This window comes from Lysobacter sp. HA18 (assembly GCF_054057595.1).
This window is the reverse complement of the sequence record NZ_JBSRZL010000001.1, coordinates 3,073,625-3,130,707: the sequence shown is the minus strand read 5'-3', so window position 1 is coordinate 3,130,707 and position 57,083 is coordinate 3,073,625. Positions and strand designations below refer to the sequence as shown.

Annotated in this window: 50 protein-coding genes and 1 tRNA gene (2 of these 51 running past the window's edge); 25 read left to right on the top strand and 26 right to left on the bottom strand. The window is 66.2% G+C overall.

Going from position 1 to position 57,083, the window contains the following annotated elements:
• From ACVWWW_RS15185 to ACVWWW_RS15175, 3 genes are all read right to left on the bottom strand, one after another.
• Nucleotides 1-33, bottom strand: partial view of a hypothetical protein gene (locus ACVWWW_RS15185; RefSeq protein WP_155914071.1) — the 5' portion only. It extends 759 nt beyond the left edge of the window; only the first 33 of its 792 coding nucleotides appear in the window; its start codon is at nt 31-33; its stop codon lies off the left edge, out of view.
• 53 nt (nt 34-86) lie between these two features.
• Entirely contained in the window at nt 87-1,037 is a 951-nt protein-coding gene (tal, locus tag ACVWWW_RS15180) for a transaldolase (protein ID WP_027081675.1), read from the bottom strand.
• Between the two features lie 67 nt (nt 1,038-1,104).
• Nucleotides 1,105-3,315 carry a primosomal protein N' gene (locus ACVWWW_RS15175; protein WP_051234595.1) on the bottom strand — a complete coding sequence of 737 codons (2,211 nt, stop codon included), beginning with the start codon at nt 3,313-3,315 and terminating at the stop codon, nt 1,105-1,107.
• A gap of 443 nt (nt 3,316-3,758) precedes the next feature.
• On the opposite strand from ACVWWW_RS15175, the gene ACVWWW_RS15170 reads away from it, so the two are divergent.
• Both ACVWWW_RS15170 and ACVWWW_RS15165 read left to right on the top strand, forming a co-directional pair.
• Nucleotides 3,759-4,664, top strand: a complete 906-nt coding sequence (locus tag ACVWWW_RS15170; RefSeq protein WP_155914073.1) for a hypothetical protein — start codon at nt 3,759-3,761, stop codon at nt 4,662-4,664.
• Nucleotides 4,654-5,280: a DUF3106 domain-containing protein gene (locus ACVWWW_RS15165; RefSeq protein WP_036140958.1), complete on the top strand. Its 627-nt coding sequence runs from the start codon at nt 4,654-4,656 to the stop codon at nt 5,278-5,280. Before ACVWWW_RS15170 ends, ACVWWW_RS15165 begins: the two co-directional genes overlap by 11 nt.
• Before the next feature lie 7 nt (nt 5,281-5,287).
• Here the strand turns inward: ACVWWW_RS15165 and ACVWWW_RS15160 are convergent, their stop codons facing one another.
• On the bottom strand, nt 5,288-5,611 hold the full coding sequence (locus tag ACVWWW_RS15160; protein WP_155914075.1) for a DUF4286 family protein: 324 nt from the start codon (nt 5,609-5,611) through the stop codon (nt 5,288-5,290).
• A complete protein-coding gene (locus ACVWWW_RS15155; protein WP_027081678.1) occupies nt 5,601-6,869 on the bottom strand; it encodes a DUF3667 domain-containing protein in 1,269 nt (422 codons plus the stop codon). The genes ACVWWW_RS15160 and ACVWWW_RS15155 overlap by 11 nt, the downstream gene beginning before the upstream one ends.
• A gap of 136 nt (nt 6,870-7,005) precedes the next feature.
• Here ACVWWW_RS15155 and ACVWWW_RS15150 point away from each other — a divergent pair, with 136 nt between their 5' ends.
• The 4 genes from ACVWWW_RS15150 (at nt 7,006) to ACVWWW_RS15135 (ending at nt 14,016) form a co-directional block, all read left to right on the top strand.
• Nucleotides 7,006-8,391: an MATE family efflux transporter gene (locus tag ACVWWW_RS15150; RefSeq protein WP_027081679.1), complete on the top strand. Its 1,386-nt coding sequence runs from the start codon at nt 7,006-7,008 to the stop codon at nt 8,389-8,391.
• 71 nt (nt 8,392-8,462) lie between these two features.
• Complete coding sequence (gene sppA, locus ACVWWW_RS15145) at nt 8,463-10,352, top strand: signal peptide peptidase SppA (protein WP_027081680.1); 1,890 nt, start codon at nt 8,463-8,465, stop codon at nt 10,350-10,352.
• Nucleotides 10,353-10,472: 120 nt separating this feature from the next.
• Complete coding sequence (locus ACVWWW_RS15140) at nt 10,473-13,469, top strand: ATP-binding protein (protein WP_051234603.1); 2,997 nt, start codon at nt 10,473-10,475, stop codon at nt 13,467-13,469.
• 136 nt (nt 13,470-13,605) lie between these two features.
• Nucleotides 13,606-14,016, top strand: a complete 411-nt coding sequence (locus ACVWWW_RS15135) for a response regulator (protein WP_027081681.1) — start codon at nt 13,606-13,608, stop codon at nt 14,014-14,016.
• Nucleotides 14,017-14,035: 19 nt separating this feature from the next.
• On the opposite strand, the gene ACVWWW_RS15130 is transcribed toward ACVWWW_RS15135, so the two are convergent.
• Nucleotides 14,036-14,266: a hypothetical protein gene (locus ACVWWW_RS15130; protein WP_027081682.1), complete on the bottom strand. Its 231-nt coding sequence runs from the start codon at nt 14,264-14,266 to the stop codon at nt 14,036-14,038.
• Between the two features lie 67 nt (nt 14,267-14,333).
• Here ACVWWW_RS15130 and ACVWWW_RS15125 point away from each other — a divergent pair, with 67 nt between their 5' ends.
• Nucleotides 14,334-15,113, top strand: a complete 780-nt coding sequence (locus tag ACVWWW_RS15125; protein ID WP_027081683.1) for an SDR family oxidoreductase — start codon at nt 14,334-14,336, stop codon at nt 15,111-15,113.
• An 83-nt stretch (nt 15,114-15,196) separates the two neighbouring features.
• Here the strand turns inward: ACVWWW_RS15125 and ACVWWW_RS15120 are convergent, their stop codons facing one another.
• Nucleotides 15,197-15,412, bottom strand: a complete 216-nt coding sequence (locus tag ACVWWW_RS15120) for a KGG domain-containing protein (RefSeq protein WP_027081684.1) — start codon at nt 15,410-15,412, stop codon at nt 15,197-15,199.
• A gap of 397 nt (nt 15,413-15,809) precedes the next feature.
• Here ACVWWW_RS15120 and ACVWWW_RS15115 point away from each other — a divergent pair, with 397 nt between their 5' ends.
• Nucleotides 15,810-17,720 carry a transglycosylase domain-containing protein gene (locus ACVWWW_RS15115; RefSeq protein WP_456998732.1) on the top strand — a complete coding sequence of 637 codons (1,911 nt, stop codon included), beginning with the start codon at nt 15,810-15,812 and terminating at the stop codon, nt 17,718-17,720.
• Nucleotides 17,721-17,744: 24 nt separating this feature from the next.
• Here the strand turns inward: ACVWWW_RS15115 and ACVWWW_RS15110 are convergent, their stop codons facing one another.
• The 10 genes from ACVWWW_RS15110 to ACVWWW_RS15065 form a co-directional block, all read right to left on the bottom strand.
• Nucleotides 17,745-18,356 (bottom strand): DUF4124 domain-containing protein, encoded by a 612-nt coding sequence (locus ACVWWW_RS15110; RefSeq protein WP_027081686.1) that lies wholly within the window; start codon nt 18,354-18,356, stop codon nt 17,745-17,747.
• Nucleotides 18,353-19,051, bottom strand: coding sequence for a DUF4124 domain-containing protein (locus ACVWWW_RS15105; RefSeq protein WP_051234607.1), 699 nt, complete (start codon nt 19,049-19,051; stop codon nt 18,353-18,355). The genes ACVWWW_RS15110 and ACVWWW_RS15105 overlap by 4 nt, the downstream gene beginning before the upstream one ends.
• 76 nt (nt 19,052-19,127) lie before the next feature.
• Complete coding sequence (locus tag ACVWWW_RS15100; RefSeq protein ID WP_036141139.1) at nt 19,128-19,694, bottom strand: Sua5/YciO/YrdC/YwlC family protein; 567 nt, start codon at nt 19,692-19,694, stop codon at nt 19,128-19,130.
• Nucleotides 19,691-20,158, bottom strand: a complete 468-nt coding sequence (locus ACVWWW_RS15095; protein WP_051234610.1) for a hypothetical protein — start codon at nt 20,156-20,158, stop codon at nt 19,691-19,693. The genes ACVWWW_RS15100 and ACVWWW_RS15095 overlap by 4 nt, the downstream gene beginning before the upstream one ends.
• A gap of 4 nt (nt 20,159-20,162) precedes the next feature.
• A complete protein-coding gene (locus tag ACVWWW_RS15090; protein ID WP_027081690.1) occupies nt 20,163-22,694 on the bottom strand; it encodes a DNA topoisomerase I in 2,532 nt (843 codons plus the stop codon).
• Between the two features lie 194 nt (nt 22,695-22,888).
• Nucleotides 22,889-23,845 (bottom strand): RDD family protein, encoded by a 957-nt coding sequence (locus tag ACVWWW_RS15085; protein ID WP_027081691.1) that lies wholly within the window; start codon nt 23,843-23,845, stop codon nt 22,889-22,891.
• The gene (locus ACVWWW_RS15080) at nt 23,842-24,609 is read right to left on the bottom strand and encodes a GYF domain-containing protein (protein ID WP_196804298.1); all 768 of its coding nucleotides are present in this window, start codon (nt 24,607-24,609) and stop codon (nt 23,842-23,844) included. The genes ACVWWW_RS15085 and ACVWWW_RS15080 overlap by 4 nt, the downstream gene beginning before the upstream one ends.
• 43 nt (nt 24,610-24,652) lie before the next feature.
• Nucleotides 24,653-25,141, bottom strand: coding sequence for a DUF494 domain-containing protein (locus ACVWWW_RS15075; RefSeq protein WP_027081692.1), 489 nt, complete (start codon nt 25,139-25,141; stop codon nt 24,653-24,655).
• 85 nt (nt 25,142-25,226) lie between these two features.
• The gene (gene dprA / locus ACVWWW_RS15070) at nt 25,227-26,351 is read right to left on the bottom strand and encodes a DNA-processing protein DprA (RefSeq protein ID WP_027081693.1); all 1,125 of its coding nucleotides are present in this window, start codon (nt 26,349-26,351) and stop codon (nt 25,227-25,229) included.
• A 75-nt stretch (nt 26,352-26,426) separates the two neighbouring features.
• Complete coding sequence (locus tag ACVWWW_RS15065) at nt 26,427-27,557, bottom strand: LysM peptidoglycan-binding domain-containing protein (protein WP_027081694.1); 1,131 nt, start codon at nt 27,555-27,557, stop codon at nt 26,427-26,429.
• 201 nt (nt 27,558-27,758) lie between these two features.
• Between ACVWWW_RS15065 and def the strand changes: the two genes are divergently transcribed.
• From def to ACVWWW_RS15045, 4 genes are all read left to right on the top strand, one after another.
• On the top strand, nt 27,759-28,265 hold the full coding sequence (def, locus tag ACVWWW_RS15060) for a peptide deformylase (protein ID WP_027081695.1): 507 nt from the start codon (nt 27,759-27,761) through the stop codon (nt 28,263-28,265).
• A 108-nt stretch (nt 28,266-28,373) separates the two neighbouring features.
• Nucleotides 28,374-29,294: a methionyl-tRNA formyltransferase gene (fmt, locus tag ACVWWW_RS15055; protein ID WP_027081696.1), complete on the top strand. Its 921-nt coding sequence runs from the start codon at nt 28,374-28,376 to the stop codon at nt 29,292-29,294.
• 7 nt (nt 29,295-29,301) lie between these two features.
• Nucleotides 29,302-30,624 (top strand): 16S rRNA (cytosine(967)-C(5))-methyltransferase RsmB, encoded by a 1,323-nt coding sequence (gene rsmB, locus ACVWWW_RS15050; RefSeq protein WP_036140962.1) that lies wholly within the window; start codon nt 29,302-29,304, stop codon nt 30,622-30,624.
• A 39-nt stretch (nt 30,625-30,663) separates the two neighbouring features.
• Nucleotides 30,664-32,367: an ArnT family glycosyltransferase gene (locus tag ACVWWW_RS15045; protein ID WP_027081698.1), complete on the top strand. Its 1,704-nt coding sequence runs from the start codon at nt 30,664-30,666 to the stop codon at nt 32,365-32,367.
• On the opposite strand, the gene ACVWWW_RS15040 is transcribed toward ACVWWW_RS15045, so the two are convergent.
• Entirely contained in the window at nt 32,327-33,091 is a 765-nt protein-coding gene (locus ACVWWW_RS15040) for a glycosyltransferase family 2 protein (protein ID WP_027081699.1), read from the bottom strand. The genes ACVWWW_RS15045 and ACVWWW_RS15040 overlap by 41 nt on opposite strands.
• Nucleotides 33,092-33,170: 79 nt before the next feature.
• Between ACVWWW_RS15040 and ACVWWW_RS15035 the strand changes: the two genes are divergently transcribed.
• Nucleotides 33,171-34,292, top strand: a complete 1,122-nt coding sequence (locus ACVWWW_RS15035; protein ID WP_036140964.1) for a glycosyltransferase — start codon at nt 33,171-33,173, stop codon at nt 34,290-34,292.
• Here the strand turns inward: ACVWWW_RS15035 and ACVWWW_RS15030 are convergent.
• Together ACVWWW_RS15030 and ACVWWW_RS15025 are read right to left on the bottom strand one after the other, a co-directional pair.
• Nucleotides 34,282-34,566: a hypothetical protein gene (locus ACVWWW_RS15030; RefSeq protein ID WP_051234613.1), complete on the bottom strand. Its 285-nt coding sequence runs from the start codon at nt 34,564-34,566 to the stop codon at nt 34,282-34,284. The two genes, ACVWWW_RS15035 and ACVWWW_RS15030, sit on opposite strands and share 11 nt — an antisense overlap.
• Nucleotides 34,567-34,605: 39 nt before the next feature.
• The gene (locus ACVWWW_RS15025; protein WP_036140966.1) at nt 34,606-35,526 is read right to left on the bottom strand and encodes a lauroyl acyltransferase; all 921 of its coding nucleotides are present in this window, start codon (nt 35,524-35,526) and stop codon (nt 34,606-34,608) included.
• A gap of 91 nt (nt 35,527-35,617) precedes the next feature.
• Here ACVWWW_RS15025 and dtd point away from each other — a divergent pair, with 91 nt between their 5' ends.
• The 4 genes from dtd (at nt 35,618) to ACVWWW_RS15005 (ending at nt 39,552) form a co-directional block, all read left to right on the top strand.
• Nucleotides 35,618-36,055: a D-aminoacyl-tRNA deacylase gene (dtd, locus tag ACVWWW_RS15020; protein WP_027081703.1), complete on the top strand. Its 438-nt coding sequence runs from the start codon at nt 35,618-35,620 to the stop codon at nt 36,053-36,055.
• Between the two features lie 95 nt (nt 36,056-36,150).
• On the top strand, nt 36,151-38,004 hold the full coding sequence (rpoD, locus tag ACVWWW_RS15015) for an RNA polymerase sigma factor RpoD (protein ID WP_027081704.1): 1,854 nt from the start codon (nt 36,151-36,153) through the stop codon (nt 38,002-38,004).
• Nucleotides 38,005-38,086: 82 nt separating this feature from the next.
• Nucleotides 38,087-38,162, top strand: a tRNA-Ile gene (locus ACVWWW_RS15010).
• A gap of 178 nt (nt 38,163-38,340) precedes the next feature.
• A complete protein-coding gene (locus ACVWWW_RS15005; protein ID WP_036140968.1) occupies nt 38,341-39,552 on the top strand; it encodes a phage integrase central domain-containing protein in 1,212 nt (403 codons plus the stop codon).
• Between the two features lie 18 nt (nt 39,553-39,570).
• On the opposite strand, the gene ACVWWW_RS15000 is transcribed toward ACVWWW_RS15005, so the two are convergent.
• The 5 genes from ACVWWW_RS15000 to ACVWWW_RS14980 all read right to left on the bottom strand — a co-directional run bounded on the left by ACVWWW_RS15000 (nt 39,571) and on the right by ACVWWW_RS14980 (nt 45,146).
• Nucleotides 39,571-40,722 (bottom strand): hypothetical protein, encoded by a 1,152-nt coding sequence (locus ACVWWW_RS15000; protein WP_027081705.1) that lies wholly within the window; start codon nt 40,720-40,722, stop codon nt 39,571-39,573.
• Between the two features lie 223 nt (nt 40,723-40,945).
• A complete protein-coding gene (locus ACVWWW_RS14995; protein ID WP_027081706.1) occupies nt 40,946-42,184 on the bottom strand; it encodes a hypothetical protein in 1,239 nt (412 codons plus the stop codon).
• A gap of 9 nt (nt 42,185-42,193) precedes the next feature.
• Nucleotides 42,194-42,955 (bottom strand): hypothetical protein, encoded by a 762-nt coding sequence (locus ACVWWW_RS14990; protein ID WP_456998731.1) that lies wholly within the window; start codon nt 42,953-42,955, stop codon nt 42,194-42,196.
• Nucleotides 42,956-43,125: 170 nt separating this feature from the next.
• Nucleotides 43,126-44,394: a HEPN/Toprim-associated domain-containing protein gene (locus ACVWWW_RS14985; RefSeq protein ID WP_051234614.1), complete on the bottom strand. Its 1,269-nt coding sequence runs from the start codon at nt 44,392-44,394 to the stop codon at nt 43,126-43,128.
• Entirely contained in the window at nt 44,394-45,146 is a 753-nt protein-coding gene (locus tag ACVWWW_RS14980; RefSeq protein ID WP_155914077.1) for a DUF6988 family protein, read from the bottom strand. Before ACVWWW_RS14980 ends, ACVWWW_RS14985 begins: the two co-directional genes overlap by 1 nt.
• A gap of 716 nt (nt 45,147-45,862) precedes the next feature.
• On the opposite strand from ACVWWW_RS14980, the gene ACVWWW_RS14975 reads away from it, so the two are divergent.
• A complete protein-coding gene (locus ACVWWW_RS14975) occupies nt 45,863-46,855 on the top strand; it encodes an AAA family ATPase (RefSeq protein ID WP_027081708.1) in 993 nt (330 codons plus the stop codon).
• A 233-nt stretch (nt 46,856-47,088) separates the two neighbouring features.
• A complete protein-coding gene (locus ACVWWW_RS14970) occupies nt 47,089-49,407 on the top strand; it encodes a S8 family peptidase (RefSeq protein ID WP_196804299.1) in 2,319 nt (772 codons plus the stop codon).
• A 288-nt stretch (nt 49,408-49,695) separates the two neighbouring features.
• Here the strand turns inward: ACVWWW_RS14970 and ACVWWW_RS14965 are convergent, their stop codons facing one another.
• Nucleotides 49,696-50,589 carry a LysR family transcriptional regulator gene (locus tag ACVWWW_RS14965; RefSeq protein ID WP_027081710.1) on the bottom strand — a complete coding sequence of 298 codons (894 nt, stop codon included), beginning with the start codon at nt 50,587-50,589 and terminating at the stop codon, nt 49,696-49,698.
• A 210-nt stretch (nt 50,590-50,799) separates the two neighbouring features.
• Between ACVWWW_RS14965 and ACVWWW_RS14960 the strand changes: the two genes are divergently transcribed.
• The 6 genes from ACVWWW_RS14960 to ACVWWW_RS14935 all read left to right on the top strand — a co-directional run.
• On the top strand, nt 50,800-51,765 hold the full coding sequence (locus ACVWWW_RS14960) for an alpha/beta hydrolase (protein WP_456998730.1): 966 nt from the start codon (nt 50,800-50,802) through the stop codon (nt 51,763-51,765).
• 190 nt (nt 51,766-51,955) lie between these two features.
• Complete coding sequence (locus ACVWWW_RS14955; protein ID WP_456998729.1) at nt 51,956-52,876, top strand: MFS transporter; 921 nt, start codon at nt 51,956-51,958, stop codon at nt 52,874-52,876.
• Nucleotides 52,876-53,091, top strand: coding sequence for a hypothetical protein (locus ACVWWW_RS14950; RefSeq protein ID WP_456998728.1), 216 nt, complete (start codon nt 52,876-52,878; stop codon nt 53,089-53,091). The genes ACVWWW_RS14955 and ACVWWW_RS14950 overlap by 1 nt, the downstream gene beginning before the upstream one ends.
• Before the next feature lie 104 nt (nt 53,092-53,195).
• Complete coding sequence (locus ACVWWW_RS14945) at nt 53,196-54,449, top strand: MBL fold metallo-hydrolase (RefSeq protein WP_196804300.1); 1,254 nt, start codon at nt 53,196-53,198, stop codon at nt 54,447-54,449.
• Nucleotides 54,450-54,937: 488 nt separating this feature from the next.
• Nucleotides 54,938-55,894: a DUF932 domain-containing protein gene (locus ACVWWW_RS14940; RefSeq protein ID WP_027081712.1), complete on the top strand. Its 957-nt coding sequence runs from the start codon at nt 54,938-54,940 to the stop codon at nt 55,892-55,894.
• Nucleotides 55,895-56,962: 1,068 nt separating this feature from the next.
• Nucleotides 56,963-57,083, top strand: partial view of an autotransporter domain-containing protein gene (locus ACVWWW_RS14935; protein ID WP_196804301.1) — the beginning only. It continues 4,556 nt past the right edge of the window; only the first 121 of its 4,677 coding nucleotides appear in the window; it begins with the start codon at nt 56,963-56,965; its stop codon lies beyond the right edge, outside the window.

The window sequence follows — 57,083 nt, the reverse complement described above, 5'->3', positions numbered from 1 at the left end:
GGCTGCGAGTACACCGAAGAAAATACTGCGCATCACTCCTCCCTGAGTGCAGATGGCAAACGCGCGATCGCGTTGCCGGTTGTTGACTAGCCTACCCTCGAACCCAGCAGCGTTTCCAGCTTCACCTGGTCCTGCGCGAACTTGCGGATGCCGTCGGCGAGTTTCTCGGTCGCCATCGCGTCTTCGTTGTGCTGCCAGCGGAACTCGGCTTCGTCGAGACGGGCCGGTGCATTCGCACGTTCACCGTTATCGACCAGTTCGCGCTGCAGCGACGCATTACTCGCCTGCAATTCACCCAGCAGTTCCGGCGAGATGGTGAGCCGGTCGCAGCCGGCGAGCGCGGTGATCTGGCCGATGTTGCGGAAGCTGGCGCCCATCACGACGGTGTCGTAGCCGTGGCGCTTGTACCACTGCCAGATGCGTGTTACCGATTGCACGCCGGGATCGTCCTGCGGTGTTGCGGGTTGCGCGCTGCCGTTCGCGATGTACCAGTCGTAGATGCGGCCCACGAAGGGTGAGATCAGGAAGACGCCGGCTTCGGCGCACGCAACCGCCTGCGCGAACGAGAACAGCAGGGTGAGGTTGCAGTGGATGCCTTCGCGCTCGAGGCGCTCGGCCGCGCGAATGCCTTCCCACGTCGATGCGATCTTGATGAGCAGGCGGTCGCGGCCGATGCCGGCGGCGTCGTAGAGCTCGACGAGGCGGTGTGCCTTGGCGACGGTCGCGTCGGTATCGAAGCTCAGGCGTGCATCGACTTCCGTCGACACCCGGCCGGGAATCAGCTTGAGGATTTCGCCGCCGATCGCGACCGCAAGGCGATCGGATGCGTCCGCAACGCGCGCGTCGTGATCAGCGCCCTGCGCGGCGGCGAACGCACTTTCGACCAGCGGTGCATATGCAGGCAGCGCGGCGGCCTTCAGCAGCAGCGACGGATTGGTGGTCGCATCGAGCGGGCGGAAGCGTGCGATCGCGTCGATGTCGCCGGTGTCGGCGACGACGGCGGACATTTCGCGCAGCTGGTCGAGCAAAGACGGCATGGGCGACTCCTTGGACGATCGCCGATTGTGCATGCCGCGGCGTGGGCGTGTCATTGACGCGCGTGCGTCAGTAGAGATCGACCGGGTCGACGTCGAGCGACCACCGCACCTTGCGCGCTTCGGGCAGCTCGCGGATGGCCGGCAATGCGGCATCAAGCGCGGCGTGCAACGCGGGGCGCGCATTGGACGACACGACGAGTTGCGCGCGCTGGTAACCGGCGCGGCGTGGCATCGGCGCGGGCAGCGGGCCTTGCGTGATCAGTACGCCGCCGGCCGACGACGCTTCTAGATGGCCGCGCACCTGCGCGAGGAATGCGTTCGCGATGTCCATCTCGCGCGCTTCGGCGCGGAACATCGCCATGTGTGCGAACGGCGGGAATTGCGCGTCTTCGCGCAACGCGAGTTCTTCGTTCGCGAACAGCGGATAGCCGCCGGTGAGCAGCGTATGCAGCAGCGGGTGTTCGGGATGATGCGTCTGCAGCAGCACTTCGCCCGCCTTGTCGGCGCGGCCCGCACGTCCGGCGACCTGCACGAGCAGCTGCGCGAGTTTTTCCGGCGCGCGGAAGTCCGCGGAGAACAGGCCTTCGTCGATGCCGACGACGGCAACGAGTGTCAGGCCCGGTAGGTCGTGGCCTTTCGCGAGCATCTGCGTGCCGATGAGGATGCCGGGGCCGTCGCCGAGTGTTTCGAGATGCCCGGCGAGCGCGTCGCGGTTGCGCGTGGTGCCTTTGTCGATGCGCACGACGGGCACCTGCGGGAAACGCGCGGCCAGCGTTTCCTCGAGTTTCTCGGTGCCCGCGCCCTGCGGTTGCAGTGCGAGGCCACCGCAATCCGGACATGCATCAGGCGAACGCTTGGACGCGCCGCAGTGATGGCACTGCAGTCGACGACCTTTCGCATGCACGGTCATCGACGCGTCGCAGCGTGGACATTCGGCGGTCCAACCGCAGTCGTGGCAGAGCAGCACAGGCGCGTAGCCGCGTCGGTTCTTGAACACCAGCGCCTGGCCGCCGGCTTCGAGCGTGCGCGACAGCGTGTCGATGAGTTCGTTCGACAGGCCGGCATCGAGCGCGCGCTTGCGCACGTCGATGACGCGCACGGCCGGCGGTTTCGCGACGCCGGCGCGATGTCGCAACTGCAGGTGCGTGTAGCGGCCGGTGCGCGCATTGCGCAGCGATTCCATCGATGGCGTCGCGCTGCCTAGCACCACCGGCACGCCGAGCGCGTGGCCGCGATACAGAGCGAAGTCACGTGCGTGGTAGCGGATGCCGTCGAGCTGCTTGTAGCTGCCGTCGTGTTCTTCGTCGACGACGATGAGGCCCGCGTCGGGCAGCGGTAGGAACACCGCGCTGCGCGTGCCGACGACGACGCGGGCCTGTCCGCGTAGGCACGCGGCCCAGGTGCGTGCGCGATCGCCGTCGGACAGGCCCGAGTGCAGCGCGTATACCGGCACGCCGAGGCGCGCACGGAAGCGTGCGAGCGTCTGCGGGGTCAGACCGATCTCGGGCACCAGCACCAGCGCCTGCTTGCCGCGCGCAAGGCAGTCGGCGATCGCGTGCAGGTAGACCTCGGTCTTGCCGCTGCCGGTGATGCCGTCGAGCAGGAAGGCGTTGAACGCACTGCGCGAGTCGAGGATCGCGTCGATCGCGAGGCGTTGTTCCTCATTGGGTTCGGGGCCGGGACGCGCCGGCGTCGTCGCGGGCGTCATCACCACCGATTCGACCAAGCCGCGGCCGTCGAGGCTGCGCAGCGCGGCGCGCCAGTCGTCGAACACGCTGTCGAGTTCGTCTTCTGCCATCGCGCCATCAGCCAGGCGCTCGGCGAGGCGGCGTGGACGACCGGGGCGCAGGCGCGGCAGCGTTTCGACGCCGGTGGCGCTCAGTTGCCAACCGATGCGGTCGGTCGGCGGCAACGGTTCGCCGTGCCGAAGAAGCGTCGGCAGCGCGGTGGCGACGACCTCGCCGAACGGCTCGTGCGTGTAGTGCGCGAGCCAGCGCAGCGAATCCCAGAGTTCGCCGGCGAGCAACGGTTGGGCGTCGAGGCGCTCGAGCGCCGGCTTGAGTTCCGCGCCGTCGCCATCGGCCGCGCCGACCGCTGCGATGACGCCGACCCGCTCGCGCGTCCCGAACGGCACGCGCACCCGGCAACCGACTACGTCGCCGATGTCGCCCTCGACCGGCCGGTAGTCGAACAGGCGGGCCAGCGGCAGGCCGCCAATCGCGACCTTCCACACCGGGTCGGTGACCTGTTCAGGGCGGTTGGAGGGGGAAGCGGGCATCGGTGAAGTCTAGGGGCGGCGGCGGTCCGGACGGGCGCCAAGCTTGGACCGCATTGCTCGCGCCGTGATGATGAATCGAACGTAAGTCCGCGTCCGTATTGAAGATCGGCCCTTATCCACATCGGATGTGGATAAGTCTGTGAATGGACTGTCGGCCGATGTGCGCGAGCCCGTAAAGACGGGCAGCGGCCGTGGGTTGGCTAAAAAATCGCCATGCCGGATATTTCCAGCGCGATCAATCAGTTAGGCGTGAAACACGATTGTCATGCTGCCTGCGAAACGTCGCAAAAGCTGCGAATGACGGCCGGATGACGGCTGTGCACAACGCATTCGGCCGTGGAACCGCGTCACATAAGGGCGGAGCCGTGAAGAACGGTCCTGTCAAGCACCCGCGCGCGCCGATCCGGCGGGTGCCGACGGACGCGACGGCTATCATCCCGGGCATGTCGTTTCCCGCTTCGGCGCCTGCCCCGGCGCTCGCCCAGCCCGCCGCGCTGGCCGCCTTCCTTCGCGGCGTCGACCGCCGCGCCGCCATCCTCGCCGAGCTGCAGGCCGGTGCGCCGACGGTGGGCGATGCCGCGCTGACCCGCGCCATGGCGATCTTCCGCGAGGCCGCCCTCGAGTCGCCGATGGCCGATTGGCCGCGCCTGTTCTGGACGCTGCTGCTGCGCCAGCCGGCGCTGCGCAATGCGCGGGATGTCCATATCGACGGGTTGCCTACGGCATCCGCCGCCGTGCGCTCGGCGCTGCTGCTGCGCCTAACCGCTGGGCTCGACGAAGCCGCGGCCGCCGATGTCCTCGGCGTCACCGTCGACCAGCTGCGCACCGCGGTGATCCGCGCGCTGCCGACGCTGCCCGACGGCGCGCCCGACGCGAGCGCCTGGACGCAGTTGCAGCGCGAGGTCCAGCAGCGCATCCGCGACCTGCCGGCATCGCGTGCGTTGCAGCTGGCGCGCATGCGCGAGGGCGCGCTGGCCGGGCCGGCCGAACGTTTCTTTCCGCAGCGTCCCGATCACCGGCCGCGATGGATCGCCGCGGTTGTCGTGGTCGCGCTGCTCGCGTTCTTCGGCCTGCGCTGGTTCAACGGCGCGCGCGACGGCGAGGTGCGCATCGCCGCACTGCCGCCGGCCGGTGAGCCCGCCAGCCGTTACGAGCACGACTCCGGGCTGATCGCGCATCCCGACTTCGAACAGCTGGCTGATCCCGACGGCGCGCGCCTCGCGCAGGACGCCGCGTTCCTGAGCTGGATGGTCGGCCACGTCGATCGACCGACGACCGACGCGCCCACGAACGATGCACCCAACGCATCCGATGCGCCCGAAACCAGCGAGGCCACTGATGCGCCGTAAAGCTCTCGCGGCGGTCGCCCTGTGCGTCGCCGGCTGGGCAAGCGCGCAGGCGCTGCCCGATGACCTGCAGGACATCGCCGCCGTGCTGCAACCGCTTCAGCGCGCTGCGCTGCAAGCGCACGCGCGCATCTGGTCGACGTGGACGACTTCGCAGCAAGCCGCGTTCAAGCAACGCGCGGAGGCATGGGATCGCCTGCCGCTGACTGAGCGCGAGGAGCGCCGCGCCGACTGGCAGGCGTGGCGCCAATTGCCGCAGGACGAGCAGGCTCGCGTGCGCGCCGCCGCCGCGCAGTACGCCGCGCTCGATCCTGCGACGCGACAGGCCTTGCGTGCGCAGTTCGACGCGCTCGATGCAAGCGAGCGCCATGGCTGGCGCCTCGGGCCGTCGCTCGGCGTCGTCTACTCGCGCCTGCAACCGTTGCTGGCGCAGATGCCGGCCGGCGACGCGCCCGAGCTTTTACGCACGTTGCGCGCGATGACGGCGGACGAACGCGAGCAACTCGCGGTGCTGGTGCAGCGCACGCCACCGCAGGCGCGAGAAGCGCTGCGTCGCGAACTGGTGTCGACGGCGGACAGCAATCGCGCGGCGTGGTTGATGCAGCGCCTGGAGCGCTGAGCCGCGATCAGGCGATGTAGTCGAGCGGTCGCATGACGCGGCGCTGCGTGCGCACGCGATCGCCGAAGCGCGCGAGCCCGTCGGCGCGCAGTCGCGGTGCGTGCTCGCGGAGATACGCGTCGAGCGCATCCGCATCGGTCAGCCGGTAACGCATGCAGACGCGCATGCGATCGGGGTCGTCGGGGTCCAGCACTTCGTCGACGTCGGCGCCGGTGAAGCCGGGCAGCGCGAGGATCTCCGCGACATGCGGGCCGAGCCAGTCGAGGTACTGCGTGCGCAGGTCGGCGTCGACGTCGGCGGTGACTTCGTAGGTGAGCATGTCAGTGCGCACTGGTCAGCCCCGCGAACGCCACGTAGATCGACGCCAGCATGATCAGGAACTGATAGAGGAACGCGACGACCAGGTACTTGCCGATCGTGATCGCCCAGTGCTGGCCGTAGACGCGGCGCTGCATCAGCAGCAGGTAGACACCAGCCCACAACCAGAGCAGCAACGTGAGCGGCACGGTGATCGCAGCCGACAGCGGACTCAGCGCGAGCACGAAGCTCGCGAACAGCGTGAGCAGCAGGAACGCATGGCTGTACAGCGCGACGACCAGGTGCTCGAGATACGTGCGACGCGTGCCGATGTAGAGGACCTTCAGCATCAGCGCGAACAGCGGAAGCATGAGGAACAGTGCGGACGGCACTGCGGCCAGCATCAGCTGGAAGACGAACGTGCCGTTGTGCTGCATGCGGTCGACGTTGTCGGCGAAGTTCGCGATGCGATGGTTGAACCAGCGATCGCCGAAGTCCGGCAGCCACGGCACGTCGACCGGATTGGTCTTCGCATCCCACGGCAGTTTCGGATCGCGCAGCTTCGCGCCCTTGATGCCGCGGACCATCTTGTCCATCGACTCGCGGGTGTCGTCGCCATCGCCGTCATCGTCGGCTTCGTTGCCCGGTTTGGCGGCGGCCTTCGCGGACTTGTCGCCCGGCGACACACCGAACGACACGCCCTGCGGCGGCACCGGCGGCGTCACCACCGCCGCAGGCCCGGCGGCGTGGCGCAATTCGGCAATACGCGCGGCGGCCTTGGCGCGCGCATCGGCTTCCGCCTTGTTCATGGCCGTGCCCATGAAGGGCACGTCCTTGGCTTCGACGCGCGCCTTCGCGATGCCGGCGAGCGTGTGGTCGAGTTTCTCCTGCACCTCGGCTTCGGTCTTCGCGCTAGCGAACGTCGAATTGCCCTTGCCGGTATCGACGACGTTCACGTTGGTCTTGCCGGTCGACGTATCGCCATCGTCGCTGACGGTCAGGCGTCCGACGAAGAAGGTGATGACCACCAGCACGAGGAACACGCGCAGCGGCGGGATGTAACGCACGCGCTGGCCGCTGAGGTAATTACACGCGACGCGACCGGGCACGAACAGGTCGCGGAACGTGCGGAATGCGCGGCCGTCGAGATGCCAGAACGATTCGAACACTTCTTCCAGCGCGTGGGAGAAGCTGCTCAGCGGGTTGTGCGCGTTCTGTCCGCAGGCATGGCAGTAATGACCCTGCAGGATCGTCCCGCAGTTTTCGCAGGCGGTGGTTGCTTCAGCGTGCATCGCGGTCCCCTCGCGGCTCGGCGCGCATTGCAGCACGCGCGGCGGGTTTGTGCGACCGGTCGATCGTCATAAGGGTCGCGACGGTAGCGATCGACGCCGCCGCGGCCTACGATGGCCCGCCGCGTCCGAGCCCATCGTGTCCGCGCCTGCACGCTTCCCGCACGAGATCCGCCGCACCGCGACGCTCGCCGCGCCGCTCGTCGCCGGGCATGTCTCGACCGGCCTGATCGGTTTCGTCGACAGCAGCATCGCCGGTCAGCACGGCACGTCGACGCTCGCGTCCGTCGCGGTGGGCACGGCCCTGTTCTGGCTGCCGATGATGGTGCCGATGGGCACGCTGATGTCGATGCCGCCATCGGTCTCGCAACTCGATGGCGCAGGCCGGCGCAGCGAGATCGGCGCGCTGTTCCGCCAATCGCTGTGGCTCGCGTTCGGGCTCGGCTTGTTGATGTTCGTGTTCCTGACGCTCGCGCCGCGCGCGCTCGCACCGTTCGGCATCGCGCCCGACATCGTTCCCGGCGCGACCGCCTTCATGCACGGCATCCGCTGGGGCGTGCCCGCGCTGACCTGCTACCTCGCGATGCGCTATCTCGCCGAAGGCCTGCACTGGACGCTGCCGACGATGGTGCTCGGCGGTGGTGGCCTGATCGTGCTGGTGCCGCTGGGCTACGTGCTGACGTTCGGTGCGTTCGGGCTGCCTGAGCTCGGCGCGGGCGGGCTGGGCATCGCATCGTCGGTCATGATGTGGATGCAGGCGCTGAGCTTCGCCGCAGTGCACGCCAAAGCGCCCCGCATGCGCGACATCCGCGTGTTCGGTCGTTTCGATGCACCGCACTGGCCGACCATCCGCGGACTGCTCGCGACCGGCCTGCCGATTGGCGTCACCGTGCTGATGGAGGGCGGCCTGTTCATCGCTACCGCGTTGCTGGTCGCGCGGCTCGGCCCGGTGCCGGCGGCCGCACACCAGATCGCGATCAACGTCGCCAGCCTGTGCTTCATGGTGCCGCTCGCGGTGGCGGAAGCCACGACCGTGCGCGTCGGCCATGCCTTGGGACGCGGCGACGCGGCCGGCCTGCGTCGCGCCGCGCTCGCCGGCTACGTGATCGTGCTGGCGACGCAGGCGATCTCGGCATGCCTGCTGCTGGCCGGCAACCACGCGGTGGTGCGGCTGTACACGCATGACGCGCAGGTCGCCACGCTCGCCGCCTCGCTGCTGCTTTACGCCGCCGCGTTCCAGTTCCCCGACGGCGTGCAGGTGCTGTCGGCCGGTGCGCTGCGCGGGCTCAAGGACACGCGCGTACCGATGGGCCTGGCCGCGTTCGCGTACTGGGGCATCGGCATGCCACTGGGGGCGACGTTGGGCCTCGGGCTGCTCGGCAATCGGGCCTGGGGGCCGCAAGGCATGTGGACCGGGCTGATCGCCGGGCTCACCGTCGCCGCCATCCTGCTCTGCAGCCGCTTCGCGCGATCCAGCAGGCCCGAGCGTGTAGCGCGGCTGGCGGCAGCCGAAACGGCCCGGTGACCTCTGGGGCATGACCGCCGCGGCCCGGCCCGGTACCCTGTCACTGCAATCTTTTCCGAGACAAATCCCCGATGAACTCCACCCGTCGCGGCCCCATCGCGAGCGTTTTCGTCGGCCTGTGGGACGTGATGAATTTCACGCGCCGGCTGATCGTCAACATCGTCTTCTTCGGCCTGCTGCTTCTGTTCGCGCTGCTGTTCATCGCATCGCTCGCCGGCGGCAACGCGCATCCGCTGCTGCCGCGCACGACGCTGGTGATCGCGCCGCAGGGCAACCTGGTCGAGCAGTTCACCAGTGACCCGGTGAGCCGGCAGTTCGCCCGCAGCATGGGCGGGCACAGCGAAGAGCTGCAGCTGCGCGACGTGCTGCGTGCACTCGATTCGGCGCAGCGCGACAAGAACATCGAACGCGTGTTCCTGCACGTCGATGACCTGCAGGGCGGCGGCATGGCGTCGCTTCGCGAAGTCGCGGCAGCCATTGCGAGCCTGCGCGCCAGCGGCAAGCAAGTGGTCGCGTTCTCCGAACAGATGGACCAGAAGCAGTACCTGCTCGCCGCGCAGGCGAACGAGGTCTACCTCGATCCGATGGGGCAGGTGACGCTCGAAGGCCTGTCGCGATACCGCCAGTTCTTCCGCGAAGGCCTGCAGGACAAGCTCGGCATCGACGTGCACCTGTTCAAGGTCGGCACGTACAAGTCGGCGGCGGAGCCGTACATCCTCGATGCCGCGTCGCCGGCGTCGAAGGAAGCCGACCTGTTCTGGATGAACGACGTGTGGCAGCGCTACCTCGGCGACATCGCCACCGCGCGCAAGCTCACCGTCGCGCAGCTCACCGACGACGTCAACAACCTGCCGCAGGGCGTGCTCGCGGTGCAGGGCGACATGGCGCAGCTCGCGCTCAACCAGCACCTGGTCGATGGCCTGAAGACGCGTCAGGAAGTGTGGGACATGCTGCGCAAGCGCGGCGTGGCCGATGACGACGCGACCGGCGGCTTCCGTCGCATCGACCTCGACGATTACGTCGCGCACCTCGACAAGGGCATCGAAGGCGTGGTGCCGGACAAGCACGTCGCGGTGGTCGTGGCCGAAGGCGAGATCACCGGCGGCGACGCGCCTCCGGGCAAGGTCGGCGGCGATTCCACCAGCGAGCTGCTGCGCCAGGCGCATGACGACGACAACGTCGGCGCCGTGGTGCTGCGCGTGAATTCGCCCGGTGGCGAAGTGTTCGCGTCCGAGCAGATCCGCCGCGAAGTCGCGCGCCTGAAGGACGCCGGCAAGCCGGTCGTGGTGTCGATGGGTGATGTCGCGGCGTCGGGCGGCTACTGGATCAGCATGAATGCCGATCGCATCTATGCCGACCCGTCGACCATCACCGGTTCGATCGGCATCTTCGGCGTCGTGCCGAACTTCGCGCGTGCGCTCGACAAGATCGGCGTGCATACCGACGGTGTCGCGACCTCGCCGTACGCCGGTGCATTCGACCTCACGCGTCCGCTCGACCCGCAGGTCGGCAACGTGATCCAGAGCGTGATCGAGAAGGGCTATCGCGACTTCACCGGTCGCGTCGCCAAGGCACGCGGGCGTACGGTCGAGCAGATCGATGCGATCGCGCAGGGCCGCGTGTGGAGCGGCGCGCAGGGCAAGGAGCGCGGCATCGTCGACGCGATGGGCGGCTTGCAGGACGCGCTCGACTACGCGGCCGACCGCGCCAAGCTCGGCAAGCGCGGCGATTACGACGTGCGCTACATCGAGAAGACCGCGACGCCGTTCGAGAAGTTCTTCACCGGGCTCGCACAGAGCCGCATCGGCATGGGCCTGTTGCGCGAGTCCGACATGGCGCGCGCGCTGCTGGTCAAGACGGCGCCGCAGGCCGCGCGCGACCTGCAGTTCCTCGAGGCCTCGGCGAACGATCGCGGCGGTGCACCGGTCAAGGCGGTCGCGTACTGCTTCTGCGGGCTCTGATCCGCTGATGCATGGGACGGGGGCGGCTTCGGCCGCCTTCGTCGTTTCTGGCCCGGCGGCCGCGACGAGGGCTGCACGGCACGCCGCTATAGTGGCGGCCCTCCGTTCGGTCGTCGCCGCATGTCCGATCCGTCCCGTCCGTCGCCCGACGCAGGAACACGCGCGCTGCACCGGCTCGCGTTCCTTGCGCTTGCAGGCGAGCGGCTCGCGGCATCGCTCGACTACGAAACCACGCTGACCGGCCTGGCAGGGCTGACGATCCCCGAACTGGGCGACTACTGCGTCGTCGACGTGGTCGAAGGCGGCGGCCTGCGACGCGTCGCCGCCGAGCACCTGCGCGACGACAAGCGCGTGCTGATGGACCGGCTCGCCGCGCAGTACTCGAACCCGACGCGCTCACCGTCGCCGGCGGGCCGCGTGCTCGCCAGCGGACGCACCGAACGCATCGACGTGGTGACGCTCGACGCGCTCGCCAGCCACACACTCGACGCCGACCACCTGCAGCTGATGCGCGACATCGGCGTGCGATCGAGCCTGGCCGTGCCGATGCTTGCCCACGGGCAGGTGATCGGCGTGCTGTCGCTGGGCATCACCGAATCGGATCGTCGCTACGACGACGACGACCAGCTGCTCGCCGAAGAGCTCGCGCGCCGCGCGGCGTTGGCGGTCGAAAACGCGCGCCTGTATCGCGCCGCGCAGGACGAGTTGCAGCGTCGCGAACGCGCGGAAGCCGACCTGCGCCTGTCCGAGCATCGCTTCCGCGCGATCATGGAGCAGTCGCCGCTGTCGACGCAGCGACTCGCGCCGAACGGTCGCACGATCGGCGTCAACGCGGCCTGGGAAAAGTTGTGGGGCCTGACGCTCGATGCGTTGGGCGACTACAACATGCTCGAGGACCCGCAGCTCGAGAAGAAGGGCATCGCGCCGCTGCTGCGCCGTGCGTTCTCCGGCACGCCGACGATGCTGCCGACCATCGCGTACGACCCGCACGAAACATTGCCGTCGGCGAGCACGCATCTTGAGGCCACGCGCTGGGTCAGCGCCTATGCGTATCCCGTTCGCGACGACGACTCGGGCGAGATCCGCGAAGTCGTGCTGGTGCACGACGACGTCACCGATGCACGCCGCGCCGAAGCGCGGCTGCTGCGCAGCGAGGAACGCCTCAACCGCGTGCTGATGGCGGGCGGGCTGGTGACATGGGACTGGGACCTCGCCAGCGGCCACGTGCAGTGCTCGGCGAACGCGCGCGAATTCTTCGGCACGGACGTCGGCCAGCGCGACGAGTTCATGCGCACGATCCACCCGGAGGATCTGGCCAAGCTCGAAGTCGTGTCGCGCGAGGCGATGCGCACGGGCGTGTTCGAGATGCTCGAATACCGCCTGCGCACCACGCAGGGCCGCGAGCGCTGGGTGCAGACGCGCGGGCAGGTCGAGTTCGACCACGACGGCAACCCCGCGCGCATGTTCGGCATCACCGTCGAGGTCACCGAACGCCATCGCGCCGAAGCCGCGACGCGCCTGCTCGCCGATGCCGGCGAAGCACTTGGTGCATCGCTCGACTATGCGACCACGCTCGACAACCTCGCGCGCATCGTCGTGCCGCAGGTCGCCGACTGGTTCGCGGTCGACCTCATCACCGATGCGGGCGAGCTCGAGCGCGTCGCCGTGTACCACCCGGATCCCACGCGCGTCGCGATCGCGAAGGAATTCTTCGAGCGTTATCCGCCGCGCCGCGGCCAGAGCGGTGCGTGGAGCGTGATCGAAACGCGCCGGCCGGAATGGGTCGCCGACCTGCCCGAGCAGTTCATCATCGACAACGCGATCGATGCGGACCAGTCGCGTCTCCTGCTCAGCCTCAAGCTGCATTCGTACATCATCGTTCCGCTGATCGCGCGCGACACGGTGATCGGCGTGCTCACGCTGGTGTATGCCGAGAGCGAGCGTCGCTATTACGAGAGCGACGTCGCGTTCGCGACCGACCTCGCGCGGCGTGCGGCGACCGCGGTCGACAACGCGCGCTTGCACCTGCAGTTGCAGGATGAGCATCGCCGCAAGGACGAGTTCCTCGCCACGCTCGCGCACGAGCTGCGCAATCCGCTCGCGCCGCTGCGCACCGGCCTTGCGCTGATGCAGATGACCGATGACGCGGCCGTTGCGTCGCGCGCACGCGAAGTCATGGAGCGTCAGCTCGGCCACATGGTGCGGCTGATCGACGACCTGCTCGATCTGTCGCGCGTCACCCGCGGCGCGATCGCGTTGCAGCGTCGCATCGTCGAGATCGGCGACGTGCTCGACGTCGCGCTGGAAACCAGCACCTCGCTGATCGATGCCGCCGGGCTCACGCTCGATGTCGATGTCGACGATCCCGACACGCCGCTGGATGCCGACGACACGCGGCTGGCGCAGGTGCTCACCAACCTGCTCAACAACGCGGCCAAGTTCACACCGGCGAGTGGGCGCGTCAGCCTGCGCACGCGTCGCGAGGGCGCATGGCTGCGCATCGAGGTGTCGGACACGGGCATCGGTCTCGCGCCGACGCAGATGGAGCACATCTTCGAGATGTTCGCGCGCGGCGAAGGTTCGGAAGAGCAGGGCGGCCTCGGCATCGGCCTGACGCTCGCGCGCCGGCTCGCCGAGCTGCACGGCGGCCGCCTGCATGCGGAAAGCGAAGGCCGCGGGCGCGGCAGCCGGTTCGTGCTGGAGTTGCCGGTCGCGCAGCACGTGCAGCGCGAGCTCGATGTCATCCCACCGCAGCTCTCGCGCGGCGGCCGTCGCGTGCTGGTGGTCGACGACAACGCCGACGCGGCGCTCACGCTCACCGCCTTCCTCGAGCTCGACGGTCACGACGTTCGCAGCGCCGGCAGCGGTGCGGCGGCGCTGGAAGTGGTCAGCGATTTCGTGCCCGAGGTGGCCTTCCTCGACATCGGCATGCCCGGCATGAACGGCTACGAGTTGGCCGGGCACCTGCGTGCCGACCCGCGTACCGCATCGACGCGACTTGTCGCGCTCACCGGCTGGGGTCGTGCCGAAGATCGCGAGCGCACACGCGAGGCCGGCTTCGACGCGCACCTCACCAAACCGGTCGATCCCGCCGCGCTGATCCAGTTGCTCGCCTGACCGCATACACCGCACGGACGAGGCTGTTCGCGCGCTGAACGCGAACCGCAGGAACCGTCGCGTTTCACGCGTGCTATGGACGCCGCACCCGACAGTGGCCACGAACCGGCCACGCGCGGTCGCAGTACGTGCCCCCATGGAACCGAGCAGCTCCGGCAAGGCGATCCTCATCGTCGAGGACAACCCCGATATCCGCGACACCTTCCGCACGCTGTTCGAGCTGGAAGGTTTCGACGTGCAGCTCGCCGCCAACGGCGAGGACGCGCTCGCGAGCCTGGATCGCAGCGATGCATCGCCGTGCCTCATCCTGCTGGACCTGTCGATGCCGGTGATGGACGGCTGGCAGTTCCTGGACGTGCTGCGCTCACGCGAGCACGGCTCGAACATCCCGGTCGCGGTGCTCAGCGCGAACGTCGATGCGAACGTCTCGCGCGACCTGCGCACCCGCTACGGCTGCCGCGTGCTGCGCAAGCCGGCGTCGGTGGATGCGCTGCTCGGTATGGTCCGCAGCTGCCAGGGTGCGTCGGCGGACTCGGCGCTCCAGTGAGCGCCGGTAACGCGTCGGGCTAGTTGCCCGACTCGGCGGCCTGGATCGCGTCGTCCTGCGATTTCGCCGCGGCGTCGACGGATGCCTGCGCACCTTTCGCCTTGTTGATCGGATCGTCGATCGCGCGCTTGAGATCGTCGTGGCGCACGGCCGACTGCGGTTCCACCGGCTTGTCCTTGTCGGGCATCTCCGGCTTGGAGCAGGCGGTGAGCAGGGCGAGGACGGCGACGGCGACAAACGCTCGGGTCATGACGATCTCCAGCGGACGGGGCGCGTCCGTCGACGGCTATCCTACGCGCCAGCCCGCCGGAGGATGCATGGACGATCGACGCTGGAGACTCGACGGCCGACTCGCGCTGATCACCGGCGGAAGCGCCGGCATCGGCCTCGCCATCTCCCGCGAACTATTGGGCTTCGGCGCCGACGTGATGCTCGCCGCGCGCGACGGCGATGCATTGGACATCGCGCGTAGCGAACTCGCCGACGAGTTTCCGGATCGCCTGATCATGGCGTTCACCGCCGATGTCGGCATCGATGAGCAGCGCCGCGAACTGCTGGACTGGGTCGAGGACCAGGCCGAAGGCCAGCTCGACATCCTGGTCAACAACGCGGGCGGCAACCTCAGCAAGCCGGCGACTCACTACGCGGACGAAGAATGGCGGCAGGTGTTCGAGGTCAACCTGTTCTCGGCCTTCGAACTGTCGCGCTATGCGCATCCGCTGCTGACGAAGCATGCGAGCTCCAGCATCGTCAACGTGGGCAGCGTGTCGGGTCTCACCCACGTGCGCACCGGTGCACCCTACGGCATGGCCAAGGCCGCGCTGCACCAGATGACGAAGAACCTTGCCATCGAGTGGGCCGACGACGGCGTGCGGGTGAACTCGGTCGCGCCCTGGTACATCCGCACGCGGCGCACGTCGACCAAGCTGTCGGACCCCGACTATCTCGACGACGTGCTGGTGCGCACGCCGCTCGGCCGCGTGGGTGAACCCGAGGAGGTGGCCGCGGCGGTCGCGTTCCTGTGCCTGCCCGCGGCGGCGTATATCACCGGCGAATGCATCGCGGTGGACGGTGGCTTCCTGCGCTACGGGTTCTGATCGCGCGACGCCGCGCCTGCATCGTCCGCACAAATGAAAAGCGCCCACGTGGGGCGCTTTTCGACCGTGCCAGGAATGCGGTGTTACTGGTTCTCGCGGCCACCCTGCTCGTTCTGGTTGCCACGACGGTTGCCACCGCCGGAGGCTTCGCCGCCCTTGCGACCGATCGCCGCCATGTGTTCGCGGTCCTGGCTGACCGCCTCGCCGCCCTTGCGGGCGATTTCACGCTGTTCGCGTGGATCCATTGCAGCGAAACCGCGATTGCTGCGGCCGCCGTTGTTGCCGTCGTTGTTCGCCATTGCCAAAGCTCCTTGTCTGCGATCTGGGTCGCGTGGGGGGAAAGGGTCTTCGTCTCCAGGCCAACGTCGTCGCAGTCACGACCCCGGCCCGACATCGATCCTAGGCGCACTGCCGTTAGCAGCCGGCTTTGACATGGTGAAAGCACAACTAACGTGATTCAGCTGTTTCAGTGTTCGCGTACAGCGTTGGCGCGAGCCGTGAAGATGCATGCGATGCACGTGCACCTGTCGCGCTCACGTGCGCGGTGGTACACCGTCGACATGCTGAAGATGCCTTTCGACGGTGACGGCGACATGCCCGATCCCGATATCGCGACACCCTCATCGCCCGAAACCCCCGTTCCGTTCCTGCGGCGACGCCTCGTTCGCGCGGCGTTGGTCGTGCGTCGCGTTCGTGGTGCTCGCGTTCGCCTGGATCGCATGGCGGCTCCCGCTCGATCGCGCGCTGCAACCCCTGGCCGATCCCACGCTGGTGCTGCTCGACCGCAACGGCGTGGCCTTCGCGCAGCGTGGCGCGGTGAAGGAGCCCCCAGTCGACGCACGCGCGTTGCCGCCGCACGTCACCGGCGCATTCATCGCCATCGAGGACCGGCGCTTCTATCACCACTTCGGCATCGACCCGCGCGGTCTGGCGCGCGCGATGGTCAGAAACTGGCATGCAGGCGGCGTGCGACAGGGCGGCAGCACCATCACCCAGCAGCTCGCCAAGACCGCGTTCCTCGAGCCCGACCGCACCATCCGCCGCAAGGTCCGCGAGGCGATGATTGCCGTGTACCTCGAGGCGCGGCTGAGCAAGTCCGAGATCCTGTCGCGCTATCTCAGCTCCATCTATTTCGGCGACGGCGTCTACGGCCTGCGCGCCGCGGGCCATCACTACTTCGGCAAGGAGCCGGAGAATCTGTCGATCGGCGAGTCGGCGATGCTGGCCGGCATGGTCAAGGCGCCCAGCGCGCTCGCGCCCACGCACGACCGCAAGGCCGCGCTCAAGCGCATGCGCCTGGTGCTGCAGGCGATGGCCGATGGCGGCGTCATCACCAAGTCGCAGGCCAGGGCGGTGCGCGACCCGCGCGTGCTGGCCTCGACCGAGCGCCTCAACGGTGGCACGTGGTTCGCCGACTGGGTGTCGTCGCAGGCCCGCGAGGCGTTCGACGCCGACTACGGCGAGATCCGCGTGCACACCACGCTGGATGCGCGCATGCAGAAGCTTGCCCAGCGCGTGGTCAACCATTGGCTGGCGGGCGAGGGTCGCCGCGTCGGCGCCACGCAGGCCGCGATGGTCGCGATGATGCCGAATGGCGAGGTGCTCGCGCTGGTCGGCGGCCGCGACTACGCGCAGAGCCAGTTCGACCGCGCCACGCAGGCGCGTCGCCAGCCGGGCTCCGCCTTCAAGCTCTTCACTTATTACGCGGCGCTGCGCAGCGGGGCGACGCCGGACACGCTGGTCGACGATGCGCCGATCACGCTGGGCAAGTGGTCGCCGTCCAATTACGACGGCGAGTACTCGGGCGCGATCCCGCTGCGCGATGCGTTCGCCAAATCGAGCAACGTGGCCGCAGTGCGCCTGGTGCAGCAGGTGGGCCCGAGCGCAGTGGTGCAGGCCGCGCGCGACCTCGGCGTGTCGAGCCCGCTGGGCACCGATCCGTCCATCGCGCTCGGCACTTATGAGGTCACGTTGCTCGAGCTGACCTCGGCCTATGCCGCGTTCGCGCAAGGCGCCGCACCGGTCACTGCGCACGGGCTTCCGGGCGCCAGCGTGCCGCCATCGTCGGCGATCGACCCGACATTGCGCGCGGAAATGCTCGACATGCTGTGGCAGGTCGTGGACCGCGGAACCGGTCGCGCCGCGCGCCTGAGCATCCCCACCTTCGGCAAGACTGGCACCACGCAGGAGCATCGCGACGCGCTGTTCGTCGGCATGGCCGGCGACCTGGTGGTGGGCGTCTGGGTGGGCAACGACGACGGCACGCCCATGCGCCGCGTCACCGGCGGCGCGATGCCGGCCCGCATGTGGCACGACTTCATGACCAGCGCCGTGCGTCTGGCGCCGGGCGGCATACTGCAGCGGCCCCAGACCGCACCGCCCCTGACGCCGATCAGCGAGCCCGACGACGAGACTATGGCGGGCGGCGAGGGCGAGGTATTGCCCGAGCCGATCGACGAAGAGAATCCGGACGACATGACCGCGCCCGAGCCGCCGCCCGGCGATCTGCCGGCACCGCCTGAGGCGGCTCCCCCGGACGACGCGACGGAACCCCCGCCGCTGCCCGCGCCCGAGCCGCCGCCGACGGACGACGACAACGGTCAGTAGCGGGTCGGGCTCAACGGTCGAGCGTCAGCGCGCGCAGGCGGTCTTGGCGATCATCGCGTCGACATGCGCGAGCTCGGCGCGGGCCTGGTCGATCTGCTCCGGCGAGAACGTCAGTGCCTGCACCGCGCGCTGGCGGCGTTCGGCCCAAGCGGCGCAGCGATCCGCTTCGGCGACGGCCTCGCAGTGGTCGTCGACCGTCTCGCAGGCTTGGGCATTGGTCGCCGTCACGCCGTCGAGCCCGACCGTATCCAGCGGCGCGCAATGGGAGTTCTGCTCGGCCTCGCTGTAGTAGCGCTGCGCGTCGGACGTCAGGCAGACGAAGATCGGCGGGGCGGGCGCTAGCGGCACGGGCGTCTTCGCGGTGGCGACGGTCGCGTTGCTCGCATCGACCACCGGCGTCGGTGCGATCGGCACTACCGGCGCGACGGGTGCCGGCGCGGGTGCGACCACGGGACGCGGGGTCGAGGTCGGCGTCGCCACCACGCGCTTCTGCTCGTGGCTGCCCTTCGGGCACTTCGTGCCGTTCTGGATGGTCACTTGGCCGTCCGCGCCCACGCAGCGATAGATCACCACGCTGGGCGTGGTGGCGGCGCTGCCGACCAGTGAAGCAAGCACGAGCGCGAGAACCGGCTTCATCCGCATTCCTCCGAGAGACGGGCATCGAGACTGCGCTGCTCGAGTTCGATCGCGTCACGATCGCCCTGCAGCGCACTGAACCACCGGCGATCCAGCGCGGCGCGGCGGTCGCGCATCTGCGAGCAGACCTCCGACGGCGGCAGCGAATAGCAGGCGTCGCGGACCCAGCTGCCACCGGGCACCGTCGCCATCTCCACTGGAGGCAGGCGACGACCACCGCCCGCCCCGATGACCGCGCCGCCCGGGCGCTGCATCACCACGCCACCACCGTGCGGCGTCGGCCGCGGGAACACCGGCACGCCGACCACCACTGGGTAGCCGAACGTCCACAGGGGCACCCAGCGCGGATTCCCTTCCGGGTTTTCGCTGGTGTACGTCTCGCCGTCCGGCGTCGTGCATTCGTAGAGCGGGCGCGGCGCGCTGCGATAGATCACTTCGTGCGTGATCGAGCCCTGGGTGGCGGGCGGACGCCGCATCACTACCGTCGCACGCGGCGGCGGGTCGGTCGGCCGGACCATCGTCCGCACTTCCTGATGCTCGCCGGCACGGCAGGGCGAATCGCGCAGCGCGAGGTGGCCGCGCGCATCGGTGCAGCGATAGATGGTGACGCCCGGCGTGCTCGCGGCCGGCGTCGCCGCACCCGCGGGCGCAGCGGCGAGGGCGATGGACAGGAGGAGCGCGCCGGGTCGCGACATCCCGGAATCTTGCACCCGCTGGCGTGAGGCCGCTCGCCACACGGCGGCGCGCGTTCGTACTGATTCAGCCGCAGGGTCAGTCGCGGATGGCCGCACCCGTGCGCGCATCGCGGATCGGCGTCGGCGCGTCGCGCCCGCCGGTCTCGCCTTCGCAGACGCCATCCAGCAGCGCGATCAGCGCGCTCGACAGCCCGCTGCGATCGCGCGCGGGTTGCTCGCCGGTGAGGTTGGCGCTGGTCGACACCAGCGGCCCGCCCAGTCGCGTGCACAGCGCGACCACGACCGGATGCGAACTCGCGCGCACCGCGATCGAATCGCGGCCGCCGGTGATCCATGCGGGCGCGGCGGTCGATGCCGGCACCACCCAGGTGTGCGGGCCGGGCCAGCTCGCCAGCGCGCGATCGCGCGAATCGCCGTCGAGCGCGGTCCAGTCGACCAGCGCATCGAACTGCGATGCATCCGCGCCGACCACGATCAGTCCCTTCTCGACCGGCCGGCGCTTGATCGCGAGCAGCCGATGCACGGCCTCGCCATCGAACGGAATGCAGCCGAGACCCCACACACCTTCGGTGGGATAGGCGATGACACCGCCGCGGATCAGCACGGCAACGGCGGTCGCGATGTTGAGGTCGTGCGCGTTCACGGCTCGCACCAGTCGAGGTCGCCGCCGTCCTGCCAGAGCACCGATGCGATGCGCCAACCGGCGTCGGTGCGTGCGATCTGCAACGACTTCGCGCCTTCGCCGTCGATCGCGACCCCGCTGCGAAAACCCTGCTTGCGATAACGCGACAGTCGCGTCGCGATGTCGCCGGCCACGAACGTGCGCGACTGCGTTTCCCGTTCGTGGAAGTCGACCAGCGTGCCGTCGGCCAGCCACGCGCGACGCGGCGCGATGAAATCGTGCAGCGACATCACCGATACCGCATCGGCATCGCGGCGCACGATCGTGACGTCGGGAAGAAACACGCGTTCCGGTGTACGCAGCAACGGCGACAGGCCGTCGCGATTGTCGAACAGCGAATAGAACGCGGCGATGAGCGCATCGATCCCGGCGACCTCGTTCGAGGCCGCCGCGTCGTGGATCAGCGGGCCGGCATCACCGCGCATGCCATCAGAACGGCGCGTCGTCCGCGCCGTCGTCGGGCACCGTGGCTTTTTTCACGACCTTCTTCGCGGCGACTTTCTTGGCAGCGGCCTTCTTCGCAACCTTCTTGGTCGCCGACTTCTTTCCGGCCGCCTTCTTGGTTGCGGTCTTCTTGGTCGACGCCTTCTTCGCCGGCGCATCGGCGCTCGCCGTCTTGGCCGCCTTCTTCGCCGCGACCTTCTTCGTCGCCTTCTTCGCGAAGCGCGCGCGCATCGGCTTGCCGGTGGCTTCCAGCATCTGCTGCGCTTCGACCAGGCTCAGCGACGCCGGATCGCGATCCTTCGGGATGCGTCCGTTCAACTTGCCGTCGGACAGGTACGGACCGAAGCGCCCGTTGAGCACCTGCACGTCGTAACCGTCCCACTGCTTGATGATGCGATTGCGCGCGATCTCTTCCTTCTGATCGATCAGCTCGACCGCACGCTCGAAGGTGATCACGTACGGATCGTCTTCCTTCGCAAGCGATGCATACACGCTGCCGCGCTTGGCGAACGCACCGAAACGGCCGATACCGACGCTGACCTTCTCGCCGTTGCTTTCGCCGAGATCGCGCGGCAGGCCGAACAGTTCCAGCGCGTGCTCCAGCGAGATCGAATAGATGCTCTGGCCGGGCTTGAGCGATGCGAACTGCGGCTTCTCTTCGTCCTCGCTGGTGCCGATCTGCACGAGCGGGCCGAACTTGCCGATGCGCGCACTGACCGGGCGGCCGGTCTTGGGATCGGTGCCGAGCACGCGCACGGAACCCGCGTCGGCGCGATCGATGTTGTCCTTCTTGTCGTCGACCAGTTCCTTGAACGACTTCCAGAACCGCTCCATCAGCGGCACCCATTCCTCTTCGCCGCGGCTCACCGCATCGAGCTCGTCCTCGAGCTTGGCGGTGAAGTCGTAGTCGACGTAGCGGGTGAAGTGCGCGGACAGGAACTTCGCCACCGCGCGGCCGACGTCGGTCGGGCGGAAACGGCGGTTGTCCAGTTCGACGTACTTGCGCGCGAGCAACGTGCCGATGATCGACGCGTACGTCGACGGCCGGCCGATGCCGTATTCCTCCAGCGCCTTCACCAGCGATGCTTCCGAGAAACGCGGCGGCGGCTCGGTGAAATGCTGGTCGGCAACGACGGCAGCGAGCGGCATGCGATCGCCGGTCTTCATCGCCGGCAGCTTGCGGCCTTCCTCTTCGTCCTCGCTGGTGCGCGTGTCCTTGCCTTCCTCGTACACGGCGAGGAAACCGGGATCGACCACCGTCGTGCCCGACACGCGGAAGCTGTGTTCGCTGCCCGCGGCGAGATCCACGCTGACGGTATTGAGTACCGCCGGCACCATCTGCGACGCGACCGCGCGCTTCCAGATCAGTTCGTACAGGCGACGAGCATCGTCTTCCAGATACCTCGCGACCGACGCCGGCGTGCGCAGCGCGGAGCTCGGGCGGATGGCTTCGTGCGCTTCCTGCGCGTTCTTCGACTTGGTTGTGTACGCGTTCGGCTTGTCCGGCACGGCGCGCGTGCCGAAGTCGCGCGCGATCACGTCGCGGATCTCGACGATCGCGTCCTGCGACAGGTTCACCGAGTCGGTACGCATGTAGGTGATCAGGCCGACCGTGCCTTCCTCGCCGATCGCCATGCCCTCGTACAGCTTCTGCGCGACCTGCATGGTGCGGCGCGTGGAGAAGCCGAGCTTGCGCGCGGCTTCCTGCTGCAGCGTCGACGTAATGAACGGCGGCGCCGGACGGCGCTTGCGTTCCTTGCTGGTCACGTCGGTGACCTGCAGCATGCCCTGCGCATCGCGCGAGATGCGGTCGCGCGCGGCATGCGCATCGGTTTCGTTGGTCAGCGTGAACTGCTCGACCTTCTTGCCGTCGAGCTTTGTCAGCTTGGCGGTGAACGGCTGCGAGGGATGCGTCGCTTCGGCTTCGATCGTCCAGTACTCGCGCGCGATGAAGGCTTCGATCTCCTCCTCGCGCTCGACGATCATGCGCAGCGCCGGCGATTGCACACGGCCCGCGCTCAATCCGCGCTGCACCTTGCGCCACAGCACCGGCGAGAGATTGAAGCCGACGAGGTAGTCGAGCGCGCGACGCGCCTGTTGCGCGTCGACCAGCGGCACCGCGATCGCACGCGGCTTGGTCATCGCTTCCTTGATCGCGCGCGGCGTGATCTCGGTGAACACCACGCGCTCGAGCGAACGGGTCCCGATCAGGCCGCGCTCTTTCAGGATCTCCGCGATGTGCCAGCTGATCGCTTCGCCCTCGCGGTCCGGGTCGGTCGCGAGGAACAGGTGCTCGGCGGACTTGGCGGCCTTGGCGATCGCGTCGACGTGCTTCTCGTTCTTGTCGATCAGCTCGTAGCGCATCGCGAAGCCGTGCTCGGGATCGACCGCGCCCTCTTTGGGGACGAGGTCGCGCACGTGGCCGTACGAGGCGAGGACGGTGAAGTCCTTGCCGAGATATTTGTTGATCGTCTTGGCCTTGGCAGGCGACTCGACGATGAGGAGGTTCTTGGCCATGGCGGCGCTCCGTGGGGCGGGCGGCCCGGGGCTCCCGTCGCGCGAGGGTCCGCGCGCCGCGAGAGAATTACGTGAAAAACCGGGGCATCGAAGCGGCGACGCCCGCGGAAATGTCCGCGGGCGCGCCGATTCTCTATATCTAGTGTCATCACGCACCGACCGGGCCTGTCAAGCTCGGTCGGTGGGATGGGGCGTCAGTGGCCGGCGCCGCTCGCCACCGCGGCGATGAATACGCCGATCAGCGCGACATAGCCGATCACCGCCAGAAGCGACAGCGCGATGATGACGATCGCGACCGTGCCGAGCTCGGGCCGCTGACGCTCCGGATGAGCCGTGAACGCCCATTTGTCGACGACCAGCGTGCTGCAGATCATGTCGTGGAGTGCACGCTTGCGGTCGGTGAAGCCCGCGATGATCAGCCCGATGCAGAGCGGAATGCTCGACAGCAGCAGTCCGAAATAGCGACCGAACCCGCGCCAGAACGAGATGTGCTCACCCTGGTCATTGGTGACCTTAATGCCGATGGCCATCTTGCCGAGCGACGCCTGGTTCGCCGACGCATGGAAGAACCCGAAGTACGTCGCCGCGATCAGCAGCGGCGTCACGTACATCGCGAGCAATCCGACGATCCCGCCGGCAGTTCCGAGTGCCTCACCCGGGTTGCGACTGATCGCCGCCATTCCGCCGAATACGACGCCCGCGACCATCATCTGGACGAAGAAGCCGACGATGCCGACGATGAAACCGTCGATGCAGTACGCCGCATAACGCTTCCAGAAGCCCGCATAGACGACATCACCGTCGTGCACGACCTGCGCGTAACCGCCGCCGATCGCCGCCGCCGGAGCCGCGTAGGGCGACGTCGCTGGCGCCACGCGCTCGACGATCTCGTACGGATTTCCGCCACCGCCATCCTCGCGCGCGACCGCGAAGGTCGCCTTCGGAGGCGCTGCCGGCATGCCGACCGCGGCAGCACCGGCGCCGAGCACTTCGCTCATCACCTCGCGCCAGGGCTTCCATTCCGGCATGCCTTCGCGCCAGACCAGCACGTCGGGCGCCAGCTGGCCGCCGGCATGCAACTGCGCAAGATCGTCAGCCTCGACCGGCCCGAGCCGGTTGCGCTCGCTGTCGCTGTAGTACCAGGTCTTCATGGGCTCGGCTCCGAAGCGGGTTTGCATTGGGTGCGGCGATAGCGGGCCGGCAGGTCGCCGCCGGTGCAGTCCCACTGCGTCGATGGCGGGGTCGGTTCCGCGTACATGATGGTCTTGCCGTCGAGTTGCGGCTTCGCATCGCGCAAGGTGATCTCGAACGCGCAACGTCCGTCCTGCAACTGGCCGACGTGCACGTTGGAATCGTCGACGCCTGCTTCAGTGGCGTCCTTCGCGCAGCGGCCGAGGCGTTGATGCGCTTCGGCGACGCTCGCTTCGATCGCCGGCGCACGACTGTCCGCCAGCTGCGCGACCTTCGCCCGGACCGTGTAGTCGTTGTAGGCGGGAAGCGCGATGGCCGCGAGGATTGCGATCATCGGCACCGCGACCACGCCCGCGACGATCAATGCGATCAGGCAGCCCGACATGCCGCGCTTCTGCGGCGCTGCGGCGCGATAACCGGGCGGGGCCGTGCGACCGGCGTAGGCCGGCGCATACCCGCCCGGTGCGCCGGCAGCGGCGTACGCGGTGTTACCGACACCGGGCGCCGGGCCCGGCGGCAACGGCGGCGGGCGGCTGCTGTCCTGCTTGACCGACAGCAGGTCGAGTTCCTCGCCTACGCGGTCGAGTGGTTGCCATTCGCGAAGGCCTTCGCGCCAGACCAGCGTATCGAGCTGGATGCGGCGATCGCGATAGCGGTTGCGCAATTCTTCGGCCGAAAGCGGCCCGACGCGACCCTGTCCAGGGTCGTGATAGAACCAATCCAAGGTGTCCCCCAATGAGCGTCGGCCCTCCCCCAGGGCCTCGACGCTAATGTACCGGTTCGGGCTCGTCGTCGAACATCTGGGTCTGCATCCAGGCGTACGCCGCCTCGCTGCCGGGCTGGTTGAACAGCACCATCAGCACGACCCATTTCAGATCGTCGAGATCGAGCGCGTCCTGCTCCAGCGCGAGCGCGCGATCGAGCACCAGCTCGCGCTGCCCGGCATCTATCACGCCGTGTTGTTCGAGGAACATCAGGAAGCCGCGCGATTCGGCATCGAGCTTCTCCAGCTCGGGGCCGGCATACACGCGCACAGGGCCGTTCGCGCGGGCGGGTTGCGCCGCGGGGCGCGCACGCGCGAGCTCGTCGAGCCACTCGAAGGCCTTGTTGATCTCGGCGGGCGTGAATCCGGCCTCGGTCAGCTCGCCGAGCAGCGCACCGCTCTGCCGGGCATCCGGATCGTCCGGAAGGGCAGTGTCGGCATCGAGAACGTGTTCGAACAGGTAGAGCAGTACGTCGAGGATGTTTTCTTTCATGTCCCTCGGCCTGCGTCGCGCGAGCGACGCGGTGGGTCCGGAACCCCCGTTGCGCGGGACCCGCAGGACCGATTCGATCGGGCGGCTAGGCCACCCGGAAGAACCGACCGTGCTGCTGGGCCACGCGACTCTCCAGCTCCATGACGAGCAGCATGGAGGACAGCCGGGAGGGCGTCAATCCAGTGCGTTCGATGAGGCGGTCCATATCTGTGGGGTCGAAACCCAGCGATTTCCACAACAGATCGTGGTCCGAGTTGCCGTTGCCCCAGCCGTCGCGGGGTGGCGGTTCAGGCTCGGCGACCGCATCGGCACCCAGTGCGAGTCGATGCGCGGCGGCCTGCGACGCCGCGGCTTCGCCGAGCGCCTCGATCACGTCCTCGGGCGATTGCACCAGCGTCGCGCCGTCGCGGATCAAGCGGTGGCAGCCGCGTGCGAGCGGATTGCGGATCGACCCGGGAATCGCGAACACCTCGCGTCCGGCGTCGGCAGCAAGGCGCGCCGTGATCATCGCGCCCGAGCGCTCGGCGGCCTCGACGACGACTGTCCCAAGACACAGCGCGGCGAGCAGCCGATTGCGACTCGGAAAATGTTCGCGGCGCGGGCCGGTGCCAGGCAGGTGTTCGCTGATCAGCACGCCGGCACTTTCGATGCGCGCGTGCAGTGACGCATTGCTGCGCGGATAGACGATGTCCGGCCCCGTGCCGAGCACCGCGACCGTCGCGCCGCCGACGTCGAGTGCACCCGCATGCGCGGCGGCATCGATCCCCGCGGCAAGTCCGCTGCCGACCACGAAGCCGGCGCGCGCAAAGGCCTTGGCGAAGTCGCCGGCGTGCTCGCGCCCACCCGGCGTCGGCCCGCGGCTGCCGACCACCGCGACCGCCGGGCGCCACAGCAGCGCGGGATCGCCCGCGACGAACAGCGCCAGTGGCGGGCTGGCGGCGGTGCGCAGCGCGGGCGGGTAATCGGCATCCGTCCAGCCGACGATGCGGTGGTCGGGGCAGGCGAGCCAGATGCGTGCTGCTTCCAGCATCGCGGACGCGGGACGACGCAGCGCCTCCAGCTGCTCTGCGCTCAGGCTGCGGCCCGACCAGCGCCCGGGGTCAGCGAGCGCGTCAGTCGCACTGCCGGCTGCCTCGAGAAGGGCACGCCGCGGCGCGAGCGGTCCGCCGGCGGCGACCAGGGTGGCGAGGGCGAGGGCGTCGTCGTGCATCCCGCCAGCGTCGCCCTGAAACGACGACGGCGCCCTCAGGCGCCGTCGCGTGTTGCTGTCGGATTTCTCCGAGCGTTACTGCGTCGCGTCCGGGTGCTTGAGCTCCTGGCCGATCGCGGTCGGGCGGATGCCGTCCATCACCAGCGCGTAGCTGACCTTGTCGAAGGTGCGGAACACCATGACGTGGCTGGCGAACTCGTCCGGCAGGCGGACGTGGTCGGTGCGCGCGATGGTCTCTTCGCCGCGCTCGTCACCCATGCGGACACGATCCGGCGTCAGGCTGCCGACGCGCCAGGTCGAGAACACCGTGCCGTTGTCGACGCCGTCGCGGGCACCGACCGACAGCGCGACCACGTCGTGCGGGCCGCCGTGGCTCAGCTCGTCGGCGACGGCGAGCACCTGCGCGCGGCCGTATTCGAACTGGGTCTTCGGGGCATGCGGGAAGAACTGCAGATCGTACGGCTGCGCCGCCACCGGGATCAGGCGATCACCGACGCGGATCTCGCGGCCAACACCGTCGAGCACCAGCGTCGCGGCATCGACGCCGCCGGTCGCCGCACGGCTGACCGTACCGGTCGCCAGCTGCATCAGCTCGTAGCCGAGAAGCTCGTGGCCCTTGTCCGGCAGCACGGTCGCGGTCCACAGGTTCTCGTAATCGGTGAGGTGATCACCGCGGAAGTCGAGGTCGTCCTTGTGCATGATGTCGCAGCACTGCGTGCGGTCCAGGTGCGTGTAGCGCACCGTCGGACGCACCACGGCCCAACGCTGGCCGGGCTGTGCATCGACACCCTTGATGTAGACGACCTGCTTGCCGACCGCGCGCAGATGGTCTTCCTCGATGCCGACGACGTACGGCATGTCGTCGACGCGATCGACGACGCGCAGATCCTTGAGGAACGGCTCGACCTCGGCCAGCGGCACGCCGGTGATCGGCGCATCGCCGCGCGGGCCGGGCGCGACCGCGACACGGTCGAGGTAGGCCAGCGAGATCACGTCACCCGGATAGATCAGGTGCGGGTTGCGGATCTGCGGGTTCGCCTGCCAGATCTCCGGCCACAGCCAGGGACGCTTCAGGAAATGCCCTGCGATGTCCCACAGCGTGTCACCGCGCTTGACGGTGTAGGTATCCGGATGGTCCGCAGAAACGGCGGACACAGCGACGGTCAGCAGCGCAGCGGCAGCGACCGCGCGGAAAGATTTCATCATGGCCATGGACCTGATTCCCCAGCAGGCGAGCCCCTTCCTTGAAGGGCGCTGGCACTATAGCCCACGCCGCCTCGGCGGATGCAATGCCGTCGGGGCGGTAGAATGGCGTCCCGTCCTGCGGTTGTGACGGTGACCCCCATTTCTCGCGCGTCCCGCACGCGCCGCGTCGCCCGAACCGCCGGCGACGCCCCGGATCCCGCCATGGCCATTCTCGAAATCCTCGAATTCCCCGACACCCGACTGCGCACGGTCGCCAAGCCCGTCGAGCCGGCGGACGTGACCACGCCCGCGTTCCAGGCTCGCCTCGACGACATGTTCGAGACGATGTACGAGGCGCCGGGCATCGGCCTGGCCGCCAGCCAGGTCGACGTGCACCAGCGCTTCATGGTCATCGACGTGTCCGACGATCGCTCGGCGCCGATGGTGTTCGTCAACCCGGAGATCCTCGAGCGCGAGGGCGAGCAGGTCTACCAGGAAGGCTGCCTGTCGGTGCCCGACATCTTTGCCGACGTCACGCGCGCCAACCGCATCAAAGTGCGTGCGATCGGCCGCGACGGCGCGCCGTTCGAGCTCGAGGCCGACGGCTTGCTCGCGGTCTGCGTGCAGCACGAGATGGACCACCTCGCCGGCAAGCTGTTCGTCGACTACCTGTCGCCGCTCAAGCGCGAGATGGTGCGCAAGAAGCTCGCGAAGCGGAAGCGCGCCTGATCCGACGCGGCATCGCGTCCGTGCATCGCGCGGACGCATCGGGACGTGCATGCGTGATGCTCGCATCGCACCCGCTATCCTCCGCCGTCTTTCGCTGACGTCCCCCGCATGAGAATCGTCTTCGCCGGCACGCCCGAGTTCGCCGTTCCCTGCCTGCGCGCGGCTGCGCAGCGTGGCGAGGTGGTCGCGGTCTATACGCAGCCCGATCGCCCTGCGGGACGCGGTCGCGGCCTCACGCCGTCGCCGGTGAAGAAGGAAGCGCTGCTGCGCGGCATTCCCGTGCTGCAGCCGGAGAACTTCAAGGCCGCGGTGTCGAAGGACGCGCTGCGCGCGCTGCAGGCGGACGTGATGATCGTCGTCGCCTACGGGTTGATCCTGCCGCAGCCGGTGCTCGACATTCCCGAGTACGGATGCTGGAACGTGCATGCCTCGCTGCTGCCGCGCTGGCGTGGCGCCGCGCCGATCCAGCGCGCGATCGAAGCCGGCGATACCGAGAGCGGCATCTGCCTGATGCAGATGGAGAAGGGGCTCGACACCGGTCCTGTGCTGCTCTCGCAGTCGATTGCTATCGCGGCCGACGAAACCGGCGGCCAGTTGCACGACCGGCTCGCCGAACTCGGCGCACAGGTGCTGCGCGACGGCCTCGGCCTGCTGCGCGCCGGCATGCGTCCCGTGCCGCAGCCGCAGCCCGATGACGGCGTGACCTACGCGCACAAGCTCGACAAGGCCGAAGCGAAGCTCGACTGGTCGCAGCCGGCGCGCACGCTCGCCAACAAGGTGCGCGCATTCAATCCGTGGCCCATGGCCGAAGCGACGATCGCCGGCGAACGTGTGCGCGTGCACGGTGCGATCGCCGTTGACGACGCGACGTCCGCCACACCCGGCACCTTGCTGCGTGCGGGCCGCGAGGGTCTCGACATCGCGACGGGTGACGGCCTGCTGCGCGTGCGTGTGCTGCAACGCGAAGGCGGACGTGCGATCACCGCTGCCGATTTCTTGAACGCGCGCCAGGACCTGCGCGTCGCCTGACGTCGCCATGAGCACGCGCGACGCCGCATCGATCAACACGCCCGGCGTCGCCACCCGGCTCGCCGCCGCGCGCGTGCTCGATGCGGTACTGCACCAGCACCACTCGCTGCGTGCGGAACTCGGCCCCGCGCTGTCGACGCTACCGGATCCACGCGATCGCGCTCTAGCCGAAGCGATCGTGTTCGCGGTGCTGCGCGCGCCCGCACGCTACGCCGCGGCGCTGGATGCATGGATGCCGAAGCCGCTGCCGCGACGCGACAGCGCCGTGCGCGCCTTGTTGATGGCGGGCCTCGCACAGCTCGATCCGCTCGGGCTACCGCCGCACGCAGCCGTGGCCGCGACGGTGGACGCGATGCACGCGAGTGGACAGACGCACCGCGCCGGCCTAGCGAATGCATTGCTGCGACGCGCGCAACGCGACGGCATTCCGCAGGGCGACGCTCGCGCCCATTGGCCCGCGTGGCTGACGTCGCGCATCGAAGCCGACTGGCCGCAGGACGTCGAAGCGATCTTCGACGCGAGCGCGCACGCGCCGCCGATGTGGTTGCGTGTAAACCGGCAACGCACGACGCGCGACGAATACGCGACGCGACTCACCGAACTCGGCATCGAAACGCTGACCGACGAAGCATTGCCCGATGCACTGCGTCTTGCGCACGCCGTGCCCGTGTCGACATTGCCCGGTTTCGACGACGGCGTCGTCACCGTGCAGGACGCGTCCGCGCAGGCGGTGGCCGACGCGATGTCGCTGGCGCCCGGCGCACGCGTGCTCGACGCCTGCGCGGCGCCCGGCGGCAAGACCACGCACCTCATCGAACGCGACCCGTCGATCAAAGTCACCGCGATCGACATCGAGGCCGCGCGCCTGAAGCAGGTCGAAGGCGCGCTGCATCGCCTCGGCTTCGACGGCCGCGCAACGCTGCTCGCCGCGGACGCTACCGACGTCGCGCACTGGTGGAACGGCACGCCGTTCGACGCCGTGCTGCTCGACGCACCGTGCTCGGCGACCGGCATCGTGCGCCGGCAACCCGACGTCGTGCTGCATCGTCGCGAAAGCGATCTGGATGCACTCGTCGCACTGCAGTCGCGCCTGCTCGATGCGCTTTGGGCGACTGTCGCGCCCGGTGGCGTCCTGCTCTACGCGACGTGCTCCATCCTGCGCGACGAGAACGAGCGGCAGGTCGACGCCTTCCTGTCGCGCACGCCCAATGCGAAGGCGACGCCGCTGGACGATCGCTTCGGCCGCGAAAGCGGTGCAGGCCGACAGGTGCTGCCGGGCGAGCGCGGTCGCGACGGCTTCTTCTACGCGCGGCTGGTCAAGACCGCCTGACGCGACGGCGCGCCACGGCGCTGCCCGTATCATCGCCGAATGCTCAAGACCGCCGAATCCCGCGAACGCTGGCTGTTCTGGCTCATCGCCCTGCTCGTGCTCGGCGCGGGCCTCGGGTTGCGCGATCCGTGGCCGGCCGACGAGCCGCGTTTCGCACTCGTCGCCAAGCAGATGGTCGACAGCCATCAGTGGCTGTTCCCGATGCGCGGCAACGAGCTCTATGCCGACAAGCCGCCGCTCTTCATGTGGCTGCAGGCGCTCGCGATCACGCTGATCGGCAACCTGCGCGTCGCATTCCTGCTGCCGTCGCTGCTCGCGTCGCTGGGCACGCTCGCGCTGCTGCGCGATCTCGGCGCACGCCTGTACGACTCTCGCGCGGGCGCGCACGCCGCATGGGCGCTGCTCTTCACCTTCGCGTTTACGTTCCAGGCGCGACGCGCGCAGATCGATCCGCTGCTGGTGTTCTGGGTGACGCTGTCGATGTACGGCCTGCTGCGTCATGTTTTGCGCGGCCCGGACCTGCGCATGTGGTGGCTGGGCTGGTTTGCGGCGGGGCTTGGCGTCATCACCAAGGGCGTCGGCGTGATCGCGCTGCTTGTGCTGATTCCAGCGGCGGTGCTGCACGCCAAGCGGTGGAAAGACGTCGGTCCGATGGGCTGGCGTCGTGCATCGACGTGGCTGGGGCCTGTCGCATTGCTGTTGCCCGTTGCGCTATGGCTGGTGCCGATGCTGTGGACCGTCGCGCATAGCAGCGATCCCGTGCTGCACGACTACGCCGACAACATCCTGCTGCGCCAGACGGCGAAGCGATACGCGGATCCGTGGCATCACCAGCAGCCGATCTGGTACTTCCCCGTCGTCATGCTCACGCAGTGGCTGCCTGCGGTGTTCGCGCTGCCGTGGGTCTGGCGCGGCTGGCGGACCGCGCTGCGCGAGCGCGATGGTCGGCTCGCGTTGCTGCTGTCGTGGGTCGGGCTTGTGGTGCTGTTCTTCAGCCTCAGCGCCGGCAAGCGCGAGGTCTACATCCTTCCCGCGTTGCCGATATTCTGCCTTGCGCTCGGCGCATGGCTGCCGGCCGCGATCCAACGCGCGGGCGCGAAGCGCTTCGCGTTCGCGCTGGCGGCGCTGATCACGGTAGTCATGCTGGTCGGCGGCGCGCTAGTCGTGTTCGCGCACCCGGGGTTCGAACAACGCCTCGACGAAGCGCGCGGCATGGTCGGCGGCGCATACGCGCTTGGCTGGGTGATGCTCGCGATCGGCGCATGGGGGGGCGCGATGCTGCTGCTGTTCGGCGTGCGACACGGCGTGCCTGCGTTGCTCGGCACGCTCACGGGGTTGTGGCTCGTCGTCGGACTCGCCGCGCAACCGCTGCTCAACGACGCCAGCTCCGCACGCGGCCTCATGCAGCGAACCGCGGCGATCCTGCGGCCGACCGACGAACTCGCGCTGGTCGCATGGAAAGAACAGAACCTGCTGATGGCGGACCGACCGGCGCGCACGTTCGGCTTCGTGCGCGGGCCGCTTGCCCAGCTGCGCGATGCACTCGCCTGGCAGCACGAGGACCCTTCGAAGCGCTGGATCCTCATGGAGGACGACGCGCTCGCGCCCTGCATCGACCGCAGCCGCGCCACCTTCGTCGGTCACAGCAATCGGCGCGAATGGTGGCTGGTGCCGGCGGTCGCCGATGCCGGTTGCACCGCGATCAACCTGCGCGCACCAGCTCCCGTAGCAGGCGGTACTTGAGCATCGAGTAGCGCGCGTGTAATCGATGGAAGCGCCAGCCGGCGCGACCGTCGATGAAGCCGCCGCGTAGCAGCATGTTTTTCAGCGTGTACGCGGCGCCCGCCGCAGCGCCACGCCAGGGCGACGGTGCACGACCACGGCTGACGCGCGCTTCGGCCCATAGCCGCGCATACCGTTGCAACTTCCCCCAATACTCGTCCTCGCTGCGCGCGGTGTCGTGCTCCAGCGCGATGTCCGACATGCGCACGCGCCAGCATTTGACGTCGAGGTATTCGTGGACTGGCACGTCGCCGTGTCGCAGTTCGCGGCGGAACAGGCGATGCACAGGTTCGTGCGCGAAGCTGCCGGCGCGCATGGTGTGACCGAGGAAATGCGTGCGACGCTGCAGCAGCCAGCAGTCGGCGCTCTCAAGATCGCCTGCGAACAGCGCGCGCAACCCGGTGAGCGAAGGCGATTCCAGCCACTCGTCCGCATCGAGCAGCAGCACCCATTCGTTGCGCGAACGCTCGATCGCCGCGTTTTTCTGGCGCGCGAAACCGTCCCAATCACGATGCTCGACGCGTGCACCAAGGCCGCGTGCGATCTCGATCGTGCCGTCGGTCGATCCCGAATCGAGCACGATCACTTCGTCGCAGACCTCGCGCATCGAGGCAAGGCAACGTTCGATGCGATCGGCCTCGTTGAGGGTGATCACGACGCCGGACAGGGGCAGCGGTTCGGGCATGGGCGCTCGCTTCGGATGCGCCGCGAGTATAGGCGTGCGGCGCTGCGGGCCTTAGGCTGTCGACGACCAAGGAGTTCCGATGGCCCTCGATCGTCCCCTGCGTGTGATCCATTTCGTCACCGGCGGCTTCTCCGGCGGGGCGACGCAGGTGGCGATCGCGCTGGTGAATGCGCATCGTGCGGGCGACGCGATCGCGCCGCTGCTCGTGCTTCGACGCAAGCGACGAACCGATCCCGCGCGCATCGACGAATTGCGCAACGCGGGCACGCCCGTCGAAGTGGTGACGGGCGCAGCGCATCTCGCGACCATCCTATCGCTCGTGCGCCTGTGCCGGCGCTGGAAGCCCGATGTCCTCGTCGCGCACGGCTTTTCGGAGCACATCTGGGGTCGTTATGCGGGGCTGCTCGCGCACGTGCCCGCGCTGGTGCACGTCGAACACAACACGCGCGAGCGCTACACATCGTGGCGACGCAGGCAGACGCGATGGCTCGCGCAACGCACCGCGCGCATCGTCGGCTGCTCGGAAGGCGTGCGGCAGGTGCTGCTCGACATGGGCATGCCGGCCGATCGCACGATCGCGATTCCGAACGGCATCCGCGTCACACCCTTCCTGCGCATCGAAACTCCCGTGCAGTCGCGAATTCCCGGCATCGTGATGGTCGCGCGCTTTTCGAAGCAGAAGGACCACGCGACGCTGGTCCGTGCGGTCGGTCTGCTGCGCGAGCGCGGCCTCGCACCGCCAGTGTTGTTCGCGGGTGCGGGCAAGCGTTCGCATCGTGAGCCGGTCGAACGGCTGGTGCGCGAACTAGGTCTCGGTGACCAGGTGCAGTTCCTCGGCCTGCATCGCGACGTGCCGTCGCTGCTGATGCGCCACCGCATTTGTGTGCTGTCGACGCACTACGAGGGCATGCCGCTCGCGCTGATCGAAGGCATGGCCGCGGGCTGCGCGGTGGTCGGTACCGCGGTGCCCGGCGTGCGCGAAACACTGCGCGATGGCGTCGATGGGCGGCTGGTGCCCGAGAACGATCCTGTCGCGCTCGCCGATGTCCTCGAGCACCTGCTTCGCGACGATGCGGAAGCCGCGCACCTGGCCGCCGCCGCACGCGCCGCGGCGCTTACTCGTTACAGCCGCGAACGCATGGCAGCTGATTACGAAGCCATGCTGCTCGAAGTCGCCGCGGAAGCCGGCGTCAGTTCGTGACGACGTAGCTGATCGTCACCTGTTTCGGCGTTTGCCGAAAGCGCGAGGCAATCGACTCGCGACTCAGGCGCGCGATCTGCGCATTGCTTTGCAACGCGGGAATGCCATCGAACACGACGCTCACGTTGACCAGGGATCCGTTCGCCCAGTTGAAGCCCACCTGCGGCCTCACGCCCACCGACTTCTCGAGATCGTTCGCGACGTCCCGCGAATGCTGGAAGCCTTCCGTCATCGTGTCCACGGCGCCGCAGCCGGCAAGCGCGAGCGCGAGCACGGCCGATCCCCACATCGTCCGCATATCGTTCCCCTGTCGTCAGTAGCAGTCCGGCCAGTACGGATTGGTGCCGTCGGGCTGGATCGAAAACCGCTTGTAGGTCCATTGATACTGCGACAGATCACGCCGCGCGACCTGCTCGACGGCGCGATTGAGCGCGGCAACCGACGTCGCGACGTCGCGATCTGCAATGGCGTCGTCGACCTGTTCGACATGCAACGCGAATCGTGGGCCGCGCGCGTCGTCGCCGATGCGTTCGCACCACGCGATCAGCAGGCTGGCACCGGTGCGCGACGCCAGCCGCCCGGCCAGGCTCATCGTCAGCGCAGGCCGGACGAAGAACGGCGCGAATTCCCCGTCGCCCTGCTTGGGCTGTTGGTCCGGAAGAATGCCGACCACGCCGCCGCCCTGCAGCCACTTGAACAGCTGCCGCGCGCCGGCGGCTTCGGCGCGGATCTGCGTCACCCGCGATGCGTCGCCATGCGCTGCACGCACGCGTTGCAGAAAGGCATCACCGACCGCCGATTCCGGCGGCGCGTACAGGATGGCGAGCGGCGTGCGCGAGGCCAGCCACTGGTTGAGCAGTTCCCAGTTGCCGTAGTGCGGCGCCAACACGATGACGCCGCGGCCGGCGGCGATCGCGGCGTCGAAGGTCTCGACGCCGTGCAGTTCCGCGATGTCGGCGAGGTTGCGCTCGTGCGGACGCGTCCAGAACCGCAGCGTCTCGATCGCCTGGCGCGCGGTGACGCGGACGATGTCGCGTCGCAGCGATTCGCGTCGGTCCGATGGCAGTTCGGGCGCGATCAGTTCGATGTTGCGCAGGGTGATGCGCGATTCGCGGCTGTCGCGGCGGATTGCGCGCCGGGCGATCGCGTCGCCCAGCGCGGCAAGCCAGCGCCACGGCAGGCGCGCGACGGCGGCGGCAAGCAGGTAGAGGAGGGCGGCAAGAACACGCGGCATCCGGCCAGTCTACGGGGCGCGTGTTTTGCGCGACGAGGTCGACGACGTCGGGCGTCTGCTAGCCTCGCGGCATGACCGCCGGCGTCCGCCCATGCTCGCCCTGATCCAGCGTGTGACCCGCGCGGAAGTGATGGTGGACGACGCGACGGTGGGGGCGATCGGACCCGGCCTGCTCGCGTTGGTGGGCATCGAGCCTGGGGACGGCGAGGCACAGGTCGCCCGGATGGCGCAGCGCCTGCTTGGCTATCGGGTCTTCGCCGACGAGGCCGGTCGCATGAATCTCGGGCTGGCGCAATCAGGCGGTGGACTGCTGCTCGTCAGCCAGTTCACCTTGGCGGCCGACACCGCGTCGGGCATGCGGCCGGGGTTCCAGACCGCCGCACCGCCGGAAATCGCTGAACCCCTCTTCAACCGCCTCGTCGAGGCCTGCCGATCGAGCCATCCCGTGGTGGAAACCGGACGTTTCGGCGCCCATATGGTGGTCAGCCTGGTCAACGACGGCCCGGTCACGTTCCTGCTGCGGGCCTGACCCGCTCAGATTCCAGCCCGCCATCCGGCCTGCCCGGGAAGCGGCGCTGGTATAATAGACGGTTCCCTTGTTCCCTTTAGATGGTGGCGCAGCCCATGGCCAACGAACGTCAGACCCCGCAGTCGGACATCAAGCAACTGATCAGCAAGGGTCTGGAGCAGGGCTACCTCACCTATGCCGAGGTGAACGACCACCTGCCCGACGACGTCGTCGATGCCGAACAGATCGAAGACATCATCGGCATGATCAACGGCATGGGCATCCAGGTCCACGAGACCGCGCCCGATGCCGAGACGCTGCTCCTCGCCGGCGAAGCCAGCGGTAACCGCGAAGTCGACGACACCGCGGCGGAAGAAGCCGCGGCCGCGCTCGTGTCGCTGGATTCCGAAGGTGGCCGCACCACCGACCCGGTGCGCATGTACATGCGCGAGATGGGCACGGTCGAACTGCTGACCCGCGAAGGCGAAATCGCCATCGCCAAGCGCATCGAGGAAGGTCTGGTCCAGGTCCAGGCGTCGCTCGCGTCCTTCCCGGGCACGATCGCGCAGATCCTCGGCGACTACGAACTCCACAAGGGCGGCAAGAAGCGCCTCGCCGAAGTCGTGGTCGGGTTCCTCGACCAGATCGATGACGTGCCGGAGCCGGCACCGGTGCCGGAAGTCGTGGACGTCGATGCCGAAGTCGAGGAAGACGACGTCGAGGGTGACGACACCGCCGAGGAAGCCGGCCCGACCGGTCCGGATCCGCTGGAAGTCGCCAACCGCATGGGCGCGCTGGCTGACCTCTACGGCAAGTTCGAGAAGTCGCACGCGAAGAACGGCCCGGATCACAAGGCGACCAAGAAGATCCGCGAGGAAATGGCGGAAATCTTCGTCACGCTCAAGCTTCCGCTGAACCTCACCGATGCACTGGTGCGCAATCTGCGCGAGTCAGTCGCGAAGGTGAAGGAACACGAGCGCCGCATCCTCGACTTGTCCGTGCGCATCGCGAAGATGCCGCGCAAGGACTTCATCCGCGCGTGGGACGGCAACCAGACCAACCTCGAGTGGGTCGACGAGCTGCTCAAGCGCAAGCAGAAGTGGGCGTCGGCGCTGCGCGACGTCAAGGATCGAATCGTCTTCGAACAGCAGGCGACGATCGACGAAGAACAGCGCATGAAGGTCACGCTGGCCGAGCTGAAGGAAATCAGCCGCGCGATGGCGTACGGCGAAGCGAAGGCGCGCAAGGCGAAGAAGGAAATGGTCGAGGCCAACCTGCGCCTCGTGATCTCGATCGCCAAGAAGTACACGAATCGCGGCCTGCAGTTCCTCGACCTGATCCAGGAAGGCAACATCGGCCTGATGAAGGCGGTCGACAAGTTCGAATACCGCCGCGGTTACAAGTTCTCGACGTACGCCACGTGGTGGATCCGCCAGGCGATCACGCGCTCGATCGCCGACCAGGCGCGCACCATCCGTATCCCGGTGCACATGATCGAGACGATCAACAAGCTCAATCGCATTTCCCGCCAGATGCTCCAGCAGTACGGCCGTGAGGCCACGCCGGAGGAGTTGGCGAAGGAAATGGACATGCCGGAGGACAAGATCCGGAAGGTCATGAAGATCGCGAAGGAGCCCATCTCGATGGAGACTCCGATCGGCGACGACGAGGACTCGCACCTCGGCGACTTCATCGAGGACACGAACGTCATGTCCCCGATCGATGCGACCACCGACATCAACCTGTCGGAGACGGTGCGCGACGTGCTCGCCAGCCTGACGCCGCGGGAGGCGAAGGTGCTTCGCATGCGCTTCGGCATCGACATGAACACCGATCACACGCTGGAAGAAGTCGGCAAGCAGTTCGACGTGACCCGCGAGCGGATCCGCCAGATCGAGGCAAAGGCGCTGCGCAAGCTGCGTCACCCGAGCCGGTCGGAACAGCTGCGCTCGTTCCTCGATATCGATTGATCCGACGCGTCACCGCAATGCACGCGAGCCCGCCGATTGGCGGGCTCGTCGTTTGTGCAGCCGCTACAATCGATTCCGCTGCGGGCCTATAGCTCAACGGTTAGAGCAGGGGACTCATAATCCCTTGGTTCCAGGTTCGAATCCTGGTGGGCCCACCACATAAGCGTCCAAGGTTGTCCAAGACAGTCCGAGAAAAGGCATACGACCCCGCAAATAGCGGGGTTTTTTGTGCGTGTTGGTCCAAACGAGTCCCCTTGAATCCAGAAAAAAAGTGAGTCAGGCTGTGAGTCATAGGGCTGGCGGGTGGCCGCTGACTCACAATTGGCTGACTCACACATGCTCACCGACACGAAGCTACGGACACTCAAGCCGCGTACGAGTGCCTACCGCCTCGCGGACGCTAATGGCCTGTGCATCGAAGTGCGCCCAAGTGGCGGTAAGGTTTGGCGGTACCGATATCGCTACGCCGGCAAGGCGAGCATCATCACGATGGGGGAGTACCCGGTGATGGGCCTGGCGGAGGCGCGTGCCGAACGGGATCGCCTTCGTGCCTTGGTGAAAGGGGGCGGCAGTCCGGCTAACGCCGCTAGGGTCGAGCGGGTTGCGAAGGCTGAGCGCGCAGAGACAACCTTCGGCGTGATTGCGACTGAGTTCTTGAACAAGCGGGCCAAGGAAGGACTCAGTCCCGGCTCAGTGAAGCGCGAACGTCGGCTGATCGAGAAGGACATGGCCGCCATCGGCGGGCTCCCCATTACGGACGTGACCGCGCCACTATTGCTGGCGGTGTTGCGCAAGCTGGAGAAGCGGGGTGTAGTCGAGACGGCTCACCGAGCTCGGTCCTTCGCAGGTCGCGTCTTCAGATACGCAATTGCCACGGGGCGAGCCCAGAACAATCCGGCGAATGACCTCGTGGGCGCTCTGGAGCAGCCGCAGGTCAGACACCTCGCCAGCGTGACCGACCCCAACAAGATCGGGGACCTGCTGCGCGCCATGTACGCCTACAGCGGTTCACCTGTCACGCAGGCGGCCCTGAAGTTGGCCCCCTTGTTGTTCGTACGTCCGGGCGAGCTTCGGAAGGCGCGTTGGGCCGACGTTGACCTCGCTGCAGCCGAGTGGCGCTTCACCGCTAGCAAGACGGGAACGCCACACATCGTTCCGCTCGCATCCCAGGCGAAGGAGGTCCTTGAGGATCTCCAGCCACTAACCAGGCGCAGCGAGTTTGTCTTTCCGGGAGTGAGAAGTGCGAAGCGGCCCATGAGCGAAAACACGATCAATGCAGCGTTGCGCTACTTGGGCTATGACGGCGACACGATCACGGGACACGGTTTTCGGGCAATGGCCCGTACCGTGCTCGATGAGGTTCTGGGGTTCCGTCCAGACTACATCGAACATCAGCTGGCGCATGCGGTACGAGACCCGCTTGGGCGCGCCTACAATCGAACGGCACACTTGGCTGAGCGCAAGAACATGATGCAGGCCTGGGCGGACTACTTGGATGGTCTTAGAATCAATTCCACAGTCGTACCACTTCGCCGCCGCACTGGGTAAAGGATGCCAGAGACATCCTCAGGATGTAGGCGCGTCCTCTCCGCTGTCGGGCGGTGACGTCTGGTGCATCTCCAGCGGGTCGACGATGCCTTCCTCAACCCAGCGTGATTCCAGACGTGCGAGATAGTCCTCGTATTCCTCTTCGAACACCCTTTGCCCGCGGAAGGTGCCTTCGTCGAAAAACCGTTTGACAGTTGTCTCAGCCACCTCGGTGGCATGGGTATCAACACCCAGCAGTTCGCGGGCGATATACAGTACTGCGATTTCCTGGGTCAGGAGAACGACCGCAGCTGCGACGCTGTAGGACCGTGTGGCGCCCAGTTCGGGGTCGATGCGCACCGTTCCACTATGGGATATGCCGTTGCGTAAGGTATTAAGTCGGCGGAGCCGGTGGCTTTGATCATCCGACGGTGTCGCCGGAAACAGGCCGTTGGCTTCGACAAATGACCGAATCTTGTCTAGTGCGGACGGGGTCTTGATCTGGTGGAAGCGCGCGATGATATCCGACACCGATCGAGGCGAAACGCCCTGATCGATTAGTGATTTCTCTATGGTCTTTCGTGCGAGATTGATCAGATCGGCATCGGCAAAGACCGTTTTTCCATTGGCCTTGGCCCACGATGTAACGATAGTGTCGAATGCGGCGCTCACGTACGCGCCCCAGCCGATGAGATCGGGCGACTGAGGCGCGTGGACTAAGCAATAGAGCGCGTCGCTGAGGCCCTCTTTTGCGACCGTCGGCAGTAGACCCCACGCCTTCACCGCGAACAGAGTCAATTCGTAGCCGGTTAGTAGCCGCTCCCCGTAGGAGCGTCGTGGATCCCACGTAAGGTCATGCTCGAAGTAGACCTTCCGTCCGGTTAAGAACGAAAGCAGCATAACTAAGTCGTACGCCGCGTCGGTGCCTGGCGTCCCGGGAAACAGGGTCGACGGCGGCATCGTCTGACCTTGCGAGAGCGAGAGCTCCGCAGTCGGGAGAAACTCGCCTTGACTCAACGCGGTGCGGGTGACGTCCCGATTGAAGTTGGCGTCGTGCCCATAACGCTGGAGCGTCCGGCGGGGTAGCCTCTCGAGATTCTTGCAGTGCGCGGCCTCCACGACGACGGTGAACGGGCCGATTTCGAAGGACTGCGGCGCAGTAAAGCCGTGGTCGAAGTTGAAGAGTTGCATGCGGTCACCGAGGAACAATCTGTCAATTATGGCGCGTGGCGGCTTGGGCAAACCCGAGCGCTTGGGTGCCGGTCGGGGAAAGCCTGTTCAAGCCTGGCCAGGTGACGGAGGGCCTTCCGAAATTCCATTACCAACTGGGAAGAAGCCGCAGTTCAGAGCAGGTCGCCGAGAACAACGCCGATCTGATCACTATCCGTGAGTTCGGCGCCGCGGCGCGAGATCGCTACGCGAGGAGTGGTGCCCGCAGCGCAGCGAGCATTTGGTTGATGCGCTGCCTAACTGCACCTACGAAAGCCCCTCGAGCATCCAGTCGGGCCGCTTCCGCCAGTGGCCACGTGACCTCGCAGAACAAGCCTGGCCGAGGGCTGGCCTTCTGGCGTTGGCTTCCCGCGAACTCCTGCTCGAACGTGTGCCTCCCGGATGCGTCTAAGATGCAATTGACCTGCAGTGTGGTCAGGTAGCTGTCCCACTCAGATCGCGCCAGCTCGCGCGATTCACCGATGTGCTCCACCCAGTACGCGCAGTAGTCCTCGACCGCGCACGGGGACGGCGCCCATGCATAGCCGGGGGCCATGAAGCCCCAATGAAAGTTTGGCTCCACACGCCAATCCTGCGACCGAAGCGCGAGCACGGCTTGCACGGACTCCGGATCGGCATAGAAGTGTCGTGCTTGTCCAAGAGTGTCGGCCGGATACATCCGAAGGCTCACGGCGGAGGCGTCGCTGGGATAGCCGAGCCAGGCCATCAAGATCTTCTGCGTGCCATCAATGTTTCGCCATCCTTGGGCTTTACCTTCGTCGGTGGCCACCGCGAATCCCTGCACAGCGTCCAGGCGCCGCTCCAAGCGGAAAGCATTGGTGCCGCAGCGGCTGATCGTCGAATAGGGACCGATGGTGGGGAAGTGCGCCTCAACCAGGTCAAGGAAGTCGCCGATCACGAGACGCTCGGCGCCGGCTACCAAGTCGCGCTCTAGCAAGTCGGAGAAAATCGCCAGCACGTCCTGCCACGGCACAGAGCGCGGGTGCTCCTCGAATTGGACTGGGGCCCCATGCAGGTTGATTCGATGGGGCTGTTCCGTCGGATCACACCAGCTGATCTTGTTTTCGACCACGACGACCAACTCGCCGCCGTAGGTGATGATTGCGTCCAGCACCTGTTGCCGGTCCGACGCCTCCAGAGTGGCGTTGACCTGCTTCGCATCGGGTGCCAGCCACACGCTGATGCCCGGGATCGCGTCGCCGCCCCCCAGCATTTCCCCCGAAGGCAGCACGCGCTGGCGTTGCGTGGCGAACTCGGCGGGCGGCAATGCGTGCAGCCGGCGTCCAGGGGCCACGCGCTCGAGCCACGCCTGATGCGCCATCGGGCTATAGCGCAACACGACCAATAGAGCACGGGTGAGCTGGTTTTCGTGCCACGCGGGCGCGGACTGGAACGGGACAAAGAAGTTGAGATGGCTGGTCATGGGCCTGCGTCAGGGACGGTACAACCGGCGCAGATACATGCCTGCCGTCACCAGTACCAAGTGCAGGCGGAAGGTGCTGTGGTCCTCATTCGACAGGCCAGGATGCGAGCCGTGGGTGTGGAGCATCTTGAACAACCCATTGACGTAGTTCTTGCCGTCTATCGACCACTCGCCCCGGCCGGAGTCGAGGAAGCCTTCGCTGCCTAGCAACGTGCGCCGATTGTCCGATGTCGCCAGTTGGGCGGCCTGTTGCGGGTAGGTGAGTCGTGCGATGTCGTCGAACAGGCCCTCGAGAAACGAGCGCAGCTGAGCATTGCACGCGGCCCAGTCGCCACGGGTGTGTGCATCGATCGCCTGGTCCAAGTGGCCCAGCGGCGTGATAAAGCCGAAATGCCGGAGCAGGTGGTGGACTTCGTCGTCGGTGGCCGGCAGCTGGATCTCACTCGGCAGCGCGGCGCGGATCGAGGCATTTTGCCCGCCGACGGCGGGAACCAGGACAAATCCGTCGCGCGCCAGTCCGCGGAGGAGCGCCGTATGCGCTTCGTCGGTCGAGGCCGGCTGCGCGAGTTTCACCGCCTCGCGGACGACCGCTTCCCCAAGCGTCATCGGACCATCTACGGTTTCGAGCACCCTATCGGGTCGGAGCAAGATCGCACGGGCGATGAGGGCGCACTTCTTGCCAACGCTTACGTCGCTGTTAGACGAGACCTCGGTTTCCAGCCCGAGCCGGATCACGACGCGGTTGATGCCCGCTTGGCTGTGCCGATCCAACAGCTCGGTGGCGGCAACGATTGTGGGGCGAGAAAAGGGGGTAGGCCGCATCGGTAGGATTAAGTCTTGAGGCTAGGGATTGGAGGGCAGAGCGGTCATCGCCTGGACCATGGCAGCGCACATCGCGTCCCAGACGGTTGGCTGCTCGGGGGTTAGCTCTTCCCGATGTCCTATTTCCACGGCTCGGATCTTGAGGCCCGTGAATCGATGAAGTTGTGTTCGGCAATTGCCACGCACTCGGCCACCATCGCGTCTAGCACGGCCTCGATCTTGGAAAAGTCGTAGGCCGGATCGGCCGCGCGCAGGTCGAGGAAGTGCTTCATGTACTGCGTCTTGTGCTCGAGCTCACCGTGATAGGTCTCCGACACTTTGTTGAAGGGGCCCCAGCGAACCACCGGCTCCGGCAAACCGGGACACGTCAAGTCCAAGTAGCACTCGATCGCCGCGGCCCGCTGGTTGATGTCGGCGCGCCTACGACCGGACGGCCCCACCGTCATTACCTTCTTGAGCGCCTTCAAGTCCGGCAACTTCATGGGGCGCATGTTCGGCGGCAGCGTCAGTTTGTGGGTGTCGCGCCACTTGGCCACGCCTTCGGCATCGTTGTCGTAGAGCAGCACCGTGTTGTTGAGGATGCCGATGCCTGCCAGTCCTTGGGTGAACCGGTACAGGTTGCCCGTGCCGGCGAAGGGATAGCCCTCTTCCATGTCCACGAAGCGGAAAAAGTCGGCGACATGAGGGCGCAGTAGCTGCAGAGCCTTCTGCAGGATCTTCGCGTCCGAACTGCCCTCGGTAACGATCAGGAAGCGCTGCTCGGGCGTCGGCCCTGGCTGAAACTCCTCGCGCTCTGCCCATCCTGCATCCACCAAGGGTCCGAAATCCCAGGTAACGTCCAGATCTAGATTCGCCGGGTTTTCGGCGAGCAGCCGCAGTGCGCCGTTCGCACCGAAGTTCTCAAGCAGCAGGTCGATTTCCCAGTGATCCGGTCGCGAGCCTCCCTGGTAGTAGTGGTGGCGTTCGGAGGCCAGCGCCAAACGCTGGAGGATTTCCTTGCGCACGAACTCGCCCGCGTCATAGTCCTCGCGGTAGTTGCCGCTGACCTTGGTGACATCGACCTTTGCCAGGGCGCGGCGCAATGTAGTAAAGGGGATCGGCTTGTCCGACATCCCATGCATGCGATGCAGGCGCTCGTAGTGATGCTCTACGGCGCGCAGCGTGTAGCCCATCAGCTCCAGCCGATCGCGCACATGGCGCAAGGGTTTGCCGAACCCTTCGTCTATCAAGACGATTGGCTCACCTTCAGGAGCCTCCTCGTCCTCGTCGTACGTAGGGATCTGCTTGAGATCGCTCGGCTGGAAAAGCGCGCCGTGGTCGGAGAAAAAGTTGTTCTTTCCCCAGTCCACCTCAAGCTTGCCTAGGGCAAGGCAAATCATCGTGCCCATCAGGTGCTTCCTGTCGTGACAGGTAATGGCTCCAGCGTCGGCAGCACGTTTTCGAACTGTTCGTACAAGGCCAGCATCAGCACTATCGCGTCGGCTTGTTGCGGAAGCGCCGACAGCACGTTGAGCGTCAGCATCGCCATCGCATTGCTATTTTTCATCACGTCTATCAGCAGGCCAATCGGGTAGCCATCCTGCTGGCGCGCAAACGGATGAATGCCGCCGTGCACGAAGGAATTCAGACCGTCGTTAAGGCGTTCGCGTGCTCGTCCAAGTAACGTCGCCGCGCCGCGTGGTCCAGAGGCGTCCAGCTTTTCCAGCATCTCCGGTACGCCGGGCAGCTTCTTGGCAGCCTGCTGGCTTTCGTGCGTCAGCGGGGTGACCAAGCGCTGCAACTGTGCTTCGGGAGCCACGTGCATGGCCCAGACGGCGCGCACCAGGGCTTCATACTGCGGGCGCATCAACACGATGGCAGAAGCCGGCAGCGCGGGCAGCAGCGACTGCACGGCTTGGCCGTGCTGCAACGAGATTGCGCACAGCCCTTGGGCGGCGCGATGTCGGGCGTCGGTAAACGCCGACGTCGCCTCCCACGCCGCACCGATCAGGGCGGCGAGCTGTCCGGAGACGTCCAGCGCGGACGCCAAGGCGTCATCCGTGGCGGGCGCGCCCTTCGGCGTCAGGCACATGCGCTCAGGGGCAGAGTGCGCATCGCCCGCGAAAGTGGTCAAACCCGGCGGTGGGAGGTGTTCGTTCACGTGCGGCTTGAGGCAAGGTGATTGGGCTAGTCCGACTTTACGCAGGCGGAAACAAAGGGGGGCGAAGTAGCCGAACAGCTTCTCCTAGGCTCACATTGACCATTATCGGCCGAGGGTTCGACGGACCACTGACTGCCCGCTCCGGGCCGTCGCCCTAGCAGCGCCGAACATGCCCAGCTAGGGTGCCGCACAACCTCAGGTCCAGACGATGGGACATTGGCGCCTAACCGTCAGGCAGAGCACCTTTTAAGTCGCAGCCTGTGCGACCCCCGCATGAAACTCACCGAAGTGGGCTACTTCAGGACCTACTAGCAGGCCGGACGCGCGTTGTGGCAAAACGTTGCGCTTCATTCTTCGCAGCTTGTTCCAGTGTGTCGGCGGCTCTTCTGACGTGGGCAAGAGCGAGTTGCACGCCGGAGCCATTTTCGACGCCCACATGGAGCTCGGCGACTGCCTTAAGGCAGTAGTTCAACACCGACGTCGGCGCTCCCAATTGCTCGGTCTCATAGCGAGACAGGCAGCTCCGGTCGACGCCAAGTCGCTTCGCAAACTCTGCTTGGGTTGCACCCGCGCGCGCTGCGATCAGAAGTTCTCTTTGAGAGGTCGGAAACGCGTAGGTCATATTGCTACTATCGCACATACGTGCTATAAAAGCACTAGCCACGCCCCGCTGGGGTCGTGGGAGGTTTCCCGTACTATTCGCCCAGGAGACTCCCATGGCGCGTGCAGACCAACTCAAAGCGCTTCTGCGCGCCTACGCAGGCGAAGAAGACGCGCAATTCTTCTCGGTCGCACTCCAGATGGCGGCCGATGAGGCGCAGCGCGGACATACGCGGCTTGCCGCGGAATTGCGCGCGCTCATTGACGCCGCCAAGGCAAAACAATTCGCGAAGCCAAGTTCCCGCCCGGTTCCGCTGGCCCAACCAAAGGGCGATCTGGCAGAACTACTTACCGTGCAGTACCCCAGCCATCATTTGTCTGAGATGGTCGTGTCATCCGAGGTTCGAGCAAAGCTCGAGCGCGTCCTAAATGAGCAGCGTCAGCACGAACGTCTTACCGGTCACGGCTTGTCGCCACGCCGGAAATTGCTGCTGATGGGGCCGCCGGGTACGGGGAAGACGCTTACCGCCAGCGTCTTGGCAACGGAGCTGAGATTACCTCTCTTCATTGCGCGCTTTGACAGCTTGATTACCAAATTCATGGGCGAAAGCGCCTCCAAGCTTCGTCTGGTCTTCGAGTCCCTAAAGACCACGCGAGGCGTGTACCTATTCGATGAATTTGATTCGCTCGGATTGCAGCGTGGAACCCAGCACGACGTCGCAGAGATGCGTCGTACGCTCAACATGTTTCTGCAGCTTATTGAGCAGGATTCGTCAGAAAGTTTGATAGTGGCAGCGACGAACCACGGCGACTCCCTAGATAGCGCGTTGTTTCGTCGATTTGACGACGTCATTCGCTACCGCGCGCCCGACGATGATGAAATCGTTCACCTGCTCAAGAACAGCCTGGCGCTGCTGACGCCCCCGGCACTGGACCCACGGCGTATGGTGTCCGCCGCTCGAGGCTTGTCTCACTCCGACATCGTGCGCGCATGCAAGGACGCCATGAAGGATTCGGTCTTGGAGCATCGGGATTACGCTACGGAGGAAAGCGTGCTTCAGCACCTGGCAGAACGTTCTGCTAGCCTTGGTCCGGTGAAACTCAGCTAAGGGACAGGCTCTCATGGCCTGTAAGGGTCATGCCAGAGTTAGATCACCTTCGAGTCGTCGATTCTGCGGACGCGCGGCCCTTTCGGTCGACCCTGACAGTACAGCAGCCACCCCCGCCCCCAAGGGATCGGGCGACCCATGGCCAGAAGCTGCTCCGGCAATTTTCCGAACTAACGCGGCGAGAAGCTGAGCTCACGCAGCTCCGCGCGGACACAAATTTGCCCCAGCAGGGCATGTCCATCGTGCTCGAAATCTCTCCTAAGGGATTTCTCGACTACAAGAAGCTGGAGTGGCGTCGGGAAGGGATCGAAGTTCTCAATGTTGCAGAAGGGAATGCCTCCGACCTCGTGGTGGTGTTTGTACCTGACGGGCACCTGACAGCATTCGTCCGTCGGATAACCGAGTACTTGGAACAAGACACACGATTCAACAGGCCGAAAAATGCGGCCCTGGTTAGCGTCATCGAGAACGTTCGGAAGGCTGCCTTCGACGAGCTCTGGACGGATGTTTCCGAGGCTCCGCCTGCCGGCGAGCTCAGGTGGTTTCAGTTGTGGCTTAGAGAGTTGCCCGAGGGGCCGTCGGTTACTCGTGACCGTTTCGCTGGCCTCGCCCAACAGCTCGGTATTGAGGTTGAGCCGGGCTTCGTGCCTTTTCCGGGTCGCGTGGTTATTGCAGCACGCGCGGTGCGAGAAATGCTCGAACAGGCGATCGAGTTGCTGGACGCCGTCGCCGAGATCCGCAGCGTCGCACCCACGGCCGAGTTCTTCTTGTCACAGCTGAGTCCTGCTGAGCAAGCAGAGTGGGTGAATGATCTCGCCGCGCGCACGACGCACGGCGAGAGCGACGAAGCCCCGTACGTTGCGTTGCTCGATACGGGCGTCAATAACGGACATCCTCTTCTCAGGCATGGGCTGGCAGACGACGACCTGCATGCGCTGCAGCCTGCATGGCGTCGCACCGATCATCACGGCCACGGAACGCAGATGGCAGGACTAGTGCTGCACGGCAATCTGGTGGGCCCGTTGGCATCGACCCAGGCGTATCAGATCGCGCATCGCTTGGAATCCGTCAAGATTCTGCCGCCTGATGGGGAGAATCCCCCGCACCTGTATGGATGGATCACAGAACAGGCGACAAGGGCTGTAGAGGATCCATATCCCAATCGTCGCCGCACATTCGCGATGATGACGACGTCCATTGGGAAGACCACGGGCTCTCCGTCAGAATGGTCTGCGACCATTGACCGATTGGCGTTCGGTGCGCCCGATGTGGTTGATGATTCGAGCGAAGACGCGCAGAGCAAGCCGCGCTTATTCGTCCTGTCTGCGGGAAACGTTGGATGGCCAGACTGGAACAACTATCCCGCAATCAATGATCTGTCGCCGGTAGAAAATCCAGGTCAGTCCTGGAACGCGATTACGGTTGGTGCCTGCACCTATCTAACCGACTACGATCAAGACGAATACCCGTCCTTCCAGGCGATCGCCGCCGGCGGAGGCTTGTCGCCTTCTTCATCGACATCGTTGATGTGGCCAAGGACCAACTGGCCGTACAAACCCGACGTGGTCGCCGAGGGCGGAAATGGCTGTTTGGACGCCGGGATCCATGTAATCGTTGGACCAGAGAACCTTCGCTTGCTGTCGACCTCACACGACATGGCGACGGCATTGCTAACGGAAACAGGGGATACAAGCGCCGCCACGGCCGAAGTGGCCAGGCTTTGTGCCAGGTTGTCAGACCGATATCCAGACTATTGGCCCGAAACTCTACGAGCCTTGGTCATCCACGGCGCCCGGTACACGCCCGCGATGTTGGCGCAGTTGCCGCTCGTTCGACTCATGCGGCAGAAGTTGAACCTTCTGAAGCGCTACGGTTTTGGGGCGATTAGCCCGGAAAACTCCCTCGAGTCGACAGCGACCAGGCCTACGGTGGTTCTCCAGGAGACCATCAAGCCGTACCGTGTCGATGGATCCAACATCAGATTGAACACGATCAATCTGCACGAGATTCCTTGGCCGGCCGCCGCGCTGCAAGCCTTGGGCGAGGCAACCGTCGCATTGCGCATAACGCTCTCGCATTTCGTGGACCCAAACCCGAGTCAACGGGGTTGGCAGAGCAAATTCCGCTACCAGTCACATGGACTTCGATTCTCAGTAAAGGGAGCCACGGAGTCGGCCGAGGAGTTCAATCAGCGCATCAACCTGCTTGAGCGGGAGGCGGCCGCCGAAAACGGAGAGGATGAGCACGGAGCCTTCAGGGATCCCGATTCGGCCGGATGGTTCCTTGGAACCAAGCTCCAATCCCGAGGCTCTATCCATTCGGACGTGTGGATGGGGACAGCAGCGGACCTCGCAGAGAAATCCCATATCGCCGTATTTCCAGTCGGAGGGTGGTGGAAAGACTGGAGAGGCGCAGGTCAGCCGAATAAGACCGTCCGATACGCCTTGGTGGTCACTCTAGAGGTGGCAGAGGACATGGACGTCGACTTGTACACGCCCATCCTTGCCCAGATACCGGTTCCAGCAGTTGTCGTTCCTGTGGATCTTGGCTAAGGCACCGGTCCAGACCGATTGCACGAAAGTTCCAATGTCCTCCGGGCCCGTAACGTCCAATTTTGAACTGATGCTCGCAACTGCGCAGACAAGCTGGATGAATCGACAAGTCGTGCCCGTCGAGTGACAGTTGGACGTCGGCTGCACTAAGTGCGAGTACCGATCAGAATGACCATCGGCACCGGTCCAAGCTGATCATTGCGCTGATGTCGACCATGGCCGCTTTCGTCCAATAGCGGACGTCGCTAAGTAGAGCTAGAAGATCCGCTCTGTCCCGACCTAATGCCATCAATGCCCTCGGTATCGGAGGGCATCGAGGACGAGCGAGAACGCCGGTGAAGGATGACGGCGGCTCGGGTAGTAGAGGTGAAAGCCTGGGAATGGTGCGCACCAGTCATCGAGCACACGGACGAGTCGGCCGGTTTCGAAGTACGGCTCAAACTCCTCCTCTGGGAGGAATGCAATCCCAAATCCGTCGAGCGCCACCCTTACGATCTGTGGCGAAGTGTTGACGATGACTTGTCCCTCGACGCGTACCTCGAGCTCACGTCCGTCCCGCTCGAACTCCCACGCGTAGAGACCACCGGACACCTGCCGCTGGGCAATGCAGCGATGATTCGTAAGGTCGCCCGGGGTCTTCGGCGGTGGGTGGTTAGCGAAGTACTCGGGAGAGGCTGCAGCAGCCATGCGGATCTTCGGCCCGATCGGGACGGCGACCATGTCTTGGTGGACCTGCTCTCCAAGACGCACGCCGGCGTCGAAGCGATCGGCGACGATGTCGCGCAGCCCGTAGCTCACATCGAACTCGACCTGGATGTCCGGGTACTCACGCAATAGCGGCACGAGCTTGGGCCAGATGTTGTCGCGAAGGACCTGGTCGGCGCAGGTGATCCGTACGAGGCCGGCGGGCTTGTCCCGGAGCGCGGTTAGCGCGTCGAGTTCGGCCTCGATCTCCTCGAAGCGATGGCCGATGGCTTTCGCCAACCGCTCGCCGGCGGCCGTTGGAGACACGCTACGGGTCGTACGGGTCAGCAGACGAATGTCCAGCCGGTCCTCCAGACCCCGGATTGTCTGGCTCAGCGCGGACTGAGTCACGCCGAGCACCTTGGCGGCACGGGTGAAGCTGCCTTCGCGGGCGACCGTGACAAAGGCCAGTAGGTCGTTCAGGTTGCGGCGCGCCATAGCGGCAGTCTCCGTAATTGATTAGCTGAGCTACTAGGGCATTTAAGCACTAGGTGGCTAATCAAATCCTCGCGCGAGGTCCACAGTGCTCACCACTCGCCACGCAGACAGCGCGGCGCTCTCAAGAGATCCGAAATGCGAACCCTCGCCCTCGCCCTCGCCCTTGCCCTCGGCCTCGCCCTCAGCCCGCTTATCGCCCACGGAGCCGACATGTCCAACGGAGCCAACAATTTCTACACCAGCGAGCAGGTCTCCCTGCAGAAGGTGACCTTCAAGAACCAGTACGGCATGGACGTCGTCGGCAACCTGTTCGTACCCAAGAACCTCGACCGTACCAAGAAGCACGCCGCGATCGTGGTCGGTCACCCGATGGGCGCCGTCAAGGAGCAGTCGTCCAACCTCTATGCCACCAAGCTCGCCGAGCAGGGCTTTGTGACGCTGGCAATCGACCTGCCGTTCTGGGGCGAAAGCGAAGGCAAGGCGCGCAATGCCGTGGCGCCGGATCTGTACTCCGAAGCCTTCAGCGCCGCAGTCGACTACCTCGGCACGCGCGAGTACGTCGACCGTGGCCGGATCGGTGGCCTCGGGATCTGTGGCAGCGGCAGCTTCGTGATCAGCGCTGCCAAGGTTGACCCCCGTCTGCAGGCGATCGCCACGGTGAGCATGTACGACATGGGCGCGGTCACCCGCGATGGTCTGGGCAAGTCGCAGACGCTGGAGCAGCGCAAGCAGATGCTGGCGCAGGCCGCGGAGCAGCGTTACCAGGAGTTCACCAGCGGCAAGCCGATCTGGCGCAACTACCTGCCGAAGCAGCTCCCGGCCGACGCCGATCCGATCACGCGGGAGTTCCACGACTTCTATCGCACGCCGCGCGGCGAGGCGGTGCCCGCAGGCATTCCGCCGGAGCAGAGCCAGAACCGCACGCTCGCACAAGAGGTGAAGTTCATGAACTTCTACCCGTTCAACGACATCGAGACCATCGCTCCGCGCCCGATGCTCTTCATTGCTGGCGAAGTCGCACACTCCCGTGAGTTCAGCGAAGAGGCGTTCCGACGTGCTGGCCAGCAGAAGGAACTCGTCATTGTTCCAGGTGCAAATCACGTCGACCTCTATGACCGCGTCGGTGCGATCCCGTTCGCCAAGCTCACCCAGTTCTACCGGACGAACCTGAAGTAAAGAGTCGACAGGCTGTCCGAAAGGGGCCCTGTTCGCAGGGCCCTTCTTTTTTCGGCGCGTCGCGCTGGTCCTGGTTGGAAAGAAAATGACGACTCAACAGGCTCCGTCCCCCTCTTCTTCACTCGTACCTGGCTGGGGTGGAGTTTTTTCCTTGGCGCTGGGGGCCTTTGCCCTAGTGGCCTCGGAGTTCATGCCGGTCAGCCTGCTGACGCCCGTCGCTAACGAGCTCCAGGTCACTGAGGGCCAAGCCGGCCAGGCGATCACCGTCTCGGGGGTGTTCGCGCTTCTGACGAGCCTTTCGATCTCTGCGCTCGCTGGCCGATTGGACCGCAAGGTCCTCCTCGCCGCGCTGACCTTGCTGATGATCCTGTCGGGAAGCGTGGCCGCATTCGCCCCGAACTACTTCTCCTTCATGGTGGGGCGCGCGCTGATCGGCGTCGCCATCGGCGGGTTCTGGTCGATGTCGGCGTCGACAGCGATGCAGCTGGTTTCAAAGGACGACGTTCCGCGCGCTTTGGCCGTGGTCAACGGAGGCAATGCACTGGCTACGGTGCTGGCAGCACCGCTCGGGAGCCTGTTGGCTTCTGTCGTGGGCTGGCGCTGGGCGTTTTTCACGATCGTTCCCGTCGCCGCCATCGCACTCGTCTGGCAGGTGAGGAGCCTTCCCAAGATGAAGCCCGAAGCCCGCGCGAAGCCGGTCAGTGTTTTCGGGCTCCTACGCGAACGGCGTGTGGCGCTAGGCATGGCCGCCGTCAGCCTCTTTTTCATGGGGCAGTTCACGCTCTTCACCTATCTCCGCCCATTCCTGGAGACGGCAGCAGGCGTAGGAGCAGGAACGCTCTCCTTCTTACTACTGGTCATCGGCATCGCGGGGTTCGTCGGGACGATCCTGATCGGCTCGTTCCTCAAGAACGGTCTCTACCGGATCCTGATCACCATCCCGCTTGTCATGGCAGCGATCGCCATCGCGCTGCCATTCGCTGCTACTTCGCTGGGCTCTACCGCCGTCCTCTTGGGCATTAGGGGCTCGTCGGTACCGCCGCGCCCGTGGGCTGGTGGACGTGGCTCGCCTGGACCCTGCCGCGGGACGCCGAAGCCGGTGGCGGCCTGATGGTCGCCGTGGTGCAGCTCGCCATCGGACTCGGCGCTGGCGTCGGTGGGCTCCTGTACGACCAGCTCGGCTATCAAGCGACGTTCGCGGCCAGTTCGGTCCTACTCATCGTCGCCTCAGGCCTGGCGGTTCTGACCTCGCGCATCGCTGCGCGACTGCCGGTACCGCAAGATGTCGACGCGGACCGGCACCGGGCAAGCCACGTCCGGGCATAAGCCTGCAGGCGACCTGCCTATCCCCACCGCACCTGCAGCCAGATGTGGCATCACCGATCTCGAACTGTGACGTCGTCGAGTCCCCTTTCAATGACGAGAGCCCCATGCGCATGAATGCCAGCCCGATTCACCCGCCCAGAAAGAAGCGTGGGTGGCTAATGCGTCTCTTGCTCGTCGTCCTTGCAGTGATCGCCGCACTGGCCGTCGTAGTGGGCGTTCTCTACCTCGTGGCGCGACCATCTCTTGGTCGAACCCCGGAAGGCGCTCGGCTTGAGCGGGTCAAGCAATCATCCCAGTGGGACGGCGACTCCTTCTACTCGGGACGTGATTCGTGGTCGCCGGAGTCCAACCCGTCCAAGGCGGCAGAGACGGCCACGCCACCCCCGGCAGTGCCAGTCGTCCGGACGGACCCTGCCGTCCTGCGCACGTCACCCGTTTCGGGACTGCGGGTCACATGGTTCGGACACTCGAGCACGCTCGTGCAGGTCGACGGGGTCAACGTGCTGACGGATCCGTTCTGGAGCGAGCGAGCCAGCCCACTGCAGTTCATCGGCCCCAAGCGCTGGTATCCGCCTCCCATTGCATTGGCGGACCTTCCGAGGATCGACGCCGTCGTGGTCTCGCACGACCACTACGACCATCTGGACGCCGGGACGATCCGCGCCTTGAATCGCGATGGCGTGCGATTCGTCGTGCCCCTTGGAGTCGGTGCGCACCTCGAGGACTGGGGCGTACCGGCCAACCGCATTACTGAACTCGACTGGTGGGAGTCGACAGTGGTGCGCGGTGTGCGCATCCATGCCACGCCCGCGGGTCACTACAGCGGTCGCGTCGAGTTCCAGGGCAACGATGCGCTCTGGGCGGGCTACGCCCTTGTGGGGTCGCGGAGCCGCGTGTACTACACGGGCGACACGTCATACATGCCCGAGATGATCGAGATCGGGCGGCGTTTAGGTCCGTTCGACCTCGTGCTTACAGACTCTGGCCAGTACAACCCGGGGTGGGCGGATGTCCATCTGGGACCGGAACAGGCTGTCGAACTCGCCAAGGCCGTAGGCGCCAAGACCATGATGCCTATTCACTGGGGACTGATCCGGCTCGCACATCACTCATGGACTGAGCCCGCCGAGCGCACGCTCGCGGCCGCCGCATGTCACGGCGTGAATGTGGTCATCCCACCGCCTGGTAAGTCGATCGAGCCAGCAACTGCCACTCAGCTGAGCAAGTGGTGGCCGCAGCTGCCCTGGATGACAGCGAGCGCTTCCTCGGTGCGCTCAAGCCAGAATGGCGACGGAGCTTCGCGCTTCGAACCTGCCCCATGCCGACAGGAGGGCCGTGGGGAGGTCGCGACCCGGTAACGGCAAGGCGACGTCCGCTTTGGGTCGTAAGCGGACCTCGTCTGGTCATCGCCATCGCGCTGGTTAGCTTCAGCTGGAACAACGGCGCAATGCGATCGGCGCACGCACACTAAGCCGGTGGTGACAAAGACTCGCCGCTTCCGTCCTGAAGATCCATTCCGAACGCGACCAATCTTTGCTTCTCGCGGACCACTAAAAGGCATCGCCGAGATTCAAAAATCTTTCAAACCCTTAACACAGACCTGAAGCGGAGGAGTTCTTCGCTTAACGTCCGAGCGCTACGTCCCAAGCGCTCACGGCAAGGTCAGAGCTATGCGCAATGACACAAGGGAGACGATTGTCCAGCTGCTGACGTGGGCCACCGTTGTTCTGGTGGGTCTTCTGACCAAGCGAAACATGCGTCTGCCGTAAGCCAGTCTACTGGCAATAGAAGGCCCGCCCTCATCGGCGGGCCTTCTGCGTTTATGCGGCAACTCGAGGAGATCGACATGCACCTGGTTGAAACGATGGCCTATACGGGGGAACGCCCCTGGCACGGTCTGGGCAACAAGCTCGCCCCGCAGCAGCCCATCGATGCTTGGAAGCAGCAGGCGGGCATGGACTGGCAGATCGAGGAGTCCGAAGTCCGTTACATCACTGGCAGCAACGACGTCGGGGTTATCAACGCGTTTCCGGAACAGAAGGTCCTGTACCGGTCAGACACAAAGGCGCCGCTGGCCGTGGTCAGCAAGCGCTTCCAGGTGGTCCAACCGCGCGAGATTCTCGAGTTCTATCGGGATCTGACGGCCTGCAACGGTTTCGAGCTGGAAACCGCGGGCGTGCTACGGGCGGGCCGAAAGTTCTGGGCGTTGGCACGTACCGGGCAGAGCACGACACTCAGGGGACGTGACAAGGTGGACGGGTACTTGCTGCTGGCCACCGCGTGCGATGGCACGCTGGCGACCACCGCGCAGTTCACCTCGCTGCGTGTCGTCTGCAACAACACCCTGCAGATCGCGTTGGGAGATGCCAGCGGTGCCATCAAGGTGCCCCACCGCAGCCAGTTCGACCCCGATGTGGTGAAGCGCCAACTGGGCATCACCGTGTCGTCGTGGGACGGCTTCGTGGCCCGGATGAAGGCGCTTTGCGAGCAACCAGTCGATCACGACTCGGCCGAAGGCCTGCTGCGTCGGGTACTCACCTATGCCGGCCCCGAAGGCGAGCAACCCATCGTCAACGAACAGGCGCTGGCGAACGCCCGATCCCTGTACGAAGGTGGTGGCCGCGGAGCCCTCATGGCATCAAGCCGGGGAACGGCCTGGGGGTTGCTCAACAGCGTTAGCGAGTACGTCGACCACCACCGGCGGGCCCGCAGCGACGACCACCGCCGCGACGCGGCGTGGTTTGGCCAAGGGGCCCAGCTCAAGCAGCGGGCATGGAACGAAGTGACAAAGCTGGTGGCGTGAGCCGGCGCGTCCGTGGCCATTGATGCACTGGATATCGCCTACATCGCCACCGGTGCCAGGCAAGCGCTGTGGGCTTCGCCGATCAGGCATGACGCCATCTCCCGGTTCGATGGAGAGTTGGGCTACGTGCAAGCGTGCATTGACCACGCCGCCCTGCTGGCCGGGCGTGGCACGAGTGCGAAGAGGCCGGCGAAGGCCCGCAGCCCGCATCGCGCTCTGGCGCCACGACGGTCTGGAAAGCTTCGCCCATGCGCCGGCTAATCTCCGTACCGGCACGAGGTGCAGTCGGCCTGATGGCCGACTGCTCAAGCGACTCGGACTCGGGCAGTGGCGTCAGATTTGGACACTACGGCTGACTTTTCGAATGTGAGTCAGATTGAGAGTCAGATGTGCTTCATTGATTGATCGTGTACGTTTTAGATCAATGGCTTGCGAGCTATATGTGATTGCTGGTGGGCCATTGCTAGCTGCGCGCGCGACCTCGACGTAGTGGTCTCATTGCCCGCGTGACCGCTTCGCGGCTTCGCTGATTGGGCTGACGAGCATTTAAGTGCGCAGCGTCGACGTAGCGCATGTCGCACGTGATGCAATGGGGAGCGAGCTAGTTATCGTCATTCCGTTTCGCACGAGTGTTGCGACGCGAGCCAAAGCGTAGGGAACACCGCGGACGTGCGGCTATGGTTAGGATCGTCGACGCATAAACCTTTCCGAACAGCGTTTCGCGGAACAGTTTTCTAGCCCAGTACGCGATCGCCGGAAACCCCGGGTTCGGCGTGTCCTGCGCGATAGCGCCTTGACCGCCCGAGTCGCCCCGGGCGCCAACACGAGCCTCCGTGAACGAAATGTGATCTCATACGCGCTTCGCCGCGCAGCCCGTCACACGTTTGGGGTGACCTGCGCCGCGGATCGTCAGGGGGAAGTCACATGTGGCAGCAGAGCGCGAACCCGCGCCCGTTCGGCGTGGGCGTTCGATCGTCCGCGGAAAATTCGTCCGCTGGTCTCCGGACCCGTATTCGACGGTTCGCCGGCGCAGCCCTGCTGGCGCTGACAGCTCTCGTCGCGACTCCAGTGGCAGCGCAGAACGCCACGACGGTGACGATTACCGGCTCGAGGCCGGCGACCTTCGCGCGCGAAGGCCAGGTGCTCACGTTCAACGTGCAGCTCTCCACCGGTAACACCGATATCGACT

Excerpts from the sequence above, each read along its gene's own strand:
- ACVWWW_RS15140 (WP_051234603.1), top strand. The coding sequence starts at position 10,473 with ATGTCCGATCCGTCCCGTCCGTCGCCCGACGCAGGAACACGCGCGCTG.
- ACVWWW_RS15085 (WP_027081691.1), bottom strand. The coding sequence starts at position 23,845 with ATGAAGACCTGGTACTACAGCGACAGCGAGCGCAACCGGCTCGGGCCG.
- dprA (WP_027081693.1), bottom strand. The coding sequence starts at position 26,351 with ATGCACGACGACGCCCTCGCCCTCGCCACCCTGGTCGCCGCCGGCGGA.
- ACVWWW_RS15130 (WP_027081682.1), bottom strand. The coding sequence starts at position 14,266 with ATGACCCGAGCGTTTGTCGCCGTCGCCGTCCTCGCCCTGCTCACCGCC.
- ACVWWW_RS14975 (WP_027081708.1), top strand. The coding sequence starts at position 45,863 with ATGGCGCGTGCAGACCAACTCAAAGCGCTTCTGCGCGCCTACGCAGGC.
- rpoD (WP_027081704.1), top strand. The coding sequence starts at position 36,151 with ATGGCCAACGAACGTCAGACCCCGCAGTCGGACATCAAGCAACTGATC.
- ACVWWW_RS15175 (WP_051234595.1), bottom strand. The coding sequence starts at position 3,315 with ATGCCCGCTTCCCCCTCCAACCGCCCTGAACAGGTCACCGACCCGGTG.
- ACVWWW_RS15125 (WP_027081683.1), top strand. The coding sequence starts at position 14,334 with ATGGACGATCGACGCTGGAGACTCGACGGCCGACTCGCGCTGATCACC.
- ACVWWW_RS15065 (WP_027081694.1), bottom strand. The coding sequence starts at position 27,557 with ATGATGAAATCTTTCCGCGCGGTCGCTGCCGCTGCGCTGCTGACCGTC.
- ACVWWW_RS15025 (WP_036140966.1), bottom strand. The coding sequence starts at position 35,526 with ATGCCGCGTGTTCTTGCCGCCCTCCTCTACCTGCTTGCCGCCGCCGTC.
- ACVWWW_RS15035 (WP_036140964.1), top strand. The coding sequence starts at position 33,171 with ATGGCCCTCGATCGTCCCCTGCGTGTGATCCATTTCGTCACCGGCGGC.
- ACVWWW_RS15000 (WP_027081705.1), bottom strand. The coding sequence starts at position 40,722 with ATGCAACTCTTCAACTTCGACCACGGCTTTACTGCGCCGCAGTCCTTC.
- ACVWWW_RS15155 (WP_027081678.1), bottom strand. The coding sequence starts at position 6,869 with ATGCACGCTGAAGCAACCACCGCCTGCGAAAACTGCGGGACGATCCTG.
- ACVWWW_RS14955 (WP_456998729.1), top strand. The coding sequence starts at position 51,956 with ATGCCGGTCAGCCTGCTGACGCCCGTCGCTAACGAGCTCCAGGTCACT.
- ACVWWW_RS14945 (WP_196804300.1), top strand. The coding sequence starts at position 53,196 with ATGCGCATGAATGCCAGCCCGATTCACCCGCCCAGAAAGAAGCGTGGG.
- ACVWWW_RS15110 (WP_027081686.1), bottom strand. The coding sequence starts at position 18,356 with ATGAAGCCGGTTCTCGCGCTCGTGCTTGCTTCACTGGTCGGCAGCGCC.
- ACVWWW_RS15090 (WP_027081690.1), bottom strand. The coding sequence starts at position 22,694 with ATGGCCAAGAACCTCCTCATCGTCGAGTCGCCTGCCAAGGCCAAGACG.
- dtd (WP_027081703.1), top strand. The coding sequence starts at position 35,618 with ATGCTCGCCCTGATCCAGCGTGTGACCCGCGCGGAAGTGATGGTGGAC.
- ACVWWW_RS15040 (WP_027081699.1), bottom strand. The coding sequence starts at position 33,091 with ATGCCCGAACCGCTGCCCCTGTCCGGCGTCGTGATCACCCTCAACGAG.
- ACVWWW_RS15170 (WP_155914073.1), top strand. The coding sequence starts at position 3,759 with ATGTCGTTTCCCGCTTCGGCGCCTGCCCCGGCGCTCGCCCAGCCCGCC.
- ACVWWW_RS15105 (WP_051234607.1), bottom strand. The coding sequence starts at position 19,051 with ATGTCGCGACCCGGCGCGCTCCTCCTGTCCATCGCCCTCGCCGCTGCG.
- ACVWWW_RS14960 (WP_456998730.1), top strand. The coding sequence starts at position 50,800 with ATGTCCAACGGAGCCAACAATTTCTACACCAGCGAGCAGGTCTCCCTG.
- ACVWWW_RS14995 (WP_027081706.1), bottom strand. The coding sequence starts at position 42,184 with ATGACCAGCCATCTCAACTTCTTTGTCCCGTTCCAGTCCGCGCCCGCG.
- ACVWWW_RS15135 (WP_027081681.1), top strand. The coding sequence starts at position 13,606 with ATGGAACCGAGCAGCTCCGGCAAGGCGATCCTCATCGTCGAGGACAAC.
- ACVWWW_RS15005 (WP_036140968.1), top strand. The coding sequence starts at position 38,341 with ATGCTCACCGACACGAAGCTACGGACACTCAAGCCGCGTACGAGTGCC.
- ACVWWW_RS14965 (WP_027081710.1), bottom strand. The coding sequence starts at position 50,589 with ATGGCGCGCCGCAACCTGAACGACCTACTGGCCTTTGTCACGGTCGCC.
- ACVWWW_RS15045 (WP_027081698.1), top strand. The coding sequence starts at position 30,664 with ATGCTCAAGACCGCCGAATCCCGCGAACGCTGGCTGTTCTGGCTCATC.
- def (WP_027081695.1), top strand. The coding sequence starts at position 27,759 with ATGGCCATTCTCGAAATCCTCGAATTCCCCGACACCCGACTGCGCACG.
- ACVWWW_RS15120 (WP_027081684.1), bottom strand. The coding sequence starts at position 15,412 with ATGGCGAACAACGACGGCAACAACGGCGGCCGCAGCAATCGCGGTTTC.
- tal (WP_027081675.1), bottom strand. The coding sequence starts at position 1,037 with ATGCCGTCTTTGCTCGACCAGCTGCGCGAAATGTCCGCCGTCGTCGCC.
- ACVWWW_RS15075 (WP_027081692.1), bottom strand. The coding sequence starts at position 25,141 with ATGAAAGAAAACATCCTCGACGTACTGCTCTACCTGTTCGAACACGTT.
- ACVWWW_RS14950 (WP_456998728.1), top strand. The coding sequence starts at position 52,876 with ATGGTCGCCGTGGTGCAGCTCGCCATCGGACTCGGCGCTGGCGTCGGT.
- ACVWWW_RS15095 (WP_051234610.1), bottom strand. The coding sequence starts at position 20,158 with ATGCGCGGTGATGCCGGCCCGCTGATCCACGACGCGGCGGCCTCGAAC.
- rsmB (WP_036140962.1), top strand. The coding sequence starts at position 29,302 with ATGAGCACGCGCGACGCCGCATCGATCAACACGCCCGGCGTCGCCACC.
- sppA (WP_027081680.1), top strand. The coding sequence starts at position 8,463 with ATGAACTCCACCCGTCGCGGCCCCATCGCGAGCGTTTTCGTCGGCCTG.
- ACVWWW_RS15165 (WP_036140958.1), top strand. The coding sequence starts at position 4,654 with ATGCGCCGTAAAGCTCTCGCGGCGGTCGCCCTGTGCGTCGCCGGCTGG.
- ACVWWW_RS14985 (WP_051234614.1), bottom strand. The coding sequence starts at position 44,394 with ATGGGCACGATGATTTGCCTTGCCCTAGGCAAGCTTGAGGTGGACTGG.
- ACVWWW_RS14970 (WP_196804299.1), top strand. The coding sequence starts at position 47,089 with ATGTCCATCGTGCTCGAAATCTCTCCTAAGGGATTTCTCGACTACAAG.
- fmt (WP_027081696.1), top strand. The coding sequence starts at position 28,374 with ATGAGAATCGTCTTCGCCGGCACGCCCGAGTTCGCCGTTCCCTGCCTG.
- ACVWWW_RS14940 (WP_027081712.1), top strand. The coding sequence starts at position 54,938 with ATGCACCTGGTTGAAACGATGGCCTATACGGGGGAACGCCCCTGGCAC.